Annotated in this window: 70 protein-coding genes (1 of these 70 running past the window's edge); 20 read left to right on the plus strand and 50 right to left on the minus strand. The window is 63.6% G+C overall.

What is annotated here, in order from left to right:
• Positions 1 to 721 carry the 5' portion of a lysozyme family protein gene (locus DYI37_RS03035; RefSeq protein WP_147307858.1) on the minus strand. The gene continues 284 nt to the left of window position 1, outside the view, so only the first 721 of its 1,005 coding nucleotides appear in the window; its start codon is at positions 719 to 721; its stop codon lies beyond the left edge, outside the window.
• Positions 722 to 964: 243 nt separating this feature from the next.
• On the opposite strand from DYI37_RS03035, the gene DYI37_RS03040 reads away from it, so the two are divergent.
• A complete protein-coding gene (locus DYI37_RS03040; protein WP_116681686.1) occupies positions 965 to 1,825 on the plus strand; it encodes a class I SAM-dependent methyltransferase in 861 nt (286 codons plus the stop codon).
• Between the two features lie 6 nt (positions 1,826 to 1,831).
• Here the strand turns inward: DYI37_RS03040 and DYI37_RS03045 are convergent, their stop codons facing one another.
• From DYI37_RS03045 to DYI37_RS03090, 10 genes are all read right to left on the minus strand, one after another.
• On the minus strand, positions 1,832 to 2,095 hold the full coding sequence (locus tag DYI37_RS03045) for a hypothetical protein (protein WP_147307859.1): 264 nt from the start codon (positions 2,093 to 2,095) through the stop codon (positions 1,832 to 1,834).
• The gene (locus tag DYI37_RS03050) at positions 2,095 to 4,149 is read right to left on the minus strand and encodes a hypothetical protein (RefSeq protein ID WP_116681688.1); all 2,055 of its coding nucleotides are present in this window, start codon (positions 4,147 to 4,149) and stop codon (positions 2,095 to 2,097) included. The genes DYI37_RS03045 and DYI37_RS03050 overlap by 1 nt, the downstream gene beginning before the upstream one ends.
• A 3-nt stretch (positions 4,150 to 4,152) precedes the next feature.
• Positions 4,153 to 4,500, minus strand: a complete 348-nt coding sequence (locus DYI37_RS03055) for a hypothetical protein (RefSeq protein ID WP_116681689.1) — start codon at positions 4,498 to 4,500, stop codon at positions 4,153 to 4,155.
• Between the two features lie 25 nt (positions 4,501 to 4,525).
• Complete coding sequence (locus DYI37_RS03060; RefSeq protein WP_116681690.1) at positions 4,526 to 4,993, minus strand: hypothetical protein; 468 nt, start codon at positions 4,991 to 4,993, stop codon at positions 4,526 to 4,528.
• Between the two features lie 2 nt (positions 4,994 to 4,995).
• Positions 4,996 to 7,629, minus strand: a complete 2,634-nt coding sequence (locus DYI37_RS03065) for a hypothetical protein (protein WP_147307860.1) — start codon at positions 7,627 to 7,629, stop codon at positions 4,996 to 4,998.
• 66 nt (positions 7,630 to 7,695) lie between these two features.
• On the minus strand, positions 7,696 to 10,662 hold the full coding sequence (gene gpJ, locus DYI37_RS03070; RefSeq protein ID WP_116681692.1) for a TipJ family phage tail tip protein: 2,967 nt from the start codon (positions 10,660 to 10,662) through the stop codon (positions 7,696 to 7,698).
• Positions 10,659 to 11,066 carry an NlpC/P60 family protein gene (locus DYI37_RS03075; protein WP_116681693.1) on the minus strand — a complete coding sequence of 136 codons (408 nt, stop codon included), beginning with the start codon at positions 11,064 to 11,066 and terminating at the stop codon, positions 10,659 to 10,661. Before DYI37_RS03075 ends, gpJ begins: the two co-directional genes overlap by 4 nt.
• Complete coding sequence (locus tag DYI37_RS03080; protein WP_116681694.1) at positions 11,063 to 11,581, minus strand: hypothetical protein; 519 nt, start codon at positions 11,579 to 11,581, stop codon at positions 11,063 to 11,065. The genes DYI37_RS03075 and DYI37_RS03080 overlap by 4 nt, the downstream gene beginning before the upstream one ends.
• A complete protein-coding gene (locus DYI37_RS03085) occupies positions 11,578 to 12,003 on the minus strand; it encodes a hypothetical protein (RefSeq protein ID WP_116681695.1) in 426 nt (141 codons plus the stop codon). Before DYI37_RS03085 ends, DYI37_RS03080 begins: the two co-directional genes overlap by 4 nt.
• Positions 12,003 to 15,911, minus strand: coding sequence for a phage tail length tape measure family protein (locus DYI37_RS03090; protein ID WP_116681696.1), 3,909 nt, complete (start codon positions 15,909 to 15,911; stop codon positions 12,003 to 12,005). Before DYI37_RS03090 ends, DYI37_RS03085 begins: the two co-directional genes overlap by 1 nt.
• Positions 15,912 to 15,958: 47 nt before the next feature.
• On the opposite strand from DYI37_RS03090, the gene DYI37_RS03095 reads away from it, so the two are divergent.
• Positions 15,959 to 16,279 (plus strand): hypothetical protein, encoded by a 321-nt coding sequence (locus DYI37_RS03095; RefSeq protein ID WP_210209324.1) that lies wholly within the window; start codon positions 15,959 to 15,961, stop codon positions 16,277 to 16,279.
• 204 nt (positions 16,280 to 16,483) lie between these two features.
• On the opposite strand, the gene DYI37_RS03100 is transcribed toward DYI37_RS03095, so the two are convergent.
• The 19 genes from DYI37_RS03100 to DYI37_RS03195 form a co-directional block, all read right to left on the minus strand.
• Entirely contained in the window at positions 16,484 to 16,825 is a 342-nt protein-coding gene (locus DYI37_RS03100) for a hypothetical protein (RefSeq protein ID WP_116681698.1), read from the minus strand.
• Between the two features lie 3 nt (positions 16,826 to 16,828).
• Positions 16,829 to 17,314: a phage tail tube protein gene (locus DYI37_RS03105; protein ID WP_116681699.1), complete on the minus strand. Its 486-nt coding sequence runs from the start codon at positions 17,312 to 17,314 to the stop codon at positions 16,829 to 16,831.
• A gap of 69 nt (positions 17,315 to 17,383) precedes the next feature.
• Entirely contained in the window at positions 17,384 to 17,632 is a 249-nt protein-coding gene (locus DYI37_RS03110; protein ID WP_116681700.1) for a hypothetical protein, read from the minus strand.
• A complete protein-coding gene (locus DYI37_RS03115) occupies positions 17,629 to 18,042 on the minus strand; it encodes a phage tail terminator-like protein (RefSeq protein WP_116681701.1) in 414 nt (137 codons plus the stop codon). Before DYI37_RS03115 ends, DYI37_RS03110 begins: the two co-directional genes overlap by 4 nt.
• A 2-nt stretch (positions 18,043 to 18,044) precedes the next feature.
• Positions 18,045 to 18,515: a hypothetical protein gene (locus DYI37_RS19740; RefSeq protein WP_147307862.1), complete on the minus strand. Its 471-nt coding sequence runs from the start codon at positions 18,513 to 18,515 to the stop codon at positions 18,045 to 18,047.
• Positions 18,516 to 18,574: 59 nt separating this feature from the next.
• A complete protein-coding gene (locus DYI37_RS03130; RefSeq protein WP_116681704.1) occupies positions 18,575 to 19,024 on the minus strand; it encodes an HK97 gp10 family phage protein in 450 nt (149 codons plus the stop codon).
• A complete protein-coding gene (locus tag DYI37_RS03135) occupies positions 19,024 to 19,401 on the minus strand; it encodes a hypothetical protein (protein WP_116681705.1) in 378 nt (125 codons plus the stop codon). Before DYI37_RS03135 ends, DYI37_RS03130 begins: the two co-directional genes overlap by 1 nt.
• On the minus strand, positions 19,401 to 19,796 hold the full coding sequence (locus DYI37_RS03140; RefSeq protein WP_147307863.1) for a hypothetical protein: 396 nt from the start codon (positions 19,794 to 19,796) through the stop codon (positions 19,401 to 19,403). Before DYI37_RS03140 ends, DYI37_RS03135 begins: the two co-directional genes overlap by 1 nt.
• 12 nt (positions 19,797 to 19,808) lie before the next feature.
• Positions 19,809 to 20,825 (minus strand): hypothetical protein, encoded by a 1,017-nt coding sequence (locus tag DYI37_RS03145; protein WP_116681707.1) that lies wholly within the window; start codon positions 20,823 to 20,825, stop codon positions 19,809 to 19,811.
• A gap of 25 nt (positions 20,826 to 20,850) precedes the next feature.
• A complete protein-coding gene (locus DYI37_RS03150) occupies positions 20,851 to 21,198 on the minus strand; it encodes a hypothetical protein (RefSeq protein WP_116681708.1) in 348 nt (115 codons plus the stop codon).
• Between the two features lie 15 nt (positions 21,199 to 21,213).
• Positions 21,214 to 22,347: a hypothetical protein gene (locus DYI37_RS03155; RefSeq protein WP_116681709.1), complete on the minus strand. Its 1,134-nt coding sequence runs from the start codon at positions 22,345 to 22,347 to the stop codon at positions 21,214 to 21,216.
• On the minus strand, positions 22,344 to 23,117 hold the full coding sequence (locus tag DYI37_RS20105; protein WP_199520062.1) for an XkdF-like putative serine protease domain-containing protein: 774 nt from the start codon (positions 23,115 to 23,117) through the stop codon (positions 22,344 to 22,346). Before DYI37_RS20105 ends, DYI37_RS03155 begins: the two co-directional genes overlap by 4 nt.
• Before the next feature lie 117 nt (positions 23,118 to 23,234).
• Positions 23,235 to 24,293: a structural protein gene (locus tag DYI37_RS03165; RefSeq protein WP_116681710.1), complete on the minus strand. Its 1,059-nt coding sequence runs from the start codon at positions 24,291 to 24,293 to the stop codon at positions 23,235 to 23,237.
• Between the two features lie 4 nt (positions 24,294 to 24,297).
• Positions 24,298 to 24,633: a hypothetical protein gene (locus tag DYI37_RS03170; protein WP_147307864.1), complete on the minus strand. Its 336-nt coding sequence runs from the start codon at positions 24,631 to 24,633 to the stop codon at positions 24,298 to 24,300.
• A gap of 2 nt (positions 24,634 to 24,635) precedes the next feature.
• The gene (locus tag DYI37_RS03175) at positions 24,636 to 25,163 is read right to left on the minus strand and encodes a hypothetical protein (protein ID WP_116681712.1); all 528 of its coding nucleotides are present in this window, start codon (positions 25,161 to 25,163) and stop codon (positions 24,636 to 24,638) included.
• Positions 25,163 to 25,486, minus strand: coding sequence for a DUF3307 domain-containing protein (locus DYI37_RS03180; protein WP_116681713.1), 324 nt, complete (start codon positions 25,484 to 25,486; stop codon positions 25,163 to 25,165). The genes DYI37_RS03175 and DYI37_RS03180 overlap by 1 nt, the downstream gene beginning before the upstream one ends.
• On the minus strand, positions 25,486 to 26,844 hold the full coding sequence (locus tag DYI37_RS03185) for a phage portal protein family protein (RefSeq protein ID WP_116681714.1): 1,359 nt from the start codon (positions 26,842 to 26,844) through the stop codon (positions 25,486 to 25,488). Before DYI37_RS03185 ends, DYI37_RS03180 begins: the two co-directional genes overlap by 1 nt.
• Positions 26,845 to 26,847: 3 nt before the next feature.
• Positions 26,848 to 27,984, minus strand: coding sequence for a phage terminase large subunit (terL, locus tag DYI37_RS03190; RefSeq protein ID WP_342634929.1), 1,137 nt, complete (start codon positions 27,982 to 27,984; stop codon positions 26,848 to 26,850).
• Between the two features lie 316 nt (positions 27,985 to 28,300).
• On the minus strand, positions 28,301 to 28,675 hold the full coding sequence (locus DYI37_RS03195; RefSeq protein ID WP_245413749.1) for a hypothetical protein: 375 nt from the start codon (positions 28,673 to 28,675) through the stop codon (positions 28,301 to 28,303).
• Between the two features lie 114 nt (positions 28,676 to 28,789).
• Between DYI37_RS03195 and DYI37_RS03200 the strand changes: the two genes are divergently transcribed.
• Positions 28,790 to 28,972 (plus strand): helix-turn-helix domain-containing protein, encoded by a 183-nt coding sequence (locus tag DYI37_RS03200; protein ID WP_116681715.1) that lies wholly within the window; start codon positions 28,790 to 28,792, stop codon positions 28,970 to 28,972.
• Between the two features lie 498 nt (positions 28,973 to 29,470).
• Here the strand turns inward: DYI37_RS03200 and DYI37_RS03205 are convergent, their stop codons facing one another.
• From DYI37_RS03205 to DYI37_RS03290, 19 genes are all read right to left on the minus strand, one after another.
• Positions 29,471 to 30,151 (minus strand): hypothetical protein, encoded by a 681-nt coding sequence (locus DYI37_RS03205; RefSeq protein ID WP_116681716.1) that lies wholly within the window; start codon positions 30,149 to 30,151, stop codon positions 29,471 to 29,473.
• On the minus strand, positions 30,148 to 30,585 hold the full coding sequence (locus DYI37_RS03210; RefSeq protein ID WP_116681717.1) for a hypothetical protein: 438 nt from the start codon (positions 30,583 to 30,585) through the stop codon (positions 30,148 to 30,150). The genes DYI37_RS03205 and DYI37_RS03210 overlap by 4 nt, the downstream gene beginning before the upstream one ends.
• On the minus strand, positions 30,582 to 30,875 hold the full coding sequence (locus tag DYI37_RS03215; protein WP_116681718.1) for an HNH endonuclease: 294 nt from the start codon (positions 30,873 to 30,875) through the stop codon (positions 30,582 to 30,584). Before DYI37_RS03215 ends, DYI37_RS03210 begins: the two co-directional genes overlap by 4 nt.
• The gene (locus DYI37_RS03220) at positions 30,872 to 31,129 is read right to left on the minus strand and encodes a hypothetical protein (protein WP_116681719.1); all 258 of its coding nucleotides are present in this window, start codon (positions 31,127 to 31,129) and stop codon (positions 30,872 to 30,874) included. The genes DYI37_RS03215 and DYI37_RS03220 overlap by 4 nt, the downstream gene beginning before the upstream one ends.
• Before the next feature lie 92 nt (positions 31,130 to 31,221).
• Positions 31,222 to 31,569: a DUF4326 domain-containing protein gene (locus DYI37_RS03225; protein WP_116681720.1), complete on the minus strand. Its 348-nt coding sequence runs from the start codon at positions 31,567 to 31,569 to the stop codon at positions 31,222 to 31,224.
• Positions 31,569 to 33,080, minus strand: coding sequence for a DnaB-like helicase N-terminal domain-containing protein (locus DYI37_RS03230; RefSeq protein ID WP_116681721.1), 1,512 nt, complete (start codon positions 33,078 to 33,080; stop codon positions 31,569 to 31,571). Before DYI37_RS03230 ends, DYI37_RS03225 begins: the two co-directional genes overlap by 1 nt.
• Entirely contained in the window at positions 33,077 to 33,343 is a 267-nt protein-coding gene (locus tag DYI37_RS03235) for a hypothetical protein (protein WP_116681722.1), read from the minus strand. The genes DYI37_RS03230 and DYI37_RS03235 overlap by 4 nt, the downstream gene beginning before the upstream one ends.
• Positions 33,340 to 34,257: a hypothetical protein gene (locus tag DYI37_RS03240; protein ID WP_147307865.1), complete on the minus strand. Its 918-nt coding sequence runs from the start codon at positions 34,255 to 34,257 to the stop codon at positions 33,340 to 33,342. The genes DYI37_RS03235 and DYI37_RS03240 overlap by 4 nt, the downstream gene beginning before the upstream one ends.
• Positions 34,258 to 34,559: 302 nt before the next feature.
• Complete coding sequence (locus tag DYI37_RS03245; RefSeq protein ID WP_116681724.1) at positions 34,560 to 35,159, minus strand: RuvC family protein; 600 nt, start codon at positions 35,157 to 35,159, stop codon at positions 34,560 to 34,562.
• The gene (locus DYI37_RS03250) at positions 35,156 to 37,681 is read right to left on the minus strand and encodes a DNA methyltransferase (RefSeq protein WP_116681725.1); all 2,526 of its coding nucleotides are present in this window, start codon (positions 37,679 to 37,681) and stop codon (positions 35,156 to 35,158) included. The genes DYI37_RS03245 and DYI37_RS03250 overlap by 4 nt, the downstream gene beginning before the upstream one ends.
• Positions 37,678 to 38,487 (minus strand): hypothetical protein, encoded by an 810-nt coding sequence (locus DYI37_RS03255; RefSeq protein WP_116681726.1) that lies wholly within the window; start codon positions 38,485 to 38,487, stop codon positions 37,678 to 37,680. Before DYI37_RS03255 ends, DYI37_RS03250 begins: the two co-directional genes overlap by 4 nt.
• 92 nt (positions 38,488 to 38,579) lie before the next feature.
• The gene (locus tag DYI37_RS03260; protein WP_116681727.1) at positions 38,580 to 39,152 is read right to left on the minus strand and encodes a hypothetical protein; all 573 of its coding nucleotides are present in this window, start codon (positions 39,150 to 39,152) and stop codon (positions 38,580 to 38,582) included.
• An 89-nt stretch (positions 39,153 to 39,241) separates the two neighbouring features.
• The gene (locus DYI37_RS03265) at positions 39,242 to 39,685 is read right to left on the minus strand and encodes a hypothetical protein (protein WP_116681728.1); all 444 of its coding nucleotides are present in this window, start codon (positions 39,683 to 39,685) and stop codon (positions 39,242 to 39,244) included.
• Between the two features lie 580 nt (positions 39,686 to 40,265).
• Positions 40,266 to 40,622, minus strand: coding sequence for a helix-turn-helix domain-containing protein (locus DYI37_RS03270; protein ID WP_116681729.1), 357 nt, complete (start codon positions 40,620 to 40,622; stop codon positions 40,266 to 40,268).
• Complete coding sequence (locus DYI37_RS19875; protein WP_158555065.1) at positions 40,619 to 40,780, minus strand: hypothetical protein; 162 nt, start codon at positions 40,778 to 40,780, stop codon at positions 40,619 to 40,621. The genes DYI37_RS03270 and DYI37_RS19875 overlap by 4 nt, the downstream gene beginning before the upstream one ends.
• A 3-nt stretch (positions 40,781 to 40,783) precedes the next feature.
• Positions 40,784 to 41,032: a hypothetical protein gene (locus tag DYI37_RS03275; RefSeq protein WP_116681730.1), complete on the minus strand. Its 249-nt coding sequence runs from the start codon at positions 41,030 to 41,032 to the stop codon at positions 40,784 to 40,786.
• Positions 41,029 to 41,337 carry a hypothetical protein gene (locus tag DYI37_RS03280; RefSeq protein WP_116681731.1) on the minus strand — a complete coding sequence of 103 codons (309 nt, stop codon included), beginning with the start codon at positions 41,335 to 41,337 and terminating at the stop codon, positions 41,029 to 41,031. Before DYI37_RS03280 ends, DYI37_RS03275 begins: the two co-directional genes overlap by 4 nt.
• Complete coding sequence (locus DYI37_RS03285; protein WP_116681732.1) at positions 41,334 to 41,543, minus strand: hypothetical protein; 210 nt, start codon at positions 41,541 to 41,543, stop codon at positions 41,334 to 41,336. Before DYI37_RS03285 ends, DYI37_RS03280 begins: the two co-directional genes overlap by 4 nt.
• Positions 41,540 to 41,755, minus strand: a complete 216-nt coding sequence (locus DYI37_RS03290; RefSeq protein ID WP_116681733.1) for a carph-isopro domain-containing protein — start codon at positions 41,753 to 41,755, stop codon at positions 41,540 to 41,542. The genes DYI37_RS03285 and DYI37_RS03290 overlap by 4 nt, the downstream gene beginning before the upstream one ends.
• A 70-nt stretch (positions 41,756 to 41,825) precedes the next feature.
• On the opposite strand from DYI37_RS03290, the gene DYI37_RS03295 reads away from it, so the two are divergent.
• Both DYI37_RS03295 and DYI37_RS03300 read left to right on the plus strand, forming a co-directional pair.
• Entirely contained in the window at positions 41,826 to 42,566 is a 741-nt protein-coding gene (locus tag DYI37_RS03295; RefSeq protein WP_116681734.1) for a S24 family peptidase, read from the plus strand.
• Positions 42,563 to 43,342 (plus strand): hypothetical protein, encoded by a 780-nt coding sequence (locus tag DYI37_RS03300; protein ID WP_116681735.1) that lies wholly within the window; start codon positions 42,563 to 42,565, stop codon positions 43,340 to 43,342. The genes DYI37_RS03295 and DYI37_RS03300 overlap by 4 nt, the downstream gene beginning before the upstream one ends.
• Before the next feature lie 119 nt (positions 43,343 to 43,461).
• Here DYI37_RS03300 and DYI37_RS03305 read toward each other — a convergent pair whose 3' ends face one another.
• Complete coding sequence (locus tag DYI37_RS03305; RefSeq protein ID WP_116681736.1) at positions 43,462 to 43,773, minus strand: helix-turn-helix domain-containing protein; 312 nt, start codon at positions 43,771 to 43,773, stop codon at positions 43,462 to 43,464.
• Between the two features lie 117 nt (positions 43,774 to 43,890).
• On the opposite strand from DYI37_RS03305, the gene DYI37_RS03310 reads away from it, so the two are divergent.
• The 15 genes from DYI37_RS03310 to DYI37_RS19745 all read left to right on the plus strand — a co-directional run bounded on the left by DYI37_RS03310 (position 43,891) and on the right by DYI37_RS19745 (position 52,099).
• A complete protein-coding gene (locus tag DYI37_RS03310; protein ID WP_116681737.1) occupies positions 43,891 to 44,085 on the plus strand; it encodes a hypothetical protein in 195 nt (64 codons plus the stop codon).
• 296 nt (positions 44,086 to 44,381) lie between these two features.
• Entirely contained in the window at positions 44,382 to 44,675 is a 294-nt protein-coding gene (locus tag DYI37_RS03320) for a hypothetical protein (protein ID WP_116681739.1), read from the plus strand.
• Between the two features lie 2 nt (positions 44,676 to 44,677).
• Positions 44,678 to 44,866 carry a hypothetical protein gene (locus DYI37_RS03325; protein WP_116681740.1) on the plus strand — a complete coding sequence of 63 codons (189 nt, stop codon included), beginning with the start codon at positions 44,678 to 44,680 and terminating at the stop codon, positions 44,864 to 44,866.
• Positions 44,863 to 45,369, plus strand: coding sequence for a hypothetical protein (locus DYI37_RS03330; RefSeq protein WP_116681741.1), 507 nt, complete (start codon positions 44,863 to 44,865; stop codon positions 45,367 to 45,369). The genes DYI37_RS03325 and DYI37_RS03330 overlap by 4 nt, the downstream gene beginning before the upstream one ends.
• Positions 45,366 to 45,521: a hypothetical protein gene (locus DYI37_RS19880; protein ID WP_158555066.1), complete on the plus strand. Its 156-nt coding sequence runs from the start codon at positions 45,366 to 45,368 to the stop codon at positions 45,519 to 45,521. The genes DYI37_RS03330 and DYI37_RS19880 overlap by 4 nt, the downstream gene beginning before the upstream one ends.
• Positions 45,522 to 46,379 (plus strand): hypothetical protein, encoded by an 858-nt coding sequence (locus DYI37_RS03335; protein ID WP_116681742.1) that lies wholly within the window; start codon positions 45,522 to 45,524, stop codon positions 46,377 to 46,379.
• Positions 46,376 to 46,588: a hypothetical protein gene (locus tag DYI37_RS03340; RefSeq protein ID WP_116681743.1), complete on the plus strand. Its 213-nt coding sequence runs from the start codon at positions 46,376 to 46,378 to the stop codon at positions 46,586 to 46,588. The genes DYI37_RS03335 and DYI37_RS03340 overlap by 4 nt, the downstream gene beginning before the upstream one ends.
• Complete coding sequence (locus tag DYI37_RS20110; RefSeq protein WP_199520063.1) at positions 46,585 to 46,968, plus strand: Arc family DNA-binding protein; 384 nt, start codon at positions 46,585 to 46,587, stop codon at positions 46,966 to 46,968. Before DYI37_RS03340 ends, DYI37_RS20110 begins: the two co-directional genes overlap by 4 nt.
• Positions 46,965 to 47,189: a hypothetical protein gene (locus DYI37_RS03355; RefSeq protein ID WP_116681744.1), complete on the plus strand. Its 225-nt coding sequence runs from the start codon at positions 46,965 to 46,967 to the stop codon at positions 47,187 to 47,189. Before DYI37_RS20110 ends, DYI37_RS03355 begins: the two co-directional genes overlap by 4 nt.
• 222 nt (positions 47,190 to 47,411) lie before the next feature.
• On the plus strand, positions 47,412 to 48,161 hold the full coding sequence (locus tag DYI37_RS03360) for a PD-(D/E)XK nuclease-like domain-containing protein (RefSeq protein WP_245413750.1): 750 nt from the start codon (positions 47,412 to 47,414) through the stop codon (positions 48,159 to 48,161).
• Between the two features lie 122 nt (positions 48,162 to 48,283).
• On the plus strand, positions 48,284 to 49,348 hold the full coding sequence (locus DYI37_RS03365; RefSeq protein WP_158555067.1) for a recombinase RecT: 1,065 nt from the start codon (positions 48,284 to 48,286) through the stop codon (positions 49,346 to 49,348).
• 92 nt (positions 49,349 to 49,440) lie between these two features.
• On the plus strand, positions 49,441 to 49,761 hold the full coding sequence (locus DYI37_RS03370) for an HNH endonuclease (protein WP_210209325.1): 321 nt from the start codon (positions 49,441 to 49,443) through the stop codon (positions 49,759 to 49,761).
• Entirely contained in the window at positions 49,758 to 51,053 is a 1,296-nt protein-coding gene (locus DYI37_RS20115) for a hypothetical protein (protein ID WP_199520065.1), read from the plus strand. Before DYI37_RS03370 ends, DYI37_RS20115 begins: the two co-directional genes overlap by 4 nt.
• Complete coding sequence (locus tag DYI37_RS03380; protein WP_116681747.1) at positions 51,043 to 51,702, plus strand: DUF551 domain-containing protein; 660 nt, start codon at positions 51,043 to 51,045, stop codon at positions 51,700 to 51,702. Before DYI37_RS20115 ends, DYI37_RS03380 begins: the two co-directional genes overlap by 11 nt.
• Entirely contained in the window at positions 51,692 to 52,099 is a 408-nt protein-coding gene (locus tag DYI37_RS19745; protein WP_147307866.1) for a hypothetical protein, read from the plus strand. The genes DYI37_RS03380 and DYI37_RS19745 overlap by 11 nt, the downstream gene beginning before the upstream one ends.
• Positions 52,100 to 52,120: the final 21 nt, after the last annotated feature.

Genomic DNA, 52,120 nt, shown 5'->3' on the forward strand with positions numbered 1-52,120 from the left:
GGGCGGGCTGCTGTTCCGCGGTCATAGCGGGTTCCTTCGTTTCGGGACGAGGCGTCGGGACCGGAACCTGCGCCGGCATAGCATCCCCAAGCTCTTTCGCGCCCCGCAGGAGGGATTCGATCTCCTCGGGCTCCACCAGCGCCTTGTTCAGCTTGTCGCCGCTGTAGTAGGTCGACCCGCGCGTTACCTGCCGATGCGCGCCCTTCGTGTCGGCGAGGACCGGGAAGGACGCCCATTCCATCGCAAGGCGTTTGCCGAACTCGGTCAGGCTGATCGTGCCGGCCATGAACTGCTCGTAGCCGCGCCGCTTCAGAAGATGGAAGGCCAGCCGGTCCTGAAGATCCGGGTCCATGAGCTGCGATCCCCGCAAGCCGAGTTCGCGCTTCAGGTCCGTCAGTGTGGCCCGCATGAACTGGTAGCCGCCCGATGCCGACGAACCGTAGAGCTTCGTGAACGACGACTGAGCGCCGATCAGTTCGTCCACGGTCATCCGCGTGACGGGCTCGGGAAGCTTGTCCTGATTGAACCCGTAGATGACGTTGTAGCCGGACGGCCCGTCCGTGCCGACCTCTGTCTGGCGGATGAAGTCGAGGATGCGAGCGGCGGCGAGAGGTACGCTGCGGTCCATGGTCTGTCTCCTGGGCACGAAAAAGCCGCCCACGGCGATCCGAGGACGGCGCAAAGAAAAAGCCCGCGCGAGGCGGGCGGTGAACGGCGGCACACGGATGCACCGCACGAGACGTTTAAGTCCCGAAGTATTGGTCCCGTGATCTGCTTAAATCTTGGAGAAATCTGATCGCCGGCATCGCGAACAGACACTCTCTGCGTTCCATGCAGCTACACGTTTTCGGCGCTATTCAGGATTGATGGATCGGCTTTCAAATTGCGGACCTAACGCGGCGCAGTTATCAACGGAAGCGCGGCGGTCGTCCCTGTCTGCGTCGCCAAATTTCGGAGCCGGTAGATGCTTTCCCATACGTTTGAATTCATGAAGCGCGCGGAACAAAACGCGAGCAATCTCGAAGAATTACGAAAAATGATTCAGAATATCTCTCTAGACGAGTTTGGAGAGATATTACTGCGCATGCCGGACAATGAATTTCCAAAGCTCTCAGAGATGCTTCCGGCGATGGCGAGCCAAGAAACCCAACACATTTGGACGGGTGGATGGGGCGACCAGTTGCTTTCGCAAAGCACGAGCTTCGTTAACACGCTCACGAGCAGCTATGCGGACATCGTTGGGAAGCCGCTGGATTCGAGCAGAGTCTTGGACTTCGGATGCGGATGGGGGCGCCTTCTTCGCCTCATGCTATACCACTGCGACCAGAAGCTTCTTTACGGTTGCGACGCATATGAACCCTCATTGTCACTGGCGAAAAACGACGGGATACCAGCGAATCTCGCGCTATCCGATGTTCACCCAAAAACGCTTCCGTTTCGAAACGTGAAGTTCGATCTCGTCTATGCGTTCTCTGTATTCACTCATTTGTCAGAGCGATCGGCTTGGAGTGCATTGGCAGCGATTAGGAAATCGATCAGCAACGATGGATTGCTGCTGATAACAGTTCGTCCGGAAGAGTTCTGGAGCAATGCGGTATCATTCGCATCGCCGATCAATCCTGACGATTACATGAAAATGCACCGTAGGAATGGCTGCGCATGGCTTCCCGGAACGGTAGACGAGGTCGACGGGGATATCCCATATGGCGATATCTCGTTCTCGATCGAATACCTGACGGGAAAGCTGCCTAACTGGTCCATCGTTCGTTCTGGGCGAACCCTTCTAGACCCATACCAAGTTTTCGTTTGGCTGCGACCTTCCTAGGACAACTCAGGCTTGAGAAGGATCCGAATCTTTTGGCTTCTTCTCCTGAGAATCCAGCCACTCCTTGAAGCCAGGCACCGAGGACGAAACTCGTTTGAGTTCGTCCTCCGGGAGATGATGGGATAAGGCAGAGAAGGCACCCTCTGCCGCCTTCTCTGCTTTGTTCAGGACCGCCTTTAGCGAGTGGACGTGCGTCTCCAGCTCGGCGGCGTAATCAAGCGCCCCTTCACGCTGCTTGCGGAGTGCATCAATAAGGATTTGCTGGCTCATCACCAACCTCCAGTCGAGCATGGGATTGCGTACGTCGCGCCGGTTCCATCTTTGATGAAAACGTAGTGCGTTGCTTGGAAGCCTGCCGGGCTCGCCGCGGAACCGGCGGGGTTGGGGATTTGCATCAGCCCTCCTCCAGAGAAGAGCCGTATGTCGCCGGTACCCTTGGCCGTGAGATCCAAACCGATGTTCGCCGCCTGGCCCTGTGCGCTGAGTTCCGGTGGCGCGTCGTTCTTGGCGAGAACACGCATGAACGTGTTGGTTCCAAGGTTTTTAGCAACGCGGAACGACGTGGCCTCGTCTGCCTGTCGAATATCGAGCCCCTGCGGAACGAAGACCGCTCGCAAGCTATCGCCCGACACATCGTCGCTGCGTATCTCGCCAGCGATTCCTCCACTCCCGTTCGATGCCCATCTTAACGCATGACCCCCATCCGAAGCTGCGGCCAACCACATCGCGATACCGAGCGCCGGCGACCGACCGTCCGGTCGAAGCGACGTCGCAGAGAAAACGATACCGGCAAGGAACCGCGGCTTTGCCTCGCTGAGATTGTCGTTGACGACACCGAGAGCAACGGAGACGTCATTGGAGGGAAGCCCGCTTTCCGTCCACTCACCGCCAGCCCGGAGCCACGCAGCGGCTGAAATCTTGTCTGTCCCAAGCAAGAAGGGGTTTTCTTCAGACTCTTCTCCTGGGTTCGCAACGTCGAGTTCGGCTGCAAGTGCTGTGCCGCTTCCTTCATCGCGGACCGTCGCCCCGTAGTAGGCCCATGCGCCATCACCCGAAACGCCGCGGTCTGCACGTGCGTATGAGGCGACACCGATCGCCGCCGTTGGGGAAGTCGAGCCGTCTGGCCTTCGCAGCTTGCTCGTTTTTGAGGAAAACGCTCCGCCCAAAGCGCCAACGTCCGAGGAGGCATGAAGTGCAGCGGTCGCGGAGAGGTACGTCATCAAGCCATTGGCTTCATATCCGTCCCACGGCTTTCCATTCCCCATGTCGTACTGGCCGTTGCCTACTGCGGCAGCACCGACCAGAAGGCGATCGAAAACTCTCTCGACCTTCCCTCCGTGATCGGCCCAGAACCCGCCAGCCGCGCTTACGAAGCCCACTCCTGGTTGGTCCAAGCCGTTACGAATCCCCTGGCCGAAAAACTGAACGTTCGGCGCGATTTTAACGGGAACCGACGACAGATCCGGCTTACTGTCGAGACGATACGTGCCCGTAGGAACGTTGACTTCTCTTCCGACACTGGCCGCGGCACTGAACGCCGCGGAGCTGTCAGCGGATCCTGCAGGGTCGGCTCCGAAATCCAGAACGCTGACGGCCTCACTGGCGATCTCGATCCACCCGCCGTTGACGCTGTCCACGTTACCGTCGGCCGTGAACCGATCCTCTGCCGAGAACCTAGCCTTGCCTTGGTGCGCCGGCTGGCTGCTGGCTCTCCGATAGGCCACGCCGTCAACCGAGAACCGTTTGACGCTCGCCGGAAATGCGAGCGCACCGACATCGGCGAGGCTTTTGATCGGCGCCGCTCCGCCCGGCTCGAACACGCGCGCCACGTCGATCTGCTGGTTATCCGATGCGGCTTCACCGATCGCGACCTTGGAGGTGTAGGCGACCGGATCGGACCTCTCGTCCAGCGCATTGATCAGCGCCTGAGGACCAGGCTCGCCCCGCACGTCCACCGCATCGGCGATATTCGCGACATAGCCGTCCTCGCCTTCGTAGAGCCCGATCTCTTCCGGCTCCGGCCCCTCGCCGCCGACCGCGTCGTAGACCTGCTTCACGCGGCGCGTGCCATCGGCGACGGTGCGCGTCAGGAGATACCAGCCATTGGCGCCGCGGATCAGCCCCTTATCCGGCCAGATCGCGTCGATCGTGGCTGCCGCAGCCTTGGGGCCGTAGAGCTTCTTGGCGACGGTATCGATCCAGAAATCGCCGATGCGACCGTCTCGGTTCGTCGGCGGACGGGCGCCGGCAAGCGTGGTGCGGCCATCGACGGCCTGCTGCGGAGCGGGGAGAGTGACGACGTTCGAAAGGGTGCGAGACGACATGGGTCAGGCCTCCGGCAGAGTGATGGCGGGCGTAATGGTGATGGTGTGGGGGCCGCTGCGGGACCGGATGTCGGTCGCGCGATCGACGAAATAGACGTCGAAGACGAAGGGGCCGGGCCCGGCAGCGAAGATGTCGGACCAGCCGACATTGATCTCGAGGCGGCGACCGGCCGCGTTGGCGATCACCAGCTTGCCGTTGTCGAGATTGGCGTCGATCAGGACTTCCGCCTGCCCCGAGCGCTTGACGTGCATGGTGATGTCGTAGTCGTCGAGACGCCAACGGTCGTTCGGACCGCCAAACACGAGGGTTTGGAGCCAGTCCGTTCCGTCGGCCACTGTGAAAGCGGCCATCTGATTTTCCTTGGGATTTAGACGGTCAGGCCGTCAGAGGGATCGCGAGCATGTAGACGCCGACATTGGCGCCAACGGTCCCGCCGAAGACGTCGAAGCCGGCAAGGGCGCCGAGGTTCAGGATCGGATTGAGAAGCGTGCGACTGCGCTTCAGAGCGACGGTCACCCCCGTTGCAGAAACCGTCTCGATCTCACACAGGAACGGTTGCCCACCGCCGGTATTGAGGACAGTCGGGAACACGGCGGGGACGGATGGGAATGCCACCGGAAACGCCCACGTTGCTTTTCCCTGCGAATTCGTCTGCACAAGAGCCGTTTGTACGCCCCGCGCGAACTGTCGATAGTTCACGCCGTCGGACACCATCATGGACGCGCCACCCGGGGCATCCGAGACGAAGAAGACCTGACCGGTGGTCTGGTTCGCCGACGGCAAGTCCTGCAGACGCATCGGCTTTAGGGTGAAGCTTTCGACGTCGAAGTAAGCGCCGGACATGATCAGAGCGTCCCGTATGCTGCGAGATACCAGGCCGTGCCGTCGTAGACGACTTCGGCCCAGGTGTTCGTGGCGAGGTTCTTGAGCCCACCGAGCGACAAGTTGAAGTTTCCGGGCCCGGTTCGCGTCACCCGGAAACGCGCACCGTTGACCGCCCCGCTCGTCGCCAGGGTGATCGTGCGATCGGCCGTCAGAGTGCCGGTGTGCCGCTGTTCTTCGGCGCTCGTCCCATAGGTCAGCGTGAATGCAGCGTCGGTCGTGACCGTCGCCTGCTTCCGCAGATCCGCCTTGAACTCCGCGATCGTCCGGGAGACCCACACGCCGCCCTTGCGCTGGATCACGGCGTCGTTCGCCGGTGCGAGCGCAGCGATTGCGGCAAGGTCCGCGTCGTAGGCCTGGACGTCCGTTCCGATGACAAGGCCGAGAGTGGCGCGCGCCGCCGCGCCATCCGCGTCGTCGATCAGCGATCGAGCAAAACTCGTCAGATCAGCGAGGTCTGCAGCACCGTTTCCCGTGAAGTACGGCAATTTGTCAGCCGCCGAGGTCAGTCCCGCGAGCGCCTGAAGCTCTACGTCGTAGGCCTGCACTTCCGAGCCGATGTCAGCCGTCGTCAGCGCGCCGTCGATGTTCGCTTGGATGACGGCCCACTGGTCGCCGACTGCGGCTTGATCGCCGGCAGGCGTCCCGTCCGTCAGGCAGAGCAGGATGTCGCCGGCCTCGACCGGCACGCCACTCGCCCCACCGATCTTGCCGGCCACGCTGGCGCGGTACGTCCAGCCGCGATCGGCCGCAGGATAATTTGGATTGCCCGAGCAATCGATGACGCCCTTGAACACCATCGCGTCCTGAGCGGCGACGACGGTATCGGCATAGTCGCGCGCGGCCTGCCCCTCGGCGGCGATCCGGCTGTCCGTCTCGCCCCGCGAGTAGAGGTCGAGATTGTTGCGGGCTGCGCTCGGCGAAGAGGCCCCGGTGCCCCCGTCGGCGACAGCGAGATCCGTGATGCCGGTGATTGATCCGAACGTGATCGTGACGTTGCCCAAGACGGTGAGGTCGCCACCGACCTCCGCGTCGCCGGCAAGAGAAGCATCCCCGGTGACATCGAGGGTGCCGGCGACATCCACATTCTCGCCGACGGTCAGTCCGCCGCCGATCTCGGTGCTGCCCGCGATGGCCGCGAATCCACCGATGTCGAAACGGCCGCCCACGCTGCCGGCACCGACAACGGACAGGTCGCCACCGATCGCTGCGTCTTCGGTCGCGATCAGATTGCCGTAGGCCTTGAGCCCACCGAGCGCCGACCAGATGCCGCCCGCTTCGTCGGACGGATCTGCCGAGTAGAAGAGAGACCGATCGGTGCGATATCCGCCGTTCAGATCAGTCGGCTCGATCGCGAAATAGTTCTCGTCGCCATAGACGCGCGCGGTCGCGCCGTCGCCCCATGCCTCGCCGTCGCCCACATAAGTCTTGTCGCGCAGCCGCAGCGGCTTGGTATGCGTCTTCTCGCTCGTCACCAGCTGATCAGCGTCGAGAAGCATCACATTGTCTGACAGCCGCTCATCGTCGAGCGTCCCGGCTTCGATCCACGAGGCATCCCGCGCGCTCGAGACGAGATCGTCGACAGCGTCCAGGCGCTCGGAATAGCTCTCGATCCGCGCCAGATGCCCCGCGATCTCCCGGCGCAGATCCTGCACATCCGGCGCATAGGCGATGGCGGAGGTCTGGTCGATGATCTCGACGACCTCTACACCCGTCTTGCCCGAGCCGAAGGTCCGCACGAACGGGACGGCCGCCACTGCACCGGCAGGCATCGCCGCGTCCAGATCGTCGCCGCCGGTTCCGAGCCGAAACTCGTATTCGAGCCGGCCAGAAAGCCGCGTGACATCCAGCACGTCGGCAAGAGCCGCGACCGAATGCACGGTCCCGTCGGCGCGCAGCCATTCGATGCCGCAGCGGACCGCATCGCCTGACGGATCCTCGGTGTCGACCAGCCGCCGAAAGACGTACCGCGCGGAGTAGCGCCGCAGCGGCTCGATGCGGACTGCCTTCAGGCTCTTCGCCTGCCCCGCCCCCACGATCGCCAGAACGCGCCCATCGGACGTTATGGCGGCCGATCCGCCACCGGTGAAGGCCTTGGCGAAGTCGCCCGGCCGCCCGGGATTGGCGAGAACGTCGGCCACGACCGGCAGAGCGTCGACGCGCGCGCCGAGAGCGGTGTCGGCCTCTTCGCGCGCATCGCGCTCTTCGTCGTCTGCGATTTGGCGGGCCCGCGCTTCGGCGGCATCGGCGTCCGCCCGAGCTCGCGCCTCTGCGGCGTCGGCTGCAATGCGGTCTTCGCGCTCTGCGCTGTTCGCCTGAGCAAAGGCTTCCGCGACTGACTGCAGCGCCGTGGACGTCGCAAGCAGGCCGAGACGGGCAGAGAGGTTCGCCTGGTTGCCTCTGGCTGCAGCAATCTCTTGCGCGATGGCGTCAATCGCAGCCTGCTGTGCGGCATCGCCGCCGTCAGATGACCCGCCAGACACCGTGGAGACCGGATAGTAGAAGGGGCCAGCGAGGTTCGCGCCGACATACTCCATTCCGAGGACATGGGTTGGCAGGCCTGGGCCCGGCCGACCGCCAGCGAATACGCCTGTCATGCGTCACTCCAATGCAAAGCGGACCCGCGCGCGGCGAGCCTGTTCGTGTCACGATGTCGGGTCATCTCAGGGCGCTGTGATCGTTGCAGGCCCAGCGGGGTCAGACGTCGTTCCGCCGCCCGAGCAGGTCACCCAATAGCGGTAGGTTCCGGAGCCCGGCGTGTCGGCGAGGACCCGGGTATCGGTCGGGCCGGAATTGATGCTCGCGATCAGCCCGGCCTGGTCGAAGGTCTGCGACCCGGTCCCGCGATAGACCTGCGCCTGGCTGACCCGGCTATCGTTCGAGTTCATCCAGGAGACGTCGATCTCGGCGCCATTCTGGACGGCTGTGAGTTGCGTCGGCGCCGGCATGGGCGTCGGCCCGAGGTTCGGCGCGGTGTACGTCCTGATCGCGGTGTACGCGCTCGGCGTACCCCCGGCACCCACGGCGCGCGCCCGGATCTCGATCACATCGCCGGCAGAAAAACCGGTGATGGACACTCCGCCGGAAGCCGGAATGATGGTCCGCGTCGTCCAGTTCGTGTTGCCCTGCTCTCGATAGTCCACCTCGATCGTCGCCGCGCGGACCGGCGACACAGGATCTTCCGCCACGCCGACGCGGATCACATAGGCGTCGTTCTCGATCTGCGCCTGCACGAACGTGATGCTGGGCGTTCCCGGCGTTCCCTCGGCGGCGGACGGGATATCGCCGACACGACCATCCCATAGCGGCGGGATTTCGGCATCAGTGTTCGCGTCGATCTCCGGTGCGTCTGGAATGCAGGTGTACCGCCAGCCGAGTTCGGTCGGCACGGCCTCGACGATGTACCCCTTGACCGTCTCCGCGCCGAGCGGGCCGAAGCCAACGACCGGCATATCGTCCTCGGTGACGATCGGTATCTCGAACCCGTCCACCACCGTCAGAATGCGTGTCTGCCTAATGGCGGGATCCCGGCTCGTGTTGACGCCGGGAACCACGCGGCTGACGATCGAGACGTTCCGGTCCGCCTGCCGGCGCTCAAAACGGATCGCGTAGCTCTTGCCGTCCTCGAACTCGACGGTGTCCGTCAGGATGAGGCGCCGATCGCGGACCTGCGCAACGCGCGAAGACCAAAGCGTCTGATCCAGGATGTCGAACGAGCAAGCGACCAGATCGCCCCGCGTTTCCGGTCGGGCCATGCCCTCGACGCTGAACGAGAACGAGCCGGTCCGCGCGATGGCCTCGTACTGCTTCCGGCGCGCCTCGCGCCACACCTCGGCAGGGTCCGTCTTGCCCGGCATCTCGATCTGTTCGGCGATCTCCACCGACGCCAGATCCCGGCCCGGCCAAGGGATGACGCGCTCGGAGACCTCATAGTTGTTCGTGGCATCAAGGAACTGGACCCGGTAGCCGTCGGGATGGCGTGGATAGGCCGTCTGCCACTTAATCTCGGAGACTTCCAGCGGCGAAAAGTGGGCGACCACGTCGTTCGACGGCCGGTCGATGACGATGGTCCATTTCGTGCCGGTGAACCGCGGGGCGGCGCGCCCGGCGGCGCAGACCTCGCCGAGCCGTTGCAGCGTCGAGCCCTCGTCGATGATCTCGGCGTCGTACTTCAGCCCCTTCCCTGCGCAGAAGTTGTGCCAGTCCTGAAACGCTTCCCAATCGATCATACTGTCGGGATACGGGAACGGGCCCTCATCGCTCGTCAGGACGCGCAGCGCATGGGCGGCAGGATTGGACGTCTCCCGCGGCACCCAGGCCGCGCCGGTCCAGTCGCGCGTGACCCGGCTGGCGATCAGGTTGTAGCTGTCCAGCGTGCCGTTCAGCTGGTACGTCGCCTTGACGCGGACGCCTTCGATGCAGAGCGGCCGATCGGTGATGATCGGATATTCCGGCCGGTTCGTCTGAAGCGCGATCAGGCTGACCTGTTCCACGAAGCGGTTCGAATCCTGCTCGGGGCTGGCCCGGCGCAACGAGACTTCGATCGGGCCCCGCGCGCTGACGCCACGCTCGATCGCGCGGAAGAAGGCGACTTCCTTCTTCGCCTCGATCGTGAAGACTTCGTCCTGCCAGACAGGCGATCCGAACTCGCGCCACCGCATCTCAATCGTGACGCGCCATGGGTCGGTATCGTCGGCGAGCTCGGCGTCGACCTCATAGAGGCCACCCGGGAAGCCAAGAATTACAGTGAACGAACTGGCATGGTTCGCCGTGAACCGAACGAGCATCGGGTTCTCGCGGGATCCGTCGCCGATCGGCTCGCCGACGTCGTTCAGCTTCTCGCGGTTGACGAGCTCCAAGCCGTAGCGGTCCTCGATCACGGTGGATCGGATCAGGTTCAGCGGGCCGCCGAAGCCTGCGCCGTCCTGCGTCTCGGTCTGAACCTCCTCATACTGAGCGATGTCGGTGTCGCCGATGCGCCGGCCGGAAAGGATGTGCTGGCCGATGCCGACGACGAAGGCGGTGCGGACATACTGAATGTCGCCTGCGATCTCGGTATAGGGCGGGATCGCATAGTCCGGCGCGATCCGCATCTTGCCGAACACGGCGCGGATCGGCTCGTTCGGCCGTGAACGGTTCTGGAACCCGTCGATCCGGTCGGCGCCGCGCCCCTTGTCCCGGTCCTTCTGCTTCGGCGGCGGAAAGAGGATCGAGACAAGCGCGTTGCCGAGGAACGTGAGGCCGGCGGCGAGAAGCGCTTGCCCGAACTGCCCGAGGCCGAGGGCGGCACCCAGCGGCCCCGCGACGGCGAGCGCTGCGATCGAGACCAGAACGTTCAGAACGCCCTTGATCGCGTTCTCGCCCGGCACGACGTCGATATGGAGCCGCATCCCCGGCTTCAGCCGGACGCGCTCCCACGATGCCGTCAGGATCTCGCCGGGCCGATCGCCGCCGATGATGGAGACGACCAGCCGCTCGCGGGCGATGGCTTCGCGCCCCGGCACGGCCCGATCGATCATCTCGGCGACCGTCAGCCCTGCCGGCATCACGACATCCACCGTCATATCGCCGCCGAACGACGACGCGACGGTGGTCCGCAACCCGGTGTGGATGGAAGCGAGAGCGTTCAAGCGAGTGCCTCGTGACGGAAGAAGCCGAGGACGCGGCTGCGCCATTCCGGCGACCGATAGTCCTCGAGCCGCGGCGAATGCTGCGACGTGATGTGAAGCATGATGCCGGGGCGGACGACCGTCCCGACGTGAAGCGGCAGGCGACCCCGGCGGCGAAGCAGGATGGCGTCGAACTCGCGCTCCTCTGTGACCGCGATCCACGGCCGCCGAGCCGCACCCTCTTCGAACAGAGCGCCGACCCGGCGAGCATCGGCCACCGAATAGCCCTCGCCCCATTCCGGTACGTCTTCGATGCCGGCCACCGTCATCAGGATCGCGCGGTGGAGGCCGTAGCAGTCGACATGCGGGAGCGTTCGCCCACCCTCGCGGAAGACGGCCGTCAGAAGCGGTTCGTGCCACTTCATCGGAATAGGGCCGCGAACCGCTGCTTGGTCATGCGCGGATAAGGCCAGGGCAATTCAGCCAGCGCGTCGGTCTGAAGCGAGAGCGTGATGGTCGAGACGTCGCCCTCGGCGCCGATCAGGTCGAAGTCCCGGTATTCCATGATGACGTCGTTTGGATCGCCGGCATAGACGACCGCGATCGAGACCTTTGCCCGGTCGCGCACCGTGCGCAGCGTGCGCGCCAGATCGCTGTCCGTCGCCGTGATTGAGATGCGGGCGGCGGGCGGCGCGTCGTCGGCGTCTTCCGGCATCTCAACGCCGGCAAGAATGAACAGGAACGGCGAGCCGTCGCCCGTCATCCATGCCGAGCGCGTTCCATACCGCAGCGGGTCATAGGACAGCGTCTCGGTCGGATCGGTCGAAAGCCGGATCGGCACGGTAAGCGCTGGGTGCGTGATGTGGACCAGCACGACCTCATGCTCATCCGAATACGGCTCCGCGAGCGAGCGCCTGGCGTTGAGCGATACGATCCTCATGGCAGCTTCGATATCTCGATCGAGGCGTTCCAGTATTGCCCTCCGAGCGGCGTGATGGACGGCGGCGTCCCGAACAAGGCGTGATGGTAGGCCGAGATCAGGAGCGGCCGGTTCGGCGCGATCAGGATCACGTTGCCGTTTTCATCGGCCAGCGGCACGCCATGCATCTCCCAATCCGGGACGATGAAGACCGATGTTCCGCTCACGGTGTCGTCATACCAGAACGCCAAGAGACGAGCCCGCTGAGTATGTGTGAGCATGAACGACATGCGGATGGTGTCCGCCACGCGCGAGAGACGGCGCCTGACGCGCGGCGGGCCGGCATCGGGTGGTGTGACGCGCCGGGGGTCTCCGATCGCGTTCTGATACCCGTCCTGTTGCGGGCGGGGCAGTTCGTTTTCCGGCCAATACGCGAGCCCCATCAGAACCTCTTCATCGGCTTGCCGGCGCCGCGCTGGACGAGCCCTCGGTTCGCCTTGGATCCCTGACGATCGTTTGCCGCGGCGACCGCGTTCTCGAACTCGATCCGCTGGTTGATGTTGCCGTTCTCGTCCCGCTCTTCGGTCTGGCTGACGACGTTCGGAGCGTTGACGAAGGTCTGCGTGATGCGCGGCGCCTGCCCGCCGCTCGGGCCCGACATGACCGGCATGCGAGCCATCGGGACGACGGTCGCCGGGCCATGGACGATCTCCGGACCCGCCTCGCCAGTGATGCCCCACTTGCCGGACGGGATGGACCCGCCCTCGGCGAAGAGGCCAGCGAAGCCGCCTGAGAGCGACTGAGCGAGAGCGGACGGCGCGGCCCCGCCGAAGATGCCACCGCCTCCACCGCCGCCCTGTGTCGCGCGCAGCACGGCCTGCAGCGCCGAACCCATGCCCGGCACGAACTGATCGGCGATGGAACTCAGACCGCCGAGCATCTGATTGTTCAGCGTCTGGTCGAGAACGGTCGCAAACTCCGGGGCCGTGGTGGCGACCGACGAGACCGTCGACTTCATCGTGCTTTCGAGCTTGCCGAGTTCCGAGACGAACTTGTCGCCATAGGCGCCGACCGACGTACCGAGCACATCCTTGCGACCGAGCTTGCCGATTGAGCCCTCGCCGCCGAACCATGCCTGCGCGGCGTTTCGCTCGCCGTACTTGGAGACGTAGCCGCCGAACCGATGGTCGAAGATTGCATCTTGGATAGACGGGTTCGACATGAACTCGGCGCGCCCGACGTTTCGACCAAGCGCAGCCTTCGACCACTGCGGAAGGTTGCTCTCCATGACCTGATAGCGGCCAAGCGCCTGCCCGTACTTCGCATGAACCGGTCCGAGGGCCGCATAGTCACCAGACCCCCGGCTTTCGATCGCACCGATTGCTGCGCGATAGGCTTCGGCCCGCGTGGACGGTGAAGCGCCAGTCATGATGTTGTCATTCGCCGCGCCAGGCATCCCCGGAACGCCGCTGGACTGCGAGAACAGCCCGCCAAGCGCCGCCGCGCCATCTGCCGACCTGACCCACATGGCGGTTGTTGGCGTGAGCCCCACGGTCGCCTGTGTCGGAATGGCCGGCGCATTGATCGACGGGGCCGCGCCGGGGTCGTTCATGAGATCCTGAAGCGTCGGAAGCCCGCCGCCGAACAGGGCGTTCTTCAACGGGTTCTTGATCGCCAGTTCGGTCAGCGTGCTGGCGAGATCGTTGGCGATGTCCGCGATAGCGTCTTCGAAGTCGTCCACTTTGCGGATGTCGAAGATGCTGTCGATCGCGTTCTCGCCGACGCCGCGCATCTCATCCATGGCAGACTGTGCGCGCTTGATGCGGTTTTCGAAGTCCGACAGAGCGACAGCCTGGGCCTTGTAGGCATCGGCCATCTCACCGGTGAGCGGCAGGTTTGCCGACCGAAGGGCGTTCTCCGCTTCGAGAGCCGCGACCATGCGGCGACGGGCCTCGGCGGATGCACCGATAGAAGCCGCTTCTGCTTCCAGCGTGCGAAGCTGCCCCGCCTGGTCCTGATAGAGCCGGAAACGAGCCGTTGCCTCTGCGAGCGCGCCCATCTTCGCCGCATACTGGTCGATCAGATCGACCTCTTCCGGCGAGACGTAGCCGCCAATGCTTTTGTTCGCCTCGCGAGCGGCAGCAAGCAACTGTTCGCGCGTCGTCAGTTCCGTGACGGATGCGATCGTGGCGTTCGTCGTCTGAAGGCGGAACTGAAGATCGGCTTCGTCCGCCTGGCGTCCAAGGTTGCGGACACGGTTGTTCTGCGCCTCCCCGAGCGCGACCTTCGAGCGCTCGAGAGTGAGTATGTAGGCTTCTTCCTCGCGGCGGCGGGCCTCGCGCTCCCCCAACCCATCGGCGATCGCGGCCACGTAGGCGCGCTCCCCGGCCTCTGCCGCAGACTGCGCCTGCGTCAGATTCCCGAGATACCGGATGTCCAGCATCAAACCCGCGCGGCGAGCCTCTTCGGTGCGGGTGGCCTGCTTCACGATAAGGTCAAGCGCGAGAGCCTTTTCCCGGCGCAGATTGTCAGCGTCGGCGTCGTCACCTTTCAGACGAATGCTCTCGGCGATCTGGCGGTCATATTCGCGGGTCGTCTGCGCAAGATCAGCTGCTACCGGGCCAAGATCGAAATCAGCTACCGCGCCGCGCATATCGGCAAGGCTGTCCGTGGTGGACCGGCGCAGTTCTTCGAGCGCACGCCTCGTCTCGTCTGCGTACTTCTCTGGGAGCCCGGTCATGTTCGCGCTGCCGGACAGCGCGCCCAATTGGATGCGCCGCTGGTTCGCGATCTGGTCGATGACGCTGCGCTGCGTCTGCCGGGACGGCGCGAGGCTGTCCATGCGCGACTGGAGATCGCCAAGCGCCCTTACCGCCTCTGCCGCACGCTGGGCCTCCTTGCTCATCAGTGTGAGCGCGGTGGACCCCTCGCGCACTGATGCTGCCATATCGGCGGCGGCCTTGCTCTGTTGGATGAAGGCTTCCGCAGCCTTCTTGAAGGCAGGGTCGTCCGATGCCTTTGCAGCTTCCGAGATCGCGTCCACCAGGCCGAGAATGTTGGTGCTGTCGCTGTTCTTGAACTCAAGGAGGAAATCACGGAGCGGCTCGAACTGACCGCGAACCGTTTGCCCATACCCGGCCGGACCGGGGCCGCCGGCCTCGGGGAAAATGTCCGTGTTCGTCTTGAGGAGGCGGATCTCCTCTTGAAGCAGCTTCTCCTTGTCGGACTGGTTCGCGCGAGCCGACAGTTCAATGACCGCGCCCGACCGCTGCCCGACGCGCTCAATCGCCTCTGCGATCCCTTCGTATCGGCTCTTGATCTCTTCCAGGATGCTTTCATGCGCCTTCAGGGTCTTCTCCGCGTCGGGAAGCTCTTTCTTGAACGCATAGCCGAGCGCAAACACGGAAGCGGTCACAGCGCCGAACGCGAGGCCGACAGGACCGATTGCGGCGACCGAGCGACCGGCAAATGCGGCGATGTCAGAGCCGATCGATTTCAAGCTCGCCTTCGCACCGCGCTCGGTGTCCGCAAAAATCTCTGCTACCTGAAAGCCCTGCGAGAACAGGATGCTTTGAGGCGACATGCCCATGAGGGCCATGGTCCCGACGTCGCCGGCCTGCCTCGTGAGGTTAAGCCCCTGGTCGGGGCGAAGGCCTGCGCGAGCAAGAAACCCGCCACCTCCTGCGGGCATGCCGCCGCCATTCCGACGAGCCTCATCGGCAGCGATCCGAGCAAGGTCCGCCGTCCGGATCTCCGACAGGCGCTTTCGGTACATCGCGGCTTCCGACGATCCGATGCCGCCATTCTGAAGCCCAAGCTTTTCGGCTTCGTCCACCTCGCGCAGAGCACTCGCGTACTGGCGCCAGGCGGCCGCAGCGGGCGAGAATTTTGCCCGAAGGTTATCGATCGCCGAACCCTGCCGGTTCATCGCCTGCGTCGAGCTATCAGTCTTGCCCGCCATTCCCTGAACGATATCGGTCAGCTTCTGCAAAGCGGTGGCGGTCGCGGCCGAGGACGACTGGATGCCAGCGAGCGCAGCGCTGTTCGAGGACGCTACGCCGGTAAGGCGCTCCAAAGCCGCCTCTTGGCGAACCGCGCTCTGAGACACGAGGTCCATGCCCTTAGCCGTTGAGGCCGTCGCGCCAGCCGTCGCGGCAAGCGCCGCGTTCATCTTAGCGATTTCGGCCTGCAGGGCAGCGAAGCTCTTCGACTGCCGCGTGACAGATGCCGCGCCCTTCTCTGCGGTGCCTTCGATCTTCTGCGAAGCCTGGACGGCTTGCTGCCCGACCCGAATAAAGCGCTCGAGGTCTTTCGTATCGACGGAGATGCCAAGCGCGGCTACGTTCGACATTCGATATCCTTTCAGCCGGCTTGGAGGTGAAGATGCAGGCGAGAACAATGGCGCTCGTGGCGCTTTGCGGAATGATGACGGGATGCGCCGGTGCAACCAGCTTCAACGCCATTCTTGAGGCTGAGAATGCCTTGCGCGTCGAGCGATCCCAGAAGCCCGGGTCGGACTTCGTCGTAACGTTGCGGACCCTTTTCGACCCCGGCTACAACAGCGCGAACCGAAGCGATCGATTGAAGGTCGCGAAGTCCGCCGTTGAACCGTCCTGCCCGAACGCAAGGATTGTTCGAGAGGACCAGTTCAAGACGGGTGAGACGTTAATCGGCGTTGACCGGTTCGTTTACACGATCGAGTTCAAGTGCGGTTCGTAAACGCGCGATCGAAATCCTCGACGTTCTGAAACGATCGAGGCGTCGGAGCCGGCTTGTCGAAGCAGAACTTCAGCATCTCGACCTTGCCATCGAATGACGCATCGATCTCCTCGAAGGTCATTTCCCAGGCGATGTCGGGAGGGAACCCACACCACCCCGACGCTCGCTTGAACATGGTCCACGCATGATCAAGATGCGTGTAGCCTACCCGTTTCCCTCGGACGCCGCCTCGTATTCGCCGGTAGCGTCTTCCTTGCCGCCATTGGCGAGCAGGAGGATGTAGCGGGTCAGGCTGGACGAGAGTTCGAGAAGGCCGGCCTCGTAGATCTTCTCTTCGACCTGCGCCCGGTTGAGTTTCAGATGCGCCAGCTGCTTCGTGCCGATACCGGCTTCCACCGTATCGGCCGCCGCGTTGAAGTCGAGACCGGAGACGCGCTGCTGAAGCGCGACGAGCGATCCGTGCTTGGTGCAGAGATCTTTCATCGCCTTCGGAGTGCAGCGGAGCGCGACCTCGTCGCCGTCGAGCGTGATGTTCACTTCGGCCATGGTTTACGCCCCCGCCGTCGATGCGACGTAGGTGATGTCGCTGTTGATGCCGACGTTCACCGTCATGGTCGTCATGGAGTTCGGCGTCAGGCCGCCTTCGCGCTGCCCCATGGCCTTCCCCGTGAAGTAGCGGATGGCGTTCTCGCCGGTCGGGTTTCGCTTGTTCGGGAACTCGACCATGAAGGCATAGTCGGCCGTGGAATCGTCCTGCACCGCCGCGATAAGCGCGGTCTGGCCGGCGTCGGCATCGTCACGATCGACGATCAGCTGCATCACGCCGCCGTCCTTCTGGCCCTTGAAATGCCGGGTCCGGCCGTCGCCGAGGTGATCGGTCGTGACGTCCTGGAACTGATCGCCGATCTCGCCCGCGTTCTTGACGTAGCTGATCTCGTCGAAGGCGAGCGCGGCATATGCGGTGGCGTCGGCGGGAACAGCGGTGACGGCAGGCCCGATGAAGACCTTCGTGCCGCTCGAAGTGAAGATACCCATGCGGGCGCTCCTGATCTATGGGCGTGAAAGATCGTCCGCTCGGGTGCCCTGACCGAAGCGGAGAATGGGTTATTCGGCGTTATGCGAGCCGGTGACGACGATCTCGGCTTCGTCCTGCGCCTTGGCACGCTCTTCGGCCTTGCGCTCGTCGGTGGCCGTCTTTGGCGCTTCGTAGACGAGGCCTTCGTTCTTCAGGCGCTCCATGTCCTTCGGGCCATACCCGGCGTCAGTCGGGAACGGCTCGTCCTTCTCGACAGTCGGCTTCACCTTCGCCCGGCTCTTCGTGAGCGTCAGGCGGGTCGCGGCGTAGTAGGTCATGCGAAACACTCCCATTCCAGGGTCAGAGGGATCATCGCTCTCGCGTCCTCGACCATCATCGGCCCCACGTCAGCGCGGCGGGTGATCCGCGTCGTGATGCCATCGGCCATAAGCCGCTGATCCACCGCGAAGTGCGCCGCGATCTCGCCGGCCAGTGTCCGCGCCGTCTGTTCGCCCGAGCCGGAAGTCGTGATGACGTCGATCTGGTAGAGGCCGAGGTATCGGTGCGGATCGTCGGATCCGATGAAGCGGCGATCGGCGGTGTTCGGAATGAAGCTCTCGCGAAGGTAGGTCTCGCCGTCCTTCGCAGTGAAGGACCGGTTCGCGCGCGAGACGCGGAGGTTGCGCGACTGGCCGAACGCCTTGAGGTGTTCGAAGAGGGCCGAGGCAATGGCGGCGGTCGGGTCCATGGTCAGGGCCGATCGCGGATGACGATGCGGACGTTGCCGTCAAGGCGTTCGGTCCAGATCCTTTCGCGATCATTCGGATCGGCTTGGACACGCCCGTTCTCACTTAGAACGCACCGGACGAGGTACCCTTCCTCTTCGTTCGCCTCTTCGACTTTCTTCACCTCTTCGCCGTTGAGGAACACGTCTGCGACCTTGCCCCGCCCGTTGAGATTCATCAGACGATCAAATGCCTCGGGGTGATCCCTGTTTCCGCTCAAGTGCATGTGGTACCTCTTCACGCGATGGCTGATCGCGAACGACTTCACACGAACACCGAGATCTACGACGCGCTTCTGAAGGCGCATCACGATCTGACGGAACTGCGCCCCGCAACACGCGAGGGTCAGGGTGCTGTCGAGATGGTCAGGATGACGATTGTGGCCTCGAACAGCGCCCTTCTCCGCGTGGAGCAGAAGCAGGCTGACCGGCGCCACGATGATGATGCTGCCGCCATTGGCGAGGCGATGGAGCGGGCGTTCCCGCCGAAGGCCGGTCAGGATTGAGCGAAGCCGGCTCGAGCCTGCGCACGACGCGCGTTGCGGCTCACGATCTCGTCCCAGTTCTGCGATGCCATCCGCAGGTATGGCCGGGGCTGCTGGTCGTAATAGCGACCGAGGGAATCGACGCCGACGAATCCGTATTCGATCCTGCGGGCGTATTGGGCCCGCACGTTGAGGTGGATCGTCTGTCCCAACTCAAACCCCGCCGCGGCCGCCGCTGCCGAGACGCCTTCCGACATGGTCTCCGCGCTGACCTGCATGGCCGGCGAGCCGATGGTGACCGTGAAACTGTTGATCAGGTTACCGGTGTCCCGCTTCGTCAGCTTGTTCAGGTTCATCATCGCCTCGGCTTCGAGTTCGACGACGGACTGAACGACGACCTGCTTGATTTCCTTCTTGGTAGCGCCGACGAACGCCGCCACCTTCGCTGCAAAGTCGCCCATCAGAACACCACCTGAAGCTCCCATGCGATCGATGTGCCGCCGGGGTTGATTTCGGACACGTTCGATATCTCGTGGCCGCGCGCTTGGGGATCGGAAAGCTCATCGCCGATGACGAGCCTATCGGCCAGTCCTACCGTCTTCCCGGACGGAAGGGCCGAGACGAGCACCTTCTTGTCGCCTTGCGATATCAGGCTGCTTTCGCGCTCCCGCAGGCTGTATTCAGACACCACCACCCGGCAGGGAACGTCCTCGCCGCCGGTCTCCTCTCCGGTCCACCCGTCGTAGGAACCCAGCTTGCGGATGATGGCCGGCTGACCCGCATCACGGATCAGCTTGGACGCCTCGCGCCGCAGGACACCGTAGGGAAAGCGGCCCATCAGTCCGGCTTGTTCGCCCCGACGAACGCTTCCTGCTCTTCGGCTGTCATAGCGGGAAACAGTTCGACGCTCTCTTCGCGAAGGCTTTTCGTGACCGGCTCGCCGCCCATTGTGATGACGAACCAGCCGCGGGGCTTGGTCTCGATGACGTAGCCTTCGATGGCTTCCATCAGCTCGCCAGTGCCTTCGTGCACCTTCTCGGTGCCGTCAGCTTCGGGGAGATAGTTGCCCTCGCCCATCGGCCATGGCTTGTCATCCGGCCACGGCTTGATCTTGCCGAGACGAACCATCATCAGCCAGTTCCGACCGTCACCGTCCGCGCTTTCCAGCGGGTCGCCAGGGGCCGGGGATTTCTCCCCGACCCTAAGATGCTTCAAGGCTTCATAGCGAGCCATAGCGGCCTCCTATCAGCCGGACACGACGTTCTGGAAGAAGACGCCGAGATCGCTCGCGACCACCTTCATGTCCCAGGCATCGCGGATCTGAAGGATGTCGGAATGAGCGAGCTCTTCGCGACCCTTCATGATCACGCCGCCCTGATCATTGCCGGCGCCCGGGATGAGGCCGCTCCATGCGAAGATGCCGATCGCGGTCGGACTGTCGACGCCGACGTTGCGGTCGATGTAGCCCATCCACATCGAGTTCTCGTCCACGATGTAGCGGAAGTCGTTCGGGAGGCCTTCGGCGGCCGCATTGTAGACCGAGCGAGCGGTCATCACGCGGCCGGTCGGGTCGTTGCCGAAGAAGATCGACTGCAACAGGTCCTCGTCGGCGATGCCGATGCGGGTGTACTTGATCCGGTCGGACAGATCCGCGTTCGTGCGCAGGTTCTTGCGAACGTTGGTGCCGAGAACCAGCGTGTTCGGCCGGAAGCCCGTCGCTTTGCCGGTGATGTCGATGTAGCTGTCGACGGTGCCGATCGGGTCCGAACCGTCCTGGTCGAACTGAAGGAACTCGCCCGCTTCGGGGGCGCTCGCAACGCCCGTCACATCGAAACTCCACACGCCGGGGCGGAAGAACTTCTGAGCCCACGTCACGTCGCGCTTGATGAGCGACTTGTTCGTCAGCAGGCGGGTGCCGTTCAGATCGAGATTGATCTGACGGTTCGCCGGGAACTTGCGCCGCTGGCGATCGTCGATCGGGTGCTCGAGCGAGTACTCCTTGGCGAAGTAGTTGTCGTCGCTGACCGAATACCCGACCTGGGGCGGGCGTCCGCCGAGGGGCCGGTATTCCATCTCGTCACGCAGGAAGGCGCCCCGGTCGTAGACCGTGTACTCGGCCGCCTGGAGTTCGACCGGGATCAAGGATGCCGCCGCGCCAGCGACGTAGTTGCGATTGTCCGCGATGTACTGGACGGAATAGTCCGTCAGGTACGCATTCGGAGTGATGGTGCCGGAGATGTTGCCGGCTGCGGGGGTGGCCATTGGATGATGTCCTTTTCTGAGCCGGTTACTTGGTGATGACGCAGATGATCTGGTTCGCCACGCCGCTCTCGCGGGCGACGGCGAAACCTTCGCCTGCCGCTGCCGACGCGACGGCGAGACCGTTCGCGCCCGCGGAAACTTCGCCGCCTGCCGTGACGGCGCCGCCGAGCTTGACCTTGATAAGGCCCTTGCAGTCGACGGTGACGGGGTCTCCCTGCTTCGCCGCTTCGTATACGGACCCGGCGGGCAGATCGCCGGCAGCCGCCTTCACGTAGGCGCCGCTCGAGTTCAGCTTGACGAGAAGGAAGAGAGCTTCGGAGAGGTCTTCACCCGCCGGCTTCGCGTCCTTGAGGATGGGCTTGGAAACAGCCATGGTCGTATCTCCTGATTAGGCCGCGTTGACGAGTTCGGGCTGCTCGCTGGCGAGGGTTTCCATCGCCTTCGACTTCGTGCAGTTGTCCCGCTTCATGATTTCCGAGAGTGCGTCTTCCCGACGCTTCCGAATGTCGGTGTCGCCCGCCGACCCCTGCCTCGTGCCGGAAAGCTCGAAAGCCTTGGCGAGCGTCGAATTGCCGGCCTTGAGCATGGCGTCGAGCGTGGCGCGATCTTCCTCGCCCATGCCGGCGACGGCCTTCAGCACCTTGGCCTTGGCGATCGTCTCGCCCGGAAGGTTGCCGAGTTCGGCGTCGGCCCGCTTCGTCAGGCGCTCCATCTGCGCTTCGTCGGCGGCCGCGTCGGCACGCTTGCGCAGATCTTCCATCTCGGCTTTCGCCGCCTTGGCGATGGCGAACGAGCGGGGATCGGCGCGCTTGGAAATGGTCTCGCCGCCGTATTCGACCGTCTCGTCTCCCTCGGCGGACTTCTTCACGGCCTTCGCGCGGTCGTCGTCGGAAAGCGCCATGAACGCCTTCTTCTCGTCCTCGCTCATGTCCTTCATGTGCGCTTTCTCGGCGTCGGACATCTTGGCGATGGCTTCGAAGGTCTCGGCGCGCTTCTTCATCTCGTCGAGGCTCTTCTGAAGGCTCTCGATCGTGGGCTTGTCGGTCATGGACTTTGCTCCTTTGGTGACCGGGTTGGAGCCGGCACCGCCGGCGGCAGCGAGGAGCGCCTTGGCGACCTCGTTCTCGGACGCCGGCAGCTTCGAGCGCACGGCGGAAAGGAATTCGGAGACGGATGCTTCCACCTTCGACTGACGATCCGCATCCGACAGGTCATCGGCGTTGAGGATCGAACTGATGGACGTCTGGAGCGCGTCGACCATGGGCCACATTTCGCGATTGGTGACCTGTTCCCGATAGACGTCGGCGAATGTCTCGGCGCCGCCTTCCATCATGGACTTCGCGATTGCAGAGACCCCGGCATGAAAAAGGGCGCTCTCGGCGCCCGTGTCCTGCCCACCCTGCCCCGCACCGTTCGGCGGGTCGCCGCGTTTCATGATCGTCATCTTCGCTCCTACCTGCGCAGGCCGATCGACCGCGCTGATTTCCTTGAGGGTGAGGCTGCGGATGATGCTCTTCGTCACTGCACGGCCTCCTTCGTTGCCGAACCGCCAATCGAGAACCCGGTGTAGATCCCGTCGCGGAACCGCTTGAGAAGCGCGTCGTCGTCGGGCTTGTAGGCGATCATCAGTCCGGTGTTCCGACCGGAGAATCCCATGGCCTTCGCGATCTCTGTCGTCATGGGCCAGGCGAACACGACGGAGCCCGTCTTGATCGGCGTTCCATCGTCAGCCCAGACGTGCATGTCAGCGCCGACGCGCTCAACCTCGCCCATGAAGTCCGACGCGGCCTTCAACATCACCTCTTCTGGGATATGGTCGCCCTGGGTGTCGAAATGATCCTCGCCGTCTTCCTTGCAGACGATGGCCCATCCGAAGACAAGGCCGAGACTGTCGTCGACCTTCAGCACCGTTGCGGCCTTCATGGCGTTTGATCGCGGGTTCAGGTCGATGTACCGAACCGTGACCTCTTCGTCGCCGGCCAGCCATCGTCCGATGATGCGGTGATGACCGTCGAGGATGTACGTCTTGCCGTTGAAGCCTGCCACGACGCCCGCGGGGCCATCCGCTTCGCCCTTCGAAAGGTCTGTGACCTTTGCCGTGTCGACCCGGTTCTGAATCGCGGTCAGGTCGTCGAACGAGAACGTCGCCGTCACTTGGTTCTCGGGATGAGTGATCGCGCCGAGCATTCGCGGCATCTGGTCGGGGCGCACGCGACCAAGCGCTTCACCGTCATAGGCGAGAGGCATCCGCGACGTCGCATCGTCCAGCGCTTCCAGTGCGCGTTCCGCCATGCTCCGTTCTCCTGTTCGAAACCGCCCGTCGACTTCCGAGCATGGTCATATGTCGCGAGAGGCTACGTTGTGAGCCGGGCGCGATGGTGGTGTTCAGAATGGTTCGGTTTTGCGCGGCTACTCGCCGATTGTGATGCGGAACGTGAAGGCGCAGCGGCACATCACCACCTCGTCAGCCGGGCCGGCGGGATCTCGAGGAAAGCGAAGCCGCGCCCCGCCTGGCGACTGGAACTGCGCGTCCAGCCCCTTCACCTTCTGGCCGTTCATCAACCGGTGCGTCCGGCGCTCCCGCCCGTCGACGCTGGTCGACCATGTCTTCTCGACATCGTTCGTCGTCAGGTCGAGGGATTCGAGCGTCTGGCGCATGCCCTCGATCCGGCCGAGCGATGCGGCCTGCAGCGCTTCGGTGCGGGCAATATTTTCCGTCCGGTACTTCAGGTACTTCCGACGGTAGGCCTCGACCATGCGGCCGATCTGGTCTTCCGTGAGTGGCTTGCCGCCCTCGGCCGCGCGCAGAACGGGCCCGTCCGATCGCTTGTCGCGAAGCTCGCGTGTCAGAGCCTCTTTCGAACCCGCACGAAGCAGCCGCTCATAGTTCGCCACGGCGGCGTTCTGCTTGTCGGTGAGGCCCAGAGACGATCGAAGCTCGCGGGCGAACTCTCGCGGTCCAGCGCCTTGGCTCAGCCCGTTGGACACGACCTGCTGGACGACCTCTCGCGTCGGCTCGCTGATCTCCTGAACGAGCCTTGCGCCTTCCGTCCGCGCCGCCTCCGCGGCCCGAGGATTGCCGCCGCCGAACGTCACTTCTACCCGAACCGGGTTCGGAACGTAGGGGCTGGCCTCCATCGCAGCGACGGCACGCGGGGCCTGCGCTGCCATCTCTTCCTTCGCGGCCTCTCGAAATGCTTCGGCGAAGTCCTCTCCGAACCGGTCGGCGAACTGGTCGAGATAGCCGATCGCTTCGTTCACCCGGCCTTGGCTGATCAGGTCGACCATGGCCTTAATGGTGGCTTCGTCCGTGATCCTTTGGACGTATTCGATGAATGCGCGGCGAAACCGGGCTTCCAGACGCTTGCCGAGATCTTCCAGACGCTTCCGATCGTCGTCTCCGTCATCGGCAACGTCAGCCTTGCGGATCGCGCTATAGAAGCCGGCTGGGCGCCAGGGGAAGGTCATGTGTTCAGCCCACCGGCCCGCCTTGGTTCGGCGTCCTCGGCATTATCATCGTGGAGATGGCATCCACGAGGCCAGACGACATCTTGCGCCCTGTCTTTACGTCGGTGGAAACCATCTCTCGCCCGAACTCTCCGACGCCGAATGTTTTCGGCTTCGGCATTTCGAACGTAACCTGATCTCGGCAGCCGATCTTGAGCGTGAAGGTAATACCAGCGCTTGGCGTGATCGGGTCAAGAACCACGTCCGTCACGCCGTCCAGGATGCTGCCGTCGTCCAAATAGACGCCTTCGCCTGGCACGACTTTGACGATCTTGCGTGTGGTCGGTGCGTTGTCCGCCATCGTCATATCCCTTTCGAAAAGCCCCACGGCTGGGTCGCCGTGCTGATCCCATCCGTCCCGCCTGCGAAAACGCCACCGATGGACCGCTTCACACCCTGCATCCCGCCGTTGACGAGATAGGCCCCGATCATCGCCAACACGTTCGCGGGCAGAACGCCCCTCGGCGCCGAACTGGCGGCCGTCTGATGGTATTCGATCTCGACGCTTGCCGCCTTGAGCCGCTTGATCGGGCCACTCGCCTCGCCGGTCAGAATGCTTTCGTCCGCATCCTCGCCGGCCAGCGAGCCCGCAATGACGATGGAGGCGTTCACAATGTCCACGATGGATTCGCGCTCGGCGAAGGTCTGGTATCCGCTCTTCCACCGCTGGCGATCAAGAGCTCGGGTCGCCTCGACCAGCCGAATGGCCTTCTCGTCGTCAGAGAGCGCCGCCCACGCGGATCTGGCAAGAGATGCGGCGAGATATGCGTCGGCGGTCTGCACGTCGCTGTAGACCGGATATTCGTTGCCGGAGATGGTGGCGGTCGGCATCAGATACTTCCCATCATCAAGAGGATCGCCAACCAGACCGCTTTGCAGGCGATGTGCAGCGCCTGGTCGGTCGCGAAAGACGTGCGGCTCCACACCTTGTTCTCATCGATGATCGCATGGGCGATCCATTCCGCGATCCCGAGACCGACGGACCCGGTGACGATCGCGACCGCCCCGCCATGGATGCCGGCGTGAGCGATCAGATGGTAGGCGCGCAGCGGACCGTTCTGCTTGGCCGTCGCAAGGAAATCTCCCTGCAGCGGATAGTCAGCGACCCAATGCGCGGCGAGAAGCATCAGGCCGACGAACGCGACATCGGCCATCACACCACCTCCTGCACTTCGACCTTCGGCACGCCCATGAGACCGCGGACGTGGTTGATGGCTGGGTCATCGGGAAGCATCACGCCGCCTGCTTGGGCAAGATCGCGCAAGGCCGTAGTGACCTCCTCGACCGTCCGATGATCGACCTTCTCAGCCACCAGCGAGGGCTTCAGCGCCTCATCGAACCCGTTCAACCGCCACAGCGGATCGCGGAAGTCCTTGTTGAAGGCGTCCACGATGTCGTCGAGAACGCTGTTCGCGGCCAGAATCAGGTTCGACGTCCGGTCCTTCGACAGGGCCAGCGAGCCCGAGCCGTCCGACCCGAGGACCATGCCTTCCGTCCCGAAGATGCGGGCGATCTCGAAGTTCAGGTCCCGCTTGGCTTCCCTCATCTCGGAAAGCCCAGGGGCCGGACCTTCGAGAAGCTTCACCTCCCACTGCCGGGTTGCCGACGGCTTCTCGCTGCCGTCCGTCTCCGCGCTGAAATACGGCGTCGAATCCAGCACCGCGCCGGTGGACGAGCCCTTGAGCTGCATCGTGACGAAGTTCTTCATTGCTTCGAGCGGGGCCTTGATGCCCGCCCGCTGCTTCTTGGCGTCTTCGCCGTCGTCGCCGTCGAGTTCCATCAGCGCATCATTGATCGCACCCATGGGGGCGTAGCCGATCGGGATGCCGCGAAGGTCGCGCTCGAAACCCTGTTGCTCCAAGGCCTGATAGGCCTTCAGCCGGGTGGCCGGCTCGACCGCGTGCCGCAGAAGACCGAGCCCGTCCGGCGCGTCCGTCAACAGGTTGTCCACAAGGTAGACACACTTCTCGCGGGGCAGGTAATGCGTCGTGCCATCCGGCGCCCGCTGGACGATGCCGATCACCGAGCCGCGTTCGTCCAGATCCCATCGCTCGACCGTCGCCTGCGGCCGGTTCTCGATCGTGCGGAAGACGATCGTGCCATCACCCCGTCGTTGCGCGGCCCATTCCTGCACAGAGAAGCCGTAATAGCGCGCCGTGACCGCCCGGGCGACGATGGTCGACCAAGACTGATCCGGCGCTTCCATCGCCTTCTCAAGCCATTCAGCGGCCGCCTTTGCGTCCTCGCTGTCTTCGTCCGATGCCGTGGCCGACCACGCCGCCTTCGTGACGAGAGCGGTGAAATAGCGGATCGACGCCGCGACCACCGGGCAGTTGACCGCGATGTCGTCGTAGGTCCGCCACTTGTTCGGACCGATCAGGGACGGGTTTCGCTCCGCCGTCGCGATCCAGCCGCCATAGATCTGCGTGCCGGAAACGCCCTGTTCCGAGAACGGCTTTGCCCGCTCCCGGTTGATGCCGAGGAACGAGGCGATGCGTGATCCGATCGCCATGCGTTATCCTTCGATCAGTGCGAAGCCGAGGCCGAGGCGGCGTTTTGCAGGCGCGGTCGCCAAGCGTCCGAATGCCCCCGAACTGGCGTCGACCTGATCTTTGAAGGAACCGCCGGGGAAGAGGCAGAGCTCGTCGAGATAATCGGAGTTCCAGTCGCCTTCGACGAGGTAGACGTTGCCGGCCTCGCACTGGACCGAGAACGGTTCGGCGCGGGTTACCTTGTCCCCGGTCTCCGGCTCGGCTCGAGCGACGAATCCGGAGAGCATTGCGATCATGTCCTGCGCCTGCACCTTGCCGGCCTGGCCTGGATCCTGAGGAAGGCTGATCATCGTGTCCCTTCCGTCCAGTTCTGCCGTTGCCTTGATGAGGGAGCGGACCCTGTTGCCTTCGTCCTGCGTCTTCACGACGTGGCCGACGATGTAGGAGCCGTCAGGGGCCCGCCCGAGCTTCACGCCGGCTGTGCGTGCCGCTGTGGCCTTCCGTGTCGCGGCAAGGTCCCAATGCCGGACCCATCGCGTTCCTGCCGGCGCCTGCCGGATCAGTTTGCCTTCGAACCACGCTCGCTTGAACATGCCGCCTTCGCGCGGGGTCGGGCGCTGCTGATACTGGCCCGCATAGGCATAAGCGCCCATGTCGCGCTTCAGGTTCTCGACTGTCGGCCGAGAGAAGCGAACCGCGTCCAGCAAGTCGCCTTCATCCCGCCGCGGATCCGCGAACCCGATCGCCGTCGCGCAGGCTCGTTCCGGCTCGAACTCCATCGGCAGCATCAGGTGGACGTAATCCATGCCCAGGCGCTCGATCACGCCCGAGATATCGTCCTGATGAAGCCTCTGCATGATGACGACGATCGCGGACTTCTCCTGATCGTTGAGGCGGTTCTGCGCGCCCTCTCGAAACTTACGGGTCGTCGCCTTCCGCTCCGCATCGCTCTCGGCCGTCTCCGTCGAGTGCGGATCGTCGATGACCAGCCGGTCGCCGCGTTGCGATGTCAGGGAGCCGAACGGCACCCCTTCCCGCGTTCCGGTTGCGCTGTTCGCGAACGACGTCTCGCCGGTCCTCGTCAGCTTCACTTCGGGCCAGAGGCCCTGATACCAATCCGACAGCATCAGGTCCCGGCACTTGCGGGTGTCGCGCTTCACCGGCCCATCGTTGAACGATGTCGTCAGGTATCGGAGCGAGGCCAGTCCCTTCGGGCCCCATTCCCATGCCTGAAAGAACACTGAGGCGATGAGGGACTTTGAAGACCCGGGCGGCACGTTGATGAGGAGCCGATTGATCCGGCCGTCTGTCACCGCCTCAAGATGCGAACAGATCGCCTCGATATGCCAGCCATGGACGTAGGGCCGCGTAGGCTCAAGAACGTGCCAGGCCTCACGGATGAAGCCCGACAGCGTCCGGCACCGAGCCCGGATCCGTTCCGCGTCCTGGGCGATGCGTTGGCGTTCTGCCTCAGCCTTACGCCGCTCCTTCTCCGCTCGGATCGCCTTCAGCATCACCGCCGGCGGCACTGGCAAGCGTACCGAAGAGAGCTTCGAGGCGTTCGATGTCATCTTCGCTCATGTTCGTCAGGTCGACGGATTGGATTGGACCACCGTTCGGGCCGGAATGCTGCATGCTCGCGAGCTTCGGGTGAACATACGGGGCAGCGGCAATCGCCATGCGGTCTCGGCGCTCACCGTCCGCCGCTTCGCTCCGCATGACCTTGAGCATGTATTCGAGCGGGGTCATGCCGCTCTGCGCGATCTCTCTCTCGCGCTTGGCCGTCGCCTTGTTCGGAGTGCCCTTCTTTCGGCCGCCGGTCTTTGGCGAGCCGGGTTTCCTGCCGGCCATTTCTACCCGCTTTCTACTGTCGAAACCGTCGCCTCACCTCTTACGGCTGGCGAAAATCACTCTTTGAAGGTATCCTATGAGGGTCGCACGAATATCACCGTATCAGGGATTTGCATGACCCCCGAAGAGATGAAAGCCGCCCTTAAGTCGCTTGGCTGGTCGCAGAAGGATCTCGCCGCCCGCGTCTACGTCCACGAGAACACCGTGTCGCTATGGTCGAAGGGGCAGCGATCGGTTCCAGGCCCTGTCCGCGCCTATCTTGATCTGGCCGTCGCCGTGAAGGCGCTGGGCGTGTGAGCATCGAAAGCGCACCGTAGTCTGCCCCGAGGGGTGGCGGCCTACCCGGGTTTCGTCCGCCGTTTAACCGACTGGCGTCAGCGTTGTCGCTGGCCTACCTGACGCTCGGCAGCGAGCCGGCGCTTTCGATGGTTGAGGCGGCAGACTTGCAAGTCGGATCATTTGGACGAGACCTGGGTCTCGCTCGCCTAGGCCATTCCGGCAGGCTGCGCACTTCCTGCCGATCGATACCCGTCTGCGGTCGCCTCTCCGCTTTCGCGGATCTGCAATCTATGAGGCGGCAGCCTTCAGCCGAAGACCTCCCGGGCAGAGCCCTGTAACCGCCTCGCCCCTTGCGGGGATTGTGTCGGAAGCGCGGCAACTAAACCGTCATCGCACTCGCCGATCGTATGCTGTCGTCGGCTACGCTTCCGATCTCTTCAGCGGCCGGGCCGCGGTCGCCCGTCGCTTTCGCTCGATCCCGAATAGGATCTGAATAATTCCGGCCGGGTTTGCAGATCACCCTGCCCGCTTCATTTGGCCTTCGGCTTCCTCTGCCACCGTCCGGCGGCGCCTACGCTCGTTCTGATCCTGGGACCATGAAAGATCGCGCTGTTCAGGATCGTCGTGCGAGGCTGCATCTTCGCTGCGCCAGGCTGGGCCCGATCTCGATGGATGCCCCGGCAACCGATCTTCGGCGACCTTATCCATTTGCATATCCGAAACCCGGTGAAGTGTAGACACCCTATGCGCGTCAGGGTCCTGTAACGATAGACTATTTTTATTGATCAGGGCCGCAACGATAGAGAAAGCCGATTGAAGACGCCGATCCGCCGTCCTACGGACCCGGCCGCTTTTTCTGCAGAACTTCGCGAAGGAGCCGTACCGACGAGGGTTCGCGATCGATGAGGCCCACGCCATGACAAGCCTACGATGCTCTATGTCGTCGAGGAATTCCAGCAGCCAGCGCTGAAGAACCTCGTCCGCGCGACTGATCGCGTCCCGGCTCGGGCGCCATTGCTTCGTCTCGTCGTCTTCGGTGCTGAGACGGTTGGCGATCGGCGGCCAATAGGTTGATGTCTGCGCCGGCCTTGAACCGGAGTAGGCATGGTCGGCGGTGTCGATGGCCTCGACGAAGCGTGCCTTAACAATCGGGATCATGTCGGCAATGAGCTCGGCGTCGTTCGATATGTCTCTCAAGCCGCTTCCTTCCCGAATAGATCGCCGTCAATGGCCGTATCGAGCCGCTGGCGCAGCTCTCTGTAGATGAAGCCCCGAAGGGTCATGCGGACTGGCCACGGCCTCAGAGAGACAGCTTCCTCGCGCAGGGTCCGCAGTTCGATGGTGTCGAAGGCGTCGAGAAGGTCACCACCCCTGGCAACCCACCTCGGCCGCTGTTCCAGCACATCGGAGACCGCGCCGATCGTTTCGGACCAGAGCTCGTCCCTGTTGCCCTTCGTCTGCCTGATGCAGCGCAGGACGGTGACGAGATGGCCGTCGCCGAGCTTGTTGCGGATCTCGTGCAGCGTTCCTCGAGCATGGGTCTGCGCGTGGCCCCGCCGGCGATAAACCGGAATGGCCTTGATGCCGAGACCGTCGAGGAGAGCGTCGAGGGCGCCTTTCGGTTTGCTCATCGCGCGCGCACCTCCGCCATGTACTGGCCGGCGGACTTCACGCCTTTGGCTGCGTTGCAAGCGGCGCAAGCCAGAACGACGTTCGACATCACCCGTCGAAGCTCAGGCCGTTCCGACTTCGGAATGAGATGGTCGATCGTCGCGCAGTCGGCTTTCCTTTCCCCGTCCTGCGCGTGATAGATCGCGAGAGCCTGTCCGCAATAGAAGCATTGGCCTTCCTGCTCGAGCATCTTCGCCTGCTTGATCGCCCATCTGCGTTGCCGATTGAACGGATGATCGAAGGATGTCATCGCACCGCCCTCCTCTCGATCAGGATCACCCGCTTGCCCGGCCGCCGCATGACCGCCTTCTGCACCTGCCGGCGCTCCTCAGCCTTGCTGGCCTTCCAATTCGCGACCTCGGCGGCGAGCCCGGATGCGGCTTTGCCTTGCTCAAACTTGCGATCGGCTTGGATCCCGCCATAGAGCCGCTTGTTGATGAACGCCCAGCCGGCGTCCTTGGCGGCTTCTGACGTTTCGAAAAGCAGAGGCGTCCTGCTCTTCATGAGAACGCACCACCCTCCCCCGGGCATGCGATACTGGCACTGCCAGCCATGCCGAAGGGGCCATGATCGGACGTCGGGTCGCGAGGTGTCGGTCATGCTGCGTCCTCGCACACAGGACGGTTCGCGATTTCGAGAAGGACGTCGGCATGGCACGGAGCGTCAAGCGGGCAGAAGCATGCCAAATTCTTCCCTCTGATCTGTGAAAGGTCTGGCTTCTTCGCTTCCGTCCACTTGCTGTCGAGGTCGCCGTTGACCCACTCGCGGAAGAGCGAAACCGCCTTGGCTCGCGCATCGCTGTAGTTCATCTGAAACCAGGCCTGACAAAACGCGATCGAGAAGGGGTTACCAAACGGGCCTGGCCGCGTAACCTTCACCGTGTTCGGAGGCATCCTCCATCCCTTCGTGCGCTTCAGTTGCACGCGCTTCGGTTGATCATCCATCAGAACAACTCCGCTTCCTGCCGGCGCCGGCTGACATACCGGGTGTAGCGGCCTTCGAACTCCACGAACTCGCTGACGTTGGAATCGCCATACCGGACCTTCACGGCGCCGATCTCGGCCATGCCTTCCGGGTTTTCGCCCGGGTCCCGGAACGATTTGCGGAGCATGAACCTGTTCATGATGTCGGCTTCTTCCTTGGCGTCGACCGCCGTACGGAGTGCCATGTCTCGCCAGCGTTCCGGGCGGTAGAGGTAGAGGATGGCGTCGTAGTCCATGCGGGACGCTTCGCCGCCATAGAGGTCTTCGGCGATCGGACGGGGCACCTTGCGACCGGCGCCCTTCCCGTTCCGCTGATTGAGCGAGAGCCAAGCCGCGCCGAGCTCTTCCGCCATGCCCTTGCACGGCCTGTTGACCGCTGACGCGATCGAACCCGCATCGGCTCGAGGATCGTCGGCCGTGACGGCGCTGACGTGGTCAAGGATGATCAGCGGCGTCGGCATGGATTCGCCCCGCTTCTCATAGCGTCGGCGCACCGTCGTCACGTCCCGCTTCGCCAGCGCGCAAAGAGCGGCCGCCTTGATGTTCGAGACCCGACGGAATTTCAGGTCGAACGGGTGCATCCGATCCCGCGCCGCGCGAAGATCCTCCATCTCGGCATCGTTAAGCGATCGTCGCCCGCCGGCATCGTGCCTTGCGATCTGGGCGACCGATATCCCGCACTCCTGCGACCACATCTGAAGGTAGACCTGCTCGGGCCGCTGATCGAAGGAGTAGAGGAAGACCGGGTGCCCGGCTTGCGCCGCGGTTCGGATGAACTGCAGCATCAGGCTCGTCTTGCCTTCACCAGACGCGCCGAGAAGGCCGTAGAGGTTTCCTGCGCCGAGGCGGTCCTCCTGCAGCACGTCGGCGATTTCGGGAAGCGGAACCGGCACGCCGCCACCGCTGGCCTTCCTCGGGCTCTGTATTCGGTCCAGGACGCTATCCATCATCGCGACGTGGTCATGGTCTCCGTCGTCGGAGATCGTGCCGCGTGCAAGCTCGATGAGGTGTTCCTCTGCCTGGCTGATCTGTAGCGCTGGATCGTGATCGAACGGCGCGTCGAAGGCCTCGTTGACGATCCCCTCGCCGATCGTGATCAGCCGGCGGCGGATGGCGAGGTCATAGATCGCCCGGCCGTAATCGGCGGTGTTGATGATGCTGGTCGCCTCTGCGGCGAGACGAGCGAGATACTGCGCCACAGTCAGGTTTCCGACGCGATGGTCAGCCGGCAGGAACGTCTTCACCGTGATCGGCGTGGCGACCCGGCCGCCGGTGATCATCTTGCGGATGCCGTCGAAGATGTCCTGGTGAAGCGGCTCGAAGAAGTGGGCCGGTTCGAGGAACGGGACGGACTGAACCGCCTCGTTGTTGATCAGCATGGCCCCCAGAATAGCCTGTTCGGCCTCCAGATTGTTCGGCGCCTCGCGGTAAAGCGGGCCGGTGTCGGCGAAGTTGTGGACCGGGGCGTTCATTGCCTAACCTCCCGCTGGATCACCGGCTCGACGGCGTCTTGAATCTCCGCTGCGAAGTCGAAGGTCATCATCGCCGAAAGCTGGACGAAGGCGCCGAGGTCGAGGGATTGAGCGCCGACGGAGCCGAGCGCCTTGCACAGGGCTTCGACGCAGTCTTCCGGCGACATGCCGTGAAGGATCTGCCCGATCTGATCGGCCGCGGCTTCGGCCACGTCGCTCGGCTGATGTCGGTCGCAGCAAGGGCACAGTTCGGGGCCGCTCATGCCGCCACCTCTTTCGGCTCGAGAAGCGAGAACGTGACGTGGCCGGCGATGCTCTTTTCGCGGACGATCAGGCCGCGCTCCGCAAGCGCCGTGAAGGCGAGATCGAGTGCGCGCCATTCCTTGCGGCCAAACTTCTTCATCAGCCATTCCTGATCCATGAGGACCGGGCCACCGCCCTGCTTCTCGGAGGCGAGGGTGATGTGGTCGAGGAGCTGCGTCTCGAGTTGGGACGGCGCGCGGGGTGTCGGCGGGCCGGCGCGCGTCACGGGCGCGGGCACGGAAGGCGTTGCGGGTTTCTTGGCCTCGACGAACGTGCCGTCTTCGTTCGCCACGCGATAGGCCTTCCCGGCGGGCTCCATGACCGACTTGAGCGATCCGGCGCGGACCAAGCGGGCAATGATGATGCCGACGGAGCCGTTCGGAACGCCGCAGAGCTCGCCGATCTCGGTCGTCTTCATCCGGCAAATGCCGTCGATCTCGCGGTTCGAGCGCATCGTACGCAGGAAGACATCATCCTTTGACGAGACATCGTTCGCCTTCTTCTCGGCTTCCTCCCTCATGATCTGTTCGTCGAGGCGCAGGCTGATGAGATGCTTCGCCTTCGTGATCAGATCGGGGAGCTTCTCGACCGGCACTTCGCTGATGACGCCAACTTCGCCGGCGGCTTCTTTGATCAGTTCGGAAACGAGCCGCATCTTGTCGGTGTCACCACCAACGAGATCGAGCAGCTCAGCCTTCGCCTCGTTCGTCGTCAGCGTCGGAGCCGCTGCTTCGATCGCATCGACGTGTCCCGCATCGGCAGCACCATGTTCCTCCGCCCGATCGGGCTCCGCTGCGACGGGAACACCTGCAGGAAGCACCACCGGATCGTCGACGTCGTTTCCGTCACCGTCCGCCGCTTCATCCTCTGCCACGACGCGATCATCTTCGGCGGGACCGGATGGCTCATGAACTTCGGCCGCTGGCGCTTCGCGTTCGGATCGGTCTTCGACCTCCGCGGTGATCCTGACCGTGATCGTGGCCGGCGAATCCATGAGGTATTCCCGAAGACCCCGAACCCGTGTCGCCGCGCGCCCGAGCCAGACCGCTTCGTTTCTGTGTCGACCCGCGAGCTCATCGTGACGCGCCTTCTCCGCGAGATGTTCGTTCGCCGCTTCGGTAGCGATCCCCTGGCGGGCCGTCAGAAGCGTTTCGAGGGATTGAAGATCCATGGTCGTCATGCTGCCTCGGCCTCCTTCGACCGCTGGTGTTGCATCATCTTGAAGATCGGATGGTTCGGGGCCGCGAACGCCACACCCACGGCATCAGCCATGTCATCGTTCGTGACCGGGATGCGAAGCGCAGCGCACTTCTCCCGCGTGGCCTTTTTCCATGCCTTGCGGTCCCATCCGGGCTGCCTGCCGAAGCCAAGGAAGGTCTTGCGCCAGGTCGCCGAGGAGACCATGCCCCACGACACGTCCTTGATCGCGACGGCCGAGATGATGGCCCCGACCATGATGTTGCTCGAGATGACGGCGTTGAGCCCGCCGAATCCGGCAGCCGCGTCGGGCTGGTCATCGAGATCGAGACCCTTCCGGTTCTTCGCCGCCGATCGCGCTTGAAGCGGCGCACGGAGCGGGCTCTCGATCGAAACGAAGTCCGGTCGCTCCCGGCGCATCATGACGACGAGCTGGCGGGACAGGTTCGCCGCCATCTCTTCATAGCCGTCGCCTTCAGCCTTGATGACGCCGGCACGGATAGCCGCGAGGGAACGGGACGTGTCGTAGTAGGCCCAGCCGGTTTTCTGCGCCGGGTCGATGCCGAGGATGAGGGTCATGCTGCTACACTCCCGTCCATCAGATCGAATAGAGAAGGAACGGCAAGGCCTGCTTCGGCGGCTTTCAGCAGCCTCACGCCGTCGTCGAAATACTGCTCGTTGAGTTCCACGGCCGTGCCGCGCCGCCCGAGCCGGATTGCACGGTTGGGAACGGTGAACAGCCCGCCGAACGGGTCGAACACCGTCTCGCCCTTCTGGCTGTAGCGCTCGATCAGCCGGTCCACGATGTCGAATTGGAGCGGGCAGATGTGCTTCTCGCGGCCCTTGGCCGCCTGGTCGCCGTTCAGCGTGCGCATGCGCACCACGTCGTGCCACACATCCGGGTCGGCGCTTCCCGGTGCCAGCGCCATGAACTTGGTCGGCAGCGCGTCTCGGCTTGCCAGCGCCTCGCCCACCGCCACATGGTCGCGATAGTCGTAGATCGCCTTCATCGTCTCGGCCGGGAAGATCTTCGCCAGCGTCTCGGTCGGTAGGCGCGAGAGCTCGGGCACCGTCAGCGCCCGGTCGCCCGAGGAGCGCCAGAACGAATGCGCGTCGATCTGCCAGCGCGCCAGCGAATAGGCCTCGCGATCCTTGCCCACCTTCTCGTCGGCATAGCCCTTGGAGCGGTCCGTCTGCGGCTTGAAGGCGAGGATGACGTATTCCGGCGAACCGACGCCCATCTTGGACGAGTCCTTCAGCATCTCGCCATAGGAGAGCCGATAGGTCTGGTTGTTCTCGTGGACGACGTCGGTCACCACCGTGATCATGCCGCCGAAGACGAGCCCGTGCTTCTGGAGGTGGAAGATCGTCTCGGCGTGGAAGGGCGAGACCGAAGGCCGCCCGTAGCCGGTCACCGAACCGAACAGGATCCGGTCCTTCACATGCACCGCGGCGATCCGGCCGGGCTTCAACACGCGGGCGATCTCGGGCGTCAGGAAGTCCATCTGCGCCCAGAAATGATCGTTGTCGTCGGTATGGCCGAAATCGTTGTAGCTCGGAGTGTATTCGTAGTGATTGGCGAAGGGAATCGAGGTCACCACGAGGTCGACGGAATGGTCCGCCATGCGCCGCGTCTCGTCCACGCAGTCGTTGTTCGCCACGCGCCAGTCCCGGCCCGCCGCCTCCCGCCGCGTCACGCCGATCGCCCGGCGCATCTCGTCGGCCATGTTCAGCTGTTCCAGCCCGTGCTGGCGGATGATCGCGCTCATGGTCTCCATCGTCTCGTCGTGTTGCCGCCATTTCTCGAAGAGGATGCGGAGCGTGCCGCGCTCCTGATCGGTGTGGACGATGTCGATCCGCACCTGTTCGGACTGGCCGAAGCGCGCGATCCGGTGCACCGCCTGGATGAAGTCGTTGAACTTGGCGGTGATGCCGGCGAAGATCGCCCGGTGGCAGTGCCGCTGGAGGTTGGTTCCGGACCCGAGCATCACCGGCTTGCCGGCGAGGATCGCGAGCCGCCCGTCCGAGAAGTCGCCGACGATCGCCTCGCGCGCCTCGAGGTCCTGCGCCCCGTAGACCGATTTCGCCATCGGCAGCGCCGCCTCGATGGCGCAGCGCTCGGCTTCCAGATCGTGCCAGACCACGAAGTGCCCGGCCGGATCCTCGGCCACCAGCTCGGAAACGCGAGCCACGCGTTCGGTGATCGAGTCCCGCTTCTCGCGGGCCGCGCCCACCAGGTCGTTGCCCACGTCGCGAAGGAGCACGCCCTGTCCGTCCCGTTCGAACGAGCCGTCATAGAGCCGCGTCTTCACCTCGTGGGTGCGCACGTCGAGCGGCGGCAGCTCGTAGCCGTCGTCGGAGAAACCGAGATCGGAGGGCTTCTGCAGGAACACCGCCCAGGAATTCACCCACAGCCAGAACTCACGTTCCTTGTGCGGATAGAGCGTCAGGTCGTTCGCCTTGGCGGCATTGCGCTGGAAGAACCGCGTCAGGGCCTGCCCGGTATCCATGATGCCGAGGAAGCCGGCATAGTGGATCAGCTCCTTCAAGCGGTTCGGGCTCGGCGTGGCGGTCGCCGCGAAGCGGAAGGGCACGCCCTCGAACAGCGGCAGGAAGGTCTGGTAGGTCTTCGAGCCGTAGCTCCGCAGCACCGACGCCTCGTCGAGCGAGACGGCGAGGAAGAGCGAGGGGTCAAGGCGGCCCTCGCGGATCGTCTCGTAATTGGTGAGGTAGATCGTGTCGTCGCCTTCGAGATCCTCGGCGCCGCGCACGAATTTGAGCCGGACCGCGAAATCGCCCGTGAACCGCTCGGCGGCCTCGTTGAAGAACTCCCGCCGCACGCCGAGCGGCAGGACGATCAGCCGCTTGCCGGAAACGCGGGTGCCGAGAAGCCGCATCACCTCCAGCTGGGTCGAGGTCTTGTGCAGGCCGAAGGACATGCAGAAGGCCCGCCGCCCGCCGGCAACGCCCCATTTCACGATCGCCCGCGTATGCGGCTTGAGCGCCGGATTGATCTCGGAAAAGTCCACCTCGAACCCGACCCGCTCGGCGATCTTCGCCTTGGCGTCAAGAAACTGCCGATAGTCTGGAGCGATGGTCATGCCGCCACCGCCTGGACTAGCCCGAGCGCTTCGCCGGCTTCGGCGGGCGAATAGCCATTGTCCCGATAGGTGCGATAGTCGGCGAGCTTGTCGTCGGGGATCGAGAAGCCGCGGCGCCGATCGTTCGCGATCCGGCTGATGGTCGCCATGTGCTCGCTTTTCACGATGGCGGACTGCTTCTTGACATAGTCGGGGCGCTGCCAGCGGGCCTTCGCCTTCTCGCTCATGACGGCAATGGCTTTCGCGCTGTGCTTCTTCCCGCGCCGCTGGGCACCCATGATGCGGGCGCCACGCTCGCGGTCGCTCAAGCCCTGTTCTGCCGCTTGGTGACGGATCGACTGCAGCGTGACGCCGAGCGCCTTCGCCATCTTCTTCAGCGGCCATTCCAGGCGATACATGCGGGCCAGTTCGTCGCGGCGTTCCTTCGTCCAGAATCGCACCGGCTTGGACTTCGTGACGCCGAGCTTCTCGCGCGCCGCCGCTCCGACCCACGTCGCGTTGCAGCGAGACCGGACGGCGATCTTCGTGACGCCGTACATCTTCGCGATCTCGCCGTAGCTGTAGCCTTCACAGAGAAGGCGATAGGTCCGCTGAAGAACCTCTTCGGTCCAGATGACGCGCTCGCCCATGTGCTTGATCTTCAGGCGCTTGGCGTGGGCGCCGACGGACGTGGCCGAGCGATCAAGGCGGGCGGCGATGGACGCGATCGGCTCGCCGGCAGCGAAACCGGACCGGACGGCTGCGGTGTCTTCATCGGTCCAGAACCGACGAGCTCGGGCGTTGTCGCCCATGGCTTCCTCTGTCATGGATGGGGTCTCCGTTCGATACCGTTCGGGGTGAGCGCTGGGCGGTGTGGTTTGGCGACTGAGCCGCCCAGCGCGAATGAGGGGACGGGCGGTCAGGCCGCTTCCTTCGCGTCGTCTTCGTCGAGATCGCCGCCGGCCTTCACGAGCTCGTCGCCGGCCTCTTCTTCGGCTGCCGCCTCGGCGCGCTGCGCGAGAAGATCGTCCATGACCGCCTTGCCGGCGTGCCAGCCGCGCGCGAAGTCTTCGTGGTCGCTGGTCGCGGCGCCGTAGGGATTGTGCAGCGGTTCATCGTCCATGCCCGACAGCTTGCCGGCGTTGTAGGCCTTGGTCTCGCCGTTCTTGTCCTTCTCGGGGAAGAGGCCAAGTTGCGCGTCCGCAGACTTCGACCACTTCACCGCCTGGGTCTTCGCCTTGATCTCCGCCTGGACCTTCTCGGCGCCGTCCTCGCTCTCCATCGCCATCATGACCTTGATCTGGTCGAGGCCGTGCTTGCCGAGATCGGCCTTGATCAGCTTTCCGCAGTTCCGGACCGCGGCATCCGCCGTCTTCTTCGCATCCATGGCGCGCCGGTAATCGCGGCGGTGCATGAGCGCGAGGCACATGGCCTGATCGTTCGTCAGGCCTTCGCTGTTGTGGCCGTTCCCGGCCGTCTGTGTCTGGCTCATTTCCGCGTTCCTTTGCGCAGGTGGTTCACGAGACGCCGGCAGATCGCACCGACGGATTGGGGGTGGTTGTCGTTGGCCGGGGTCATCGCCTACCTCTCGGCTTTGGCTCGCCCTGTCTTGGCGTTCGCGGCCTCTTCCGCCGCGCCCACAAGCGCCTGAGCCATTCGGCGATCCGCCGCCCGGCACTCTTCGTCAGTCGCACCATTGGCGATCATCTCCCTGACGGCTGCGTGGTGATCGGCCATCATTTCGTTCTTGAGGCATTGCGCGTCGTAGGCTTCGCGGACGGCCTTGTAGGCGGCGCCCGAAACGTCGCGCATTTCCGCCCACCGCTCCCAAAGGCGCTTCGCGTAGGCGGGTTTCAGTCCGATCTCCCGCGCGGTCCGATCGCGCGCTGCGCCCCAGGTGTCGCGAGGTCCGCGATGGCGCGAGACCGTCAGAACCTCCAACATGCCGTAGGTTTCGCGGGCTATCGTCGTCATCGTATCGTAAGCTTTGCGATTGTTGTTTTCGCGGTTTCTGCTGTCGGACATGCACACGTCTCCGATGCCATGTTGCGGGCATGGAAGACGCTTTTGACATTGACGGCACTTCTCACGGCGCGGGCTGCAACCCGTCCGATCGCGGCGACGGCTGCAACCGTCCCGCAGAATTTCAGCGCGGAGCAATATGCAGAAAATGCATAGAGCCCGACGACTACTGGTCCGCTCGACGCGCCTCTTCGGCGATCGCGGAGACCAGACGATCCATCCTCTCGGCATCCCGCCGGGAGGAGATCGGGACCGGACCAAAGCCCCGATCCGGTCCCGCCACCGTTGCCAGTCGGGAGGACGGCAAGCCGGGAAAGAGTGCGGACGCGCCCGGAGATGCGGCGGACCGGGCCGCGTCCGCAACGATCGTCAGACCCACGAGGACAGGCCGAGAGACGATCGCATCTGGAAAACTGATGGGTCCGAACGGGAGAGCCGAAGCCCTCGCCGCCGTCGCGGGTGTAAGCCGATTGCCCCGACTCATGATCCACCATTCCCCGCGCGGGGCGCGCATCGGCTTTGTCGAGCGACCCGCTGTCGCCCGTCGGAAGTCCGCAGGGATGGTATTCGGTTGGGGCGCCGATCATTGCCGAGCCTCGTGGATCTGCAAATTCTCGCGCCCGATGAGGCGATACCCGGTGTACCGGCTGCACTCGACATCGGCGCCGAGAGCCTTGAGCTTCGGCCGCATCTTGGAGACCAGCGTGTGAACGCGCTCTGCCCCTGCGTCTTCCTCGCCGTGCCAGACGACGGAAAGGATGGCTTCGGCTGTGACGCGCTCTCTCGCCATGAGCAGGCCGACGAGCTTCTCTTGCTTGTGGGACAGGCCCCAATGGGCAGGGGCGACGAATGACTGCCCCAGGATGCTCTCAAGCTGCGCGATGCGCTCCTGAAGGAGCTCGATCGTCTCGCGGAGTTCGGCAGGTGTTCGCTCGATCATGGCTCGAGCCCGTCCTCGCGGGTCCCGTCCGTCTCACCGAACCGGCCCCAGTCAATCGGCGCCTGACGCCCGCCGCCGTGGCGAAGAACAAGTGCAAGGACGAGGCCCGTCAGGATGACGATCAAAGCCGCCGATATGAGGGTTGTGGGATCGTCCATGGGTCACGCCGCTTCCGACTTGTTCTGCCGGGTGCGCCTGGCCTTCTCGGCGGCTTTCTGCCGACGAATGAAAGACGCCTCATGATCGGCAATGACCTTCGCCCGAAACTCTTCGGCCTTCGCCAGAGCCTCGCGTTCGCTGGCACCGCGGACGAATGGCAACGGTCCGGCGCCTTCGATCAGAACGATGGCCGCGCCGTCCTCACGGACGTAGACGTTCAACTTCGCGTCACGGATTGGGTGATGGGTCATGCCGCTCGCCTTTCGGTCAGAAACAGAAGCTCACGGCCCACGGTGCGTTCGGATTCCGTGCCCTTGCCGATGACAATCGCGAGATGATCGGCGCAGTAGGTCAGGCGCGAGCCGCAGGTGTCGGCGCCGCAGAACATCGTTTCCGCCCCGTTGCCGCCGAGAATGGCCCGGCACTGGAAAGCGCCGGCATCCATGAGGCTGACGGGGCGGGAGACCGGAAGGCGGTCGAAGACGTGGTCCGTCGCCTCGGTGCGAAGCTGGTGGTTAAGGATGCGGCCGGGTTCGATGGGGTTGGTCCGGGTCATGCTGCCGATCCTCCAGGAACGCGCATCTGCCCGGCGGGTGATGGATCGCGAGGCGCGTCGATATAGTCGGCGCAGGCGGTCAGGTTTCGCGCAACGACGCGGGCCTCGGAAGGAGTGAGGGTGATTTCGACGGCGGAGACCGGAGCGCCGTTGATTGTGACAACCACGAAGCCGTCGCGGGTAAACGCAATGATGTATCGGCTCATGCCGCGACCTCGTTCGCATGTGCGGAGATGAGCATGTCAGCGGACAGCGTGTGCCCGCCTTCGTTCGCGATCTCGATGAGGCCGGACCAATATTTGACCGGGATCGAGTTCCGACGCTTCATCTCGGACACGCCGCTAGGGCTGATACCGAGCTTCCGCGCGATGGCGGCATTCCCGCCCAAGCTGTTGATGATGTCCGATGGCGTCTGCATGTCGCTATTCAACACGATTGATGTTGCATGTCAACATTATTCGTGTCGGAAAACGGAATAGCTTCTCGCCATGAGCGAAATGAGCGACCGCCTGCGGCAGGCACGAGTTGAAGCGGGCTATGGATCAGCCTCGGCAGCTGCGGCGGCCGTCGGAATCAACCCGTCAACCTATCGCGCCCATGAGAACGGCCAGAACGAATTCGGACCAGAATATGCCACCCTATATGGGCGCCGGTTCAGCGTAGCGCCCGGTTGGCTTCTGACCGGCTCGGGAGATGAGAGGGTCGAGGCGGATACCGATTTCGAACGGCACGAAGAGCGCGGCGCTTTCAGTTCGGCCTCCGCGTATCGGCCGAAGCGTCCTGGCGGCGTTCCGGAAGTTGACGTGCAAGCCGGTGCCGGCGAAGGCCGCGTTGGCGAGATCGTGCAGATGACGGCGAACGGCCAGGCCTTCAGCGCGCACCCGGTCGTTGCCGAGTGGGTCTTCTCAGACGACTGGCTGGCGGAATTGCGCGCCAAGAGCAGCGGGAGCATCGTGCTCCCGATCGTTGGCGATTCCATGCGTCCGAACTATCAGCCTGGCGATCGCGTTCTTGTGGATCTTCGCCAGACGCAGTTCATGGACGGCGTGGTTTTCCTGATCAGCGTCGACGACGACGCGCCGAGCGTGAAGCGCCTGACGAAGGTCTATCGATCGGACCCGCCAATGGTGACGGTCATTTCGGACAACGAAGCCATCCCGAACCGGGACATCGAAGCCGAGTACGTGAAGATCATCGGCCGCATCGTTGGAAGGCTGACACGCGAATGATGACGATCGAAGAGGCCGCGAAGGAGGCTGTCGACGCCTTGCAGTACCTGCGGCCATCGGCTGTTTCGAACGTCGCCCATCTCGCCCAATCCTGCGGCTTTCAACATCCGCGCAGCGTCGTTACCGCGCACAGGAAGGCCGGCCCGCAGCTATCGAGAAACGAGAAACGGGAAGCCGGCATTCGAGCCAACGGCTTCATGTCGCAGTCGGCATATGAGGAACTGACGGATGCCGGCAAAGCGAAGCCTATGGAAGCCCACTATCACACCGTGATGCGGGCGTTCTTCACGCACAACAGGGCGCGCGAAATCGAACGTTCGTCCTCGAGCCCATACGCTTCGGCCTCCTATCGAAGCACGTTCCCAGACTGCCGAGGATGCGCGCGGCTCGACGGCACAGAAGCGGAAACGCCCACGCCTCCACCAGACTGCGATTACGAATGGTGCCCCCTTGGCATCCGCTACAGCTTCGATTTCCTCGGAGAAGTGGTCGACAATGCGAACGCTCGGCGAGAGGCGATGGTCGATGGCGTCCTTCGCGGCGATTACGAGGACTTCCGGCTTCGCTGCACGGCTTGCTCGCATCCCCTGGTCGTTGCCGTAGATGAGATCAGCGCCGATACGCCGGTTTCATGCGAGAGATGCGGGCACGTCTTCTCGACCTATGGCGTCTTGAGAGAAGCCGTTACCGGCGAGGTGAAGAAGCGTCTGGACGATGCGCTTCAGGCGAGCGAACGCCTGGTGGATACGTCTTCCATCTCAAAGCCAGAACCTTAAGAATGAAACCCCTTTAGGAATTAGCTTTACAGATTCCCCTTTATATATTCGGCGGCACGATCTTGCCGGGGTAGGCCTGCACGATCTTGCCGGGGTAGTGCGGCATGATCTTGCCGGGGTCAAAAAAACGGAGCGCGTAGCAGGTACGTGTTCGGCTTCCCCTTTTGCTCGACCACGAGCATGACACCCGCATCGCGCAATTCGGCAACGGCGTAGCGAACGTATCGAGGGCTTCGCTCCATCTCGCGCGCGATCCTCGGGATAGAATACCAGCAACACTGATCATCGCCATTCATCCGGCGCGATAGCCAGAACCCGACGCGGAACGCGCGGTCGGAGAGTTCTGCGTGCGTGCAGGCGTATTCCGCCCAGGCACGACGCTTCTCGTAAAATTCTTTGGCCGCTTGGCCGTCGTCGTTTCGCTTGAGCATGCGCGACCAGTATCAACATTTTCCGTGTCAATCAACACGAATGATGTTGACATGATGCGTGTTGCGTGGTCTAACCGTCTCCATCAGCAGCAACCGCCGCACCGATGGAGAGACCAGATGCAGACCGCAGCGACCTACACCCTCAATGCATGGGCTTTGGCCGATCGCTTCGGCATGTCGGCGGCTCACGCTGTTGTCCGCCTTAACCTCGTGGCCCGTTTTGGCGACGGCTGGATTCGCAAGCGTGGCCTCTCGTTCGAAACAATCAGCGACGACGAGATCAGCGGCTACCTCGCTGATCTCGCCGCCTGATCTCCCGGCAGCGCAAATGCTGCCCCTCTCCCATCCCCACAATCTCTGGAGACAACCCGATGAAGCCTGCAAATTTTCCCGAACGCGTTCGCCTTCGCCAAGAGCGCGCCCTGTCTCGCATGACGAAGCCTGTGCGCCGGCCACATGAGCCAATCGCCAACTTCAACGAGCGCCGGGACGTGAAGGAATACCGGCATCTGGAACTGTCGGCGACTGCTGGATCCCGTCGCGAGCATCGCAGCAAGAAGAGCCGCGCGTAGGCCCCTCTCCCATCCCCAATCCACAGGAGGCCTCCCATGGCCGCATCAAACATGCCGACAGTGCGTGATGCCCGCCAGGAGCTGATCCAGTGCATCCGTCGCGCCGACGAACTGTTCGACTTCCTCTACGACAACGACGAGGCATTCGCAGCGGCCCAGGATGACGACGAGTTCGCCGGCCTCACCGAGGTCACCGACTGCATCCCGGTCATCGAAAACCTCGATGCCTCGTTTGCGGAGAAGTACCGCAGCGCCCCGCTCCAGCGTTCGCGGCCGGTCCTTCGCGGCCTGAACTACGACCGCTTCGATGACACCGGGCGGAGGATCTGACGATGGGCCTCGAACAGCTAAAGGCCTTGTGGGAGCGGGTGAACGCTCTCGGCGCACCGGACACCGCTTGCATGACCGACGACGCGAAGGGCTACTGCCGCGCGATCGGCGACGTGCTGGCAATCATCGAAGGCGAGATCGCGAACGAAGAGAGGCGCGAAATCCGCGTTGAGCTGGAGCGGGCGGCATGACCGAGGGCAAGAACACTCCGGTCATCAAGCCCTGCCCGATGTGCGGTGACGCGATGAAGGACAATCTTGGTCAGCTCGAACACGTCGAGCAGGGCCAGTGCATCCTCGGCGGTTTCTCTTGGCCGATTGAATGGGCCGACCGCTGGAACACCCGCGCCGATGACCTGGCCGAGATCGGCATTCTCCGCGACCGTAATGCGGAACTGGAGGCGGCGCTGCGGATTGAGGCCGAAAACTTGGCCGATGACATTCGATGGGCAGACTCCTGCTGCGATCTCGCCGCCCTTCTCGCGAGGCAAGCGTCCCTTGAGACCGCCCTCTCCAAGACAGAGCGCAATGCGCCGGGAGAGGCGACGGACCCGCTCAGGGAAGCCGCTCCCGAACTCCTTCGGCTTGCCAAGCTTGTGCAAGGCAGCTTCGGCGGCGGTCTGGTGATGACGTTCTCGGAACTCGACGTGGAAGAGTTCGAGGCAGCCATCGCGAAGGCGGAGGGCAAGTCGTGACCTACACCACCCAAACCCGCCTCACGATCCTCACCGCCACCTTCGGCATGGCTGCGATCCTCGCCATCGCCTCTGCCTCTGCGGAGAGGGTCAATCCACACCACCAGGAAGACTTCGCCTCGTTCCGGGGCATCAGCATGGGAGCGCAGTAAATGATCCAATTCGAGAACGGCCACAGCTACTTCACCCGCGACGGGCGGAAGGTAACGTACGTCGCCGCGACCGCAGACGCTCGCCACGTCGTTGCGCAGATCCTTCAGGTCGAAACCTACGACGGCGATCAAGAATACGCACATGGACCAATAACGATCGAATGCGAGCTTTTTGAGAAAGCGCCGCGTGAGATCGTGGATGAGGAATTTCGTGAAGTTGAGGCGCGGGCAAGAGAGCTGGAAGCGCGAAGCTTCGAGCTCACGAGCGAAGCTTTGAATGCCGAGCGCGAGGTCCGGCGGCGGCTGGACGCGCTCAAGAAGTACGACGGCTTGGACCGCATCGAAGACTTCATTGAAGGGCGTATCACTCACGTTGTCGAGCCGGGAGAGTACGGCGGCGATTACGAGATCAGTCCCTTATCAAAATTCGAGGATGTGGAGTACGGCCGCTCTAAAGGGCTCAAGCTGATCAGCCTTTTCGGGACAACGAACGGCAATTTGGCGTGGCGGGTGAACTCCTATCGAGATGGGTCAGGAGGCGGTTGGAATGAGATCATTCCGTGCGCCAGCATGGAGGAAGCCGAGCAAAAGCGCCGCGATCGAATTGCCGCTGATCTTGCGGAGCAGTCAGAGCACTTCGATTCATCGCGACCTTATTATTTCATGGTTCGCGTTCGTGCGGCCCTCAAATTTGGCGTTCCTGTCAGCGACGAGGATATGGCTCGGTACCGCGTGGCCGAGGCCGAAGATATCGCAAAGAAGCAGGCGGCGATCGAGAACGAGATCGCTGAGAGACAAGAACGTCTCGCGCGGCTTCAGCCCGTCTCCGCACGCCAGTCTGAGGAACCCACCTCATGAGCGGCGCACACATCGCAGCGGCACCGGATCGGTTTTCTGGCATCGCCTTTCAGGCCACCCTCGTCATGAACGAAGCCGCATTCGCCGGCATGAGCCCGTTCGGCGAGGCCTATCACCTGGAACGGATCGAGACGGAATACGCCAAGCTGGGCGAGGCGATCCGTGCGGCGCGAGAAGAGGCGTCGGTCGGCGCAGAGGTGGCGGCGTGAGCGAGAACCGGACCAATTCGGAAGGGTTCATGACCCGCATGCCCGACGGCCTTCGCGACCGTCTCAAGGAAGCGGCCACGGCAAACCACCGCAGCATGAACAGCGAGATCGTCGCCCGCCTTCTGGCGAGCTTCGGAGAGGATGCGAGCGAGCCGGAGGCGATGCCGATGACGGACATTCGAACGAACCGAACCAACGACAAGATCATGCTGCGCGTGCCCGACGGCATGCGAGAGGCCATCAAGGCGCGCGCCGACGCAAACGGTCGATCCTCTACCGCCGAGATCGTCGCCATCATCGCAGCGGCACTCGGCGGCGAGACCGACCGCCTCGCCCGCATCGAAGAGAAGCTGGACCGGCTGATCGGTGGTGCGGAATGAGCGCGCTGTGCCAGAGCTTTGACCCCGACGAGCCCGAGACCACGCGCCACCGCGACGACCGGAAGGCAATCGAGGCCGGCGGGTTCGGCCTCTTCCATCGGTTCGTCCGCGGCCACAACAGCGCCCACCGATGGGACCGCATGCCCGCCGATCGCCGGCAGGGATGGATCGAAGATTTTGAGGCCGGCCTTCGCGCATACCGCGCCGCCGGCGGACGCTGAACACCACCACAATAGGAGGGCCTAATGGCCGAACTCGTTTGGAACGGTAAGACGATCACCACCCCCGGCACGTACCGGAACATTCCGCTCTCGACCTACCACGGCAAGCGCGATCTCTTCGACGGGCCGTCGATCTCGAAGAGCAGCCTGAAGCACCTCCTGCCGGTTTTCGGAGGATCTCCGAAGGCTTTCTGGGGTCGGTGGATCGAGAACCCGAACCGAGTGGAAGGCAAGACGTCCGACGCTCTTGATTTCGGGAAGTGCGTGCATTGCCTCCTGCTAGGTGACGAGGTGTTTAAGGATGCCTTCGAGGTCCGGCCGGAACAGTGGAAGGACTACAAGCCGAAGGCCGCGCAGGAATGGCGCGATGCCGTCAGGGCCGCGGGCAAGACGCCGGTGACGCTGGACGATCTCGAACGTGTCCGGCGGATCGCAGATGACGCAGCGAACTACCCTGAGGTTCGCCAGGGTATCCTGAACGGACGGGTCGAGCGCACGATCGCATGGAAGGACGAAGAGACCGGCATTTGGGTGAGATGCCGTCCTGACGTCCTGTCGAATGCTGATGGCGTTTTCGCCGACCTCAAGACGTGTTCCTCGTTCAGCGAGGACTTCTTGGAGCGGCAGGCATTCGACGCCTGTTACTGGCTCCAAGGCGCCATGACGCGCTTCGTCTGCCGTCACCTCGGCATGCCGTTCGAAACCTTCGTCTTGCTCTACGTGCTGAACAACGAAGTGCCGGACACGACGCACGTCGAACTCTCTCAGCACGAACTGGATCGAGGCGAGCGAGCATTGCGGTGGTCGCTGCGCACGATCCGGCAGTGCCTCAACAACGGGTCATGGCCCGGTGCCCGCCCGTTCCGTGGCGGCGAATCCGACCTTCAACTCAAGCCGTTCCACAAATCCAAGATCGACGATTTCCTCGAGCGTGAGGAAGCGCTTCACCACGACGAAAGGGCAGCGGCATGAGCAACGCTCTCGCAGTTCAGAACGATCGCACGTCGATCAATTCCGTCGCCTTCGGTCGCGGCGACAACGGCGGCCAGATAGCCCCGCAGAACCTCGGCGATATCGTCCGGTTTGCTGAGGTCATGTCGAAGGCGGACATCGCCATCCCGAAGCACCTTCGGCAGAACCCGGGAGCATGCCTCGCTGTCTGCATGCAGGCGTTCCAGTGGGAAATGGACCCGTTCGCCGTCGCTCAGAAGTCGTATGATGTCGGCGGCCGGATGGCCTATGAGGCGCAGCTGATCGCTGCCGTGATCAACACCCGCGCGGGCCTCGCCAAGCGCCCGGCGATCGAATACCGCGGCGCTGGCGCGGATCGGCAATGCGTCGTGACGTTCGAAGCTGACGATGGATCGACGCACGTTTACGAGAGCCCGCGCTTCAGCACGATCACGCCGAAGAATTCCCCGCTCTGGAAGTCCGACCCGGATCAACAACTCGCCTACTATTCCGTGCGCGCTGGCGCCCGTCGTCATTTCCCCGAGGTCATTCTCGGCGTCTATGATCGCGACGAGCTTTCGGGCGCGAAGGATGTAACGCCCGAGCCCCGCCCCTCACTCTCCGCACGCCTTGCCGCCGCCAAGCCCCACAGCGACCCGTCAGAGCCCGACGAAGGTTTCAGCCGGTCTCACGTCGCCGGGGAGATCGAAGGGCGTCAGGAAGGCGGGGAAGGCCGATATCGAGATCCCGATACCAGTGACCATTCCGGCGACGTCACCAATATGGTCGACGCGGGCCAAGGTGACCCGGCCGGTTCGGGGGAGGAAATCAATGCTGAGGCCCCGAGCGATAAGGGTTTGGACCCGGCCGGAGACCCTGGAGGAAATCAATCCGAAGACGGGCACGTCGACCCCGCCGACGAGCGCGAGCCCGACCTGTCCAGCAACGTGACGAACCTGCTCGCCGAGGCCGCATCCAAGTTCCTGGCCGCCGCCACCAATGCGGATCTATCGGAGCGTGAACGGCAACAGGCGATCGGATCGAACCTCTCGGTCTGGAAGAAGGAGATCGGCGAGGATCACCACGACCGGCTGAAGAAGGTGGTCGACCGGGCGAATGACGTCATCACCGGGAAGTCGAACCTCAATATGGCTGTGAAGCTGATTGCGGCCGAGATCGGCGCTCGGGAAGAGGACGTTCGGCCATGAGCAAGGCTGTCCCCATGATCGACAACCCGCTGGGTGGCCGAGACGTGCCCGAGTGGATCGGCAGGACGCCGGACACGCCGATCCCGCCCCGCGTGAAACAGCGCATCTTCGTCCGTCACGGCGGTAAGTGCCATCGGACGGGCGTGAAGATCGGCCCGACCGACGCGAAGGACTTCGACCACGTGATCGCTCTCTGCAACGGAGGCGAGAACCGCGAAAGCAATATCGCTCCGATACTCGCCGGCAAGCCGCACGCGGAAAAGACCGCCGAGGATGTTGCGATCAAATCGAAGACCGCACGGATGCGAGCGAAGCACCTGGGGCTTCATCCAAAGCCTGCCGGCAACTCCCGCCTCCGCTCCCGCAACACGTTCCAGACCGGCCGCAATCGACAATATGAGGACGCCCGATGACCCAGGCTGAACAGACCCACGCCGCCCACACGGCCCGCGAAGGCGACTGGATGCAGACCGCAACAGGCCGCCAGTTCTGGCCGATCGATCCTCGCCCCGAGGAAGTCTGCATCGAAGACATCGCCCACGCGCTGTCGATGCTCTGCCGTTTCGGCGGCCATTGCCGGCGGTTCTACAGCGTGGCGGAGCACTCGGTCTTACTGTCCCGCTCCGTCGCTCCCGAGCACGCTTTGTGGGCGCTGATGCACGACGCCAGCGAAGCCTACCTCGTGGACGTTCCTCGTCCGATCAAGCCGTCTCTCATGGGCTATCGTGAAGCAGAAGACCGCATCATGTCGGCAGTCTGCGAACGGTTCGATATGCCGGTCGACATGCCGGCAGAGGTCAAACATGCCGATGGCCGCATACTCGCCGACGAAGCGGCTCAGAATATGGAAGTGCCTCCCGTCACCTGGAACGACACCGGCGCTCCGCTCGGTGTAGAGCTTCAGTTCTGGACGCCGGAACGTGCGCGCCACGAGCTCCTATCCCGCTTCTGTGATCTGACCGGTATCGCCGCCCAGCCCGAGCCGACCGCCGTGGATGTGCGGGTGCCGCTGGAGCCGATGGAAACCGCCCCGAAAGACGGCACGCCCATCTTGCTGTTCTTCGGTGAAGACACCCGCACGGCAGGATGGTGGACCGGGGATGCCGAGTACCCGTGGGCGTTCATCGATACCGGGATGGTCGATATCGGGACCGGAGTGAACCATAGCCGCGATGACAAGTACGGCCCTTCACATTGGGCTCCGTTCAAATGCCTCGCCACCACCCCAGCCGAGACTGGCGAGGTGGAGGCGGTGAGATGGCCGAACGGCTGCAACGAGACCGTCCCGGAGGCGCTGCGTTTTCTTGCCAACAATGATCGCCCGAGCGGCGGCGAACAGAGTTTCAACAGAGCCCATCTTTACCAACTGGCTGGCGAGATAGAGCGCATGGCGAAAAGCCCGCTCTACGCCCATCCTCCCGTCTCGTCCGCTGACGCCGCGACGATCGAGCGTAAAGCGCTGGAGGAAGCCACGTTCATGCGAAATGCAGCGGTCAAGTCGCGGCAGCGAGCCGAAACCGCCGAGGCCGAAGCCGCCGATCTGCGCAGGCAACTCGCCGAGAGCAATGCGCGGGTGGAGCTTCGCTGCCTTGAGGAATACGAAGCTTTCGCTTTGAGCGTCGGCGTCTCGAATAGCGCGCGGACGCAGCGTATCGCAAAACTCCGCGCCACCCTCTCCACCGAAGGAGGCTCCGATGCAGCGTGATGATGCCCGCTACTGTGCAGGGGCGAATGCACACATCGAAATAGGAGGACTTTGCGAACGGCACGTCGAGGAGCTTCGCGCTCATGCGCGCAAGCTTCAGCAGATGATGGCCGACAATTCACCGACCTATCCTGCACCGGCAGATGGATGGGTCTGCTTCCACTGCGGCCTCAGGTTTACCACAGGAGCGAGCGCCGAAGCTCATTTCGGATGTTCGCCAGCCGGTAAGCCGGTTTGTCTCGCCACCCGAGCCGCACGATCCGACGCTCTGGCGGATGCGCTGCGGGAAGCGTGCAAGATCATCCGCGAGCATGTCGAGACCGGAAGCGTGCTGTGGAGCAAAAATGGCGAGATGGAACAGGTCCGCCGATGGGAAGCCCTCGCCTCCCACGAGCAGGGCAAGTCGGTGGAGGGGTGGAACTCCGACATGAACGCCGCGCCGCGTGATGGAACGCCAATCGTCACCGTCGTCTGGTTTTCTCAAAGCTTCGACGGCGACATGACACCCGAATATCGAGTTCTGGCATGGGACGTTCTAGAAGACAGCGGATGGTGCGATCAAGACGGCAACCCCGTCGATGACCATCCAACCCACTGGATGCCCCTTCCCGCAGCACCCACCCAGGAGGGCAATCAAGATGGCCGCTGATACCGAGACGCTGATCGCGAAGCTGGAGAAGCAACGCGTATGCCGTCGATGCTCCTGCGTCTCATGCGATCGCGAAGGCGCAGGAGAGTTTCACGACCACGTATGCACCGATGGCGAAGGCTGCGTAGAAAGCCGGGACAAGCTTCGAAGGAAGGTCCTTGCACTCCGGATTCTTTGCACCGAAGCCGCCGACCGCATCGCCGCCCTCCAAGCCTCCCAAGCCGAGGCAGATGCCAGGGTGCTTCAGGCGGTGGAGGACGAGCGGGCAGCCTGTGCGAAGATTGCCGACAGGCAGGCTTGGGCTCACGGAGGGCAATTCTTCGACGGCCCGAACGGCGGCGAGATAAACAGCATGGCGATCGCCGCCGCCATCCGCTCGCAGGGAGGTGCGGAGTGACGGGGAAGCTTAACAGATGCC

The sequence above is a fragment of the Fulvimarina endophytica genome (assembly GCF_003403015.1).
In the GTDB taxonomy this organism is placed as follows: Bacteria; Pseudomonadota; Alphaproteobacteria; order Rhizobiales; family Rhizobiaceae; genus Fulvimarina; species Fulvimarina endophytica.

Bases quoted from the DNA above. Each gene is read 5' to 3' on its own strand.
- DYI37_RS03335 (WP_116681742.1), top strand. From the start codon at position 45,522: ATGATCCAATTCGAGAACGGCCACAGCTACTTCACCCGCGACGGGCGG.
- DYI37_RS03045 (WP_147307859.1), bottom strand. From the start codon at position 2,095: ATGAGCCAGCAAATCCTTATTGATGCACTCCGCAAGCAGCGTGAAGGG.
- DYI37_RS03265 (WP_116681728.1), bottom strand. From the start codon at position 39,685: ATGTCCGACAGCAGAAACCGCGAAAACAACAATCGCAAAGCTTACGAT.
- DYI37_RS03105 (WP_116681699.1), bottom strand. From the start codon at position 17,314: ATGGGTATCTTCACTTCGAGCGGCACGAAGGTCTTCATCGGGCCTGCC.
- DYI37_RS03085 (WP_116681695.1), bottom strand. From the start codon at position 12,003: ATGGGGCTCGCGTATTGGCCGGAAAACGAACTGCCCCGCCCGCAACAG.
- DYI37_RS03110 (WP_116681700.1), bottom strand. From the start codon at position 17,632: ATGACCTACTACGCCGCGACCCGCCTGACGCTCACGAAGAGCCGGGCG.
- DYI37_RS03195 (WP_245413749.1), bottom strand. From the start codon at position 28,675: ATGGCCGGCAGGAAACCCGGCTCGCCAAAGACCGGCGGCCGAAAGAAG.
- DYI37_RS19745 (WP_147307866.1), top strand. From the start codon at position 51,692: ATGGCCGCTGATACCGAGACGCTGATCGCGAAGCTGGAGAAGCAACGC.
- DYI37_RS03180 (WP_116681713.1), bottom strand. From the start codon at position 25,486: ATGGCCGATGTCGCGTTCGTCGGCCTGATGCTTCTCGCCGCGCATTGG.
- DYI37_RS03340 (WP_116681743.1), top strand. From the start codon at position 46,376: ATGAGCGGCGCACACATCGCAGCGGCACCGGATCGGTTTTCTGGCATC.
- DYI37_RS03305 (WP_116681736.1), bottom strand. From the start codon at position 43,773: ATGCTCAAGCGAAACGACGACGGCCAAGCGGCCAAAGAATTTTACGAG.
- DYI37_RS03200 (WP_116681715.1), top strand. From the start codon at position 28,790: ATGACCCCCGAAGAGATGAAAGCCGCCCTTAAGTCGCTTGGCTGGTCG.
- DYI37_RS03075 (WP_116681693.1), bottom strand. From the start codon at position 11,066: ATGAAGTGGCACGAACCGCTTCTGACGGCCGTCTTCCGCGAGGGTGGG.
- DYI37_RS03170 (WP_147307864.1), bottom strand. From the start codon at position 24,633: ATGGCGGACAACGCACCGACCACACGCAAGATCGTCAAAGTCGTGCCA.
- DYI37_RS03290 (WP_116681733.1), bottom strand. From the start codon at position 41,755: ATGCAGACGCCATCGGACATCATCAACAGCTTGGGCGGGAATGCCGCC.
- DYI37_RS03295 (WP_116681734.1), top strand. From the start codon at position 41,826: ATGAGCGAAATGAGCGACCGCCTGCGGCAGGCACGAGTTGAAGCGGGC.
- DYI37_RS03245 (WP_116681724.1), bottom strand. From the start codon at position 35,159: ATGACCCTCATCCTCGGCATCGACCCGGCGCAGAAAACCGGCTGGGCC.
- DYI37_RS03365 (WP_158555067.1), top strand. From the start codon at position 48,284: ATGTCGAAGGCGGACATCGCCATCCCGAAGCACCTTCGGCAGAACCCG.
- DYI37_RS03065 (WP_147307860.1), bottom strand. From the start codon at position 7,629: ATGACAGGCGTATTCGCTGGCGGTCGGCCGGGCCCAGGCCTGCCAACC.
- DYI37_RS03255 (WP_116681726.1), bottom strand. From the start codon at position 38,487: ATGACAGAGGAAGCCATGGGCGACAACGCCCGAGCTCGTCGGTTCTGG.
- DYI37_RS03090 (WP_116681696.1), bottom strand. From the start codon at position 15,911: ATGTCGAACGTAGCCGCGCTTGGCATCTCCGTCGATACGAAAGACCTC.
- DYI37_RS03270 (WP_116681729.1), bottom strand. From the start codon at position 40,622: ATGATCGAGCGAACACCTGCCGAACTCCGCGAGACGATCGAGCTCCTT.
- DYI37_RS03275 (WP_116681730.1), bottom strand. From the start codon at position 41,032: ATGACCCATCACCCAATCCGTGACGCGAAGTTGAACGTCTACGTCCGT.
- DYI37_RS20105 (WP_199520062.1), bottom strand. From the start codon at position 23,117: ATGGCGGAACGCGCACTGGAAGCGCTGGACGATGCGACGTCGCGGATG.
- DYI37_RS03115 (WP_116681701.1), bottom strand. From the start codon at position 18,042: ATGGACCCGACCGCCGCCATTGCCTCGGCCCTCTTCGAACACCTCAAG.
- DYI37_RS03060 (WP_116681690.1), bottom strand. From the start codon at position 4,993: ATGTCCGGCGCTTACTTCGACGTCGAAAGCTTCACCCTAAAGCCGATG.
- DYI37_RS03300 (WP_116681735.1), top strand. From the start codon at position 42,563: ATGATGACGATCGAAGAGGCCGCGAAGGAGGCTGTCGACGCCTTGCAG.
- DYI37_RS03250 (WP_116681725.1), bottom strand. From the start codon at position 37,681: ATGACCATCGCTCCAGACTATCGGCAGTTTCTTGACGCCAAGGCGAAG.
- DYI37_RS19875 (WP_158555065.1), bottom strand. From the start codon at position 40,780: ATGGACGATCCCACAACCCTCATATCGGCGGCTTTGATCGTCATCCTG.
- DYI37_RS03280 (WP_116681731.1), bottom strand. From the start codon at position 41,337: ATGACCCGGACCAACCCCATCGAACCCGGCCGCATCCTTAACCACCAG.
- DYI37_RS03095 (WP_210209324.1), top strand. From the start codon at position 15,959: ATGGCGCTCGTGGCGCTTTGCGGAATGATGACGGGATGCGCCGGTGCA.
- DYI37_RS03325 (WP_116681740.1), top strand. From the start codon at position 44,678: ATGGGCCTCGAACAGCTAAAGGCCTTGTGGGAGCGGGTGAACGCTCTC.
- DYI37_RS03145 (WP_116681707.1), bottom strand. From the start codon at position 20,825: ATGGCCACCCCCGCAGCCGGCAACATCTCCGGCACCATCACTCCGAAT.
- DYI37_RS20115 (WP_199520065.1), top strand. From the start codon at position 49,758: ATGACCCAGGCTGAACAGACCCACGCCGCCCACACGGCCCGCGAAGGC.
- DYI37_RS03230 (WP_116681721.1), bottom strand. From the start codon at position 33,080: ATGAACGCCCCGGTCCACAACTTCGCCGACACCGGCCCGCTTTACCGC.
- DYI37_RS03165 (WP_116681710.1), bottom strand. From the start codon at position 24,293: ATGACCTTCCCCTGGCGCCCAGCCGGCTTCTATAGCGCGATCCGCAAG.
- DYI37_RS03055 (WP_116681689.1), bottom strand. From the start codon at position 4,500: ATGGCCGCTTTCACAGTGGCCGACGGAACGGACTGGCTCCAAACCCTC.
- DYI37_RS03330 (WP_116681741.1), top strand. From the start codon at position 44,863: ATGACCGAGGGCAAGAACACTCCGGTCATCAAGCCCTGCCCGATGTGC.
- DYI37_RS03215 (WP_116681718.1), bottom strand. From the start codon at position 30,875: ATGACATCCTTCGATCATCCGTTCAATCGGCAACGCAGATGGGCGATC.
- DYI37_RS03080 (WP_116681694.1), bottom strand. From the start codon at position 11,581: ATGAGGATCGTATCGCTCAACGCCAGGCGCTCGCTCGCGGAGCCGTAT.
- DYI37_RS03220 (WP_116681719.1), bottom strand. From the start codon at position 31,129: ATGAAGAGCAGGACGCCTCTGCTTTTCGAAACGTCAGAAGCCGCCAAG.
- DYI37_RS03175 (WP_116681712.1), bottom strand. From the start codon at position 25,163: ATGCCGACCGCCACCATCTCCGGCAACGAATATCCGGTCTACAGCGAC.
- DYI37_RS03320 (WP_116681739.1), top strand. From the start codon at position 44,382: ATGGCCGCATCAAACATGCCGACAGTGCGTGATGCCCGCCAGGAGCTG.
- DYI37_RS03040 (WP_116681686.1), top strand. From the start codon at position 965: ATGCTTTCCCATACGTTTGAATTCATGAAGCGCGCGGAACAAAACGCG.
- DYI37_RS03185 (WP_116681714.1), bottom strand. From the start codon at position 26,844: ATGGCGATCGGATCACGCATCGCCTCGTTCCTCGGCATCAACCGGGAG.
- DYI37_RS03355 (WP_116681744.1), top strand. From the start codon at position 46,965: ATGAGCGCGCTGTGCCAGAGCTTTGACCCCGACGAGCCCGAGACCACG.
- DYI37_RS03140 (WP_147307863.1), bottom strand. From the start codon at position 19,796: ATGGCTCGCTATGAAGCCTTGAAGCATCTTAGGGTCGGGGAGAAATCC.
- DYI37_RS03285 (WP_116681732.1), bottom strand. From the start codon at position 41,543: ATGAGCCGATACATCATTGCGTTTACCCGCGACGGCTTCGTGGTTGTC.
- DYI37_RS03235 (WP_116681722.1), bottom strand. From the start codon at position 33,343: ATGAGCGGCCCCGAACTGTGCCCTTGCTGCGACCGACATCAGCCGAGC.
- DYI37_RS03225 (WP_116681720.1), bottom strand. From the start codon at position 31,569: ATGGATGATCAACCGAAGCGCGTGCAACTGAAGCGCACGAAGGGATGG.
- DYI37_RS03260 (WP_116681727.1), bottom strand. From the start codon at position 39,152: ATGAGCCAGACACAGACGGCCGGGAACGGCCACAACAGCGAAGGCCTG.
- DYI37_RS03130 (WP_116681704.1), bottom strand. From the start codon at position 19,024: ATGGGCGACTTTGCAGCGAAGGTGGCGGCGTTCGTCGGCGCTACCAAG.
- DYI37_RS03150 (WP_116681708.1), bottom strand. From the start codon at position 21,198: ATGGCTGTTTCCAAGCCCATCCTCAAGGACGCGAAGCCGGCGGGTGAA.
- DYI37_RS03050 (WP_116681688.1), bottom strand. From the start codon at position 4,149: ATGTCGTCTCGCACCCTTTCGAACGTCGTCACTCTCCCCGCTCCGCAG.
- DYI37_RS03310 (WP_116681737.1), top strand. From the start codon at position 43,891: ATGCAGACCGCAGCGACCTACACCCTCAATGCATGGGCTTTGGCCGAT.
- DYI37_RS03380 (WP_116681747.1), top strand. From the start codon at position 51,043: ATGCAGCGTGATGATGCCCGCTACTGTGCAGGGGCGAATGCACACATC.
- DYI37_RS03135 (WP_116681705.1), bottom strand. From the start codon at position 19,401: ATGGGCCGCTTTCCCTACGGTGTCCTGCGGCGCGAGGCGTCCAAGCTG.
- DYI37_RS03100 (WP_116681698.1), bottom strand. From the start codon at position 16,825: ATGGCCGAAGTGAACATCACGCTCGACGGCGACGAGGTCGCGCTCCGC.
- DYI37_RS03210 (WP_116681717.1), bottom strand. From the start codon at position 30,585: ATGAGCAAACCGAAAGGCGCCCTCGACGCTCTCCTCGACGGTCTCGGC.